The 57,098-nt window shown below is 75.3% G+C and carries 53 protein-coding genes (1 of these 53 running past the window's edge); 14 read left to right on the top strand and 39 right to left on the bottom strand.

Annotated features, from left to right (window positions below; translation table 11 throughout):
- Positions 1-243: 243 nt before the first annotated feature.
- The 17 genes from M8316_RS16415 to mraZ form a co-directional block, all read right to left on the bottom strand.
- Complete coding sequence (locus M8316_RS16415; RefSeq protein WP_250056343.1) at positions 244-1,050, bottom strand: DivIVA domain-containing protein; 807 nt, start codon at positions 1,048-1,050, stop codon at positions 244-246.
- A 257-nt stretch (positions 1,051-1,307) separates the two neighbouring features.
- The gene (locus tag M8316_RS16420; RefSeq protein ID WP_250056345.1) at positions 1,308-1,610 is read right to left on the bottom strand and encodes a YggT family protein; all 303 of its coding nucleotides are present in this window, start codon (positions 1,608-1,610) and stop codon (positions 1,308-1,310) included.
- A 166-nt stretch (positions 1,611-1,776) separates the two neighbouring features.
- Positions 1,777-2,277, bottom strand: coding sequence for a cell division protein SepF (locus tag M8316_RS16425; RefSeq protein WP_250056347.1), 501 nt, complete (start codon positions 2,275-2,277; stop codon positions 1,777-1,779).
- Positions 2,278-2,336: 59 nt separating this feature from the next.
- The gene (locus tag M8316_RS16430; RefSeq protein WP_250056349.1) at positions 2,337-3,056 is read right to left on the bottom strand and encodes a YggS family pyridoxal phosphate-dependent enzyme; all 720 of its coding nucleotides are present in this window, start codon (positions 3,054-3,056) and stop codon (positions 2,337-2,339) included.
- Entirely contained in the window at positions 3,053-3,811 is a 759-nt protein-coding gene (pgeF, locus tag M8316_RS16435; RefSeq protein ID WP_250056351.1) for a peptidoglycan editing factor PgeF, read from the bottom strand. Before pgeF ends, M8316_RS16430 begins: the two co-directional genes overlap by 4 nt.
- A gap of 4 nt (positions 3,812-3,815) precedes the next feature.
- Complete coding sequence (gene ftsZ, locus M8316_RS16440; RefSeq protein WP_250056531.1) at positions 3,816-5,027, bottom strand: cell division protein FtsZ; 1,212 nt, start codon at positions 5,025-5,027, stop codon at positions 3,816-3,818.
- Positions 5,028-5,327: 300 nt separating this feature from the next.
- The gene (locus tag M8316_RS16445; protein WP_250056353.1) at positions 5,328-6,077 is read right to left on the bottom strand and encodes a cell division protein FtsQ/DivIB; all 750 of its coding nucleotides are present in this window, start codon (positions 6,075-6,077) and stop codon (positions 5,328-5,330) included.
- A 1-nt stretch (position 6,078) separates the two neighbouring features.
- Positions 6,079-7,521, bottom strand: coding sequence for a UDP-N-acetylmuramate--L-alanine ligase (gene murC, locus M8316_RS16450; RefSeq protein WP_250056355.1), 1,443 nt, complete (start codon positions 7,519-7,521; stop codon positions 6,079-6,081).
- On the bottom strand, positions 7,518-8,603 hold the full coding sequence (gene murG, locus M8316_RS16455; RefSeq protein ID WP_250056357.1) for an undecaprenyldiphospho-muramoylpentapeptide beta-N-acetylglucosaminyltransferase: 1,086 nt from the start codon (positions 8,601-8,603) through the stop codon (positions 7,518-7,520). The genes murC and murG overlap by 4 nt, the downstream gene beginning before the upstream one ends.
- 27 nt (positions 8,604-8,630) lie before the next feature.
- On the bottom strand, positions 8,631-9,917 hold the full coding sequence (gene ftsW, locus M8316_RS16460) for a putative lipid II flippase FtsW (protein WP_250056359.1): 1,287 nt from the start codon (positions 9,915-9,917) through the stop codon (positions 8,631-8,633).
- 199 nt (positions 9,918-10,116) lie between these two features.
- Positions 10,117-11,148: a Mur ligase family protein gene (locus M8316_RS16465; protein WP_250056361.1), complete on the bottom strand. Its 1,032-nt coding sequence runs from the start codon at positions 11,146-11,148 to the stop codon at positions 10,117-10,119.
- Complete coding sequence (gene mraY / locus M8316_RS16470) at positions 11,145-12,233, bottom strand: phospho-N-acetylmuramoyl-pentapeptide-transferase (RefSeq protein ID WP_250056363.1); 1,089 nt, start codon at positions 12,231-12,233, stop codon at positions 11,145-11,147. Before mraY ends, M8316_RS16465 begins: the two co-directional genes overlap by 4 nt.
- Before the next feature lie 128 nt (positions 12,234-12,361).
- A complete protein-coding gene (locus M8316_RS16475) occupies positions 12,362-13,978 on the bottom strand; it encodes a UDP-N-acetylmuramoyl-L-alanyl-D-glutamate--2,6-diaminopimelate ligase (protein ID WP_250056365.1) in 1,617 nt (538 codons plus the stop codon).
- A 22-nt stretch (positions 13,979-14,000) separates the two neighbouring features.
- The gene (locus M8316_RS16480; protein WP_250056367.1) at positions 14,001-15,803 is read right to left on the bottom strand and encodes a peptidoglycan D,D-transpeptidase FtsI family protein; all 1,803 of its coding nucleotides are present in this window, start codon (positions 15,801-15,803) and stop codon (positions 14,001-14,003) included.
- Between the two features lie 129 nt (positions 15,804-15,932).
- A complete protein-coding gene (gene ftsL, locus M8316_RS16485; protein ID WP_250056370.1) occupies positions 15,933-16,580 on the bottom strand; it encodes a cell division protein FtsL in 648 nt (215 codons plus the stop codon).
- Positions 16,577-17,593 (bottom strand): 16S rRNA (cytosine(1402)-N(4))-methyltransferase RsmH, encoded by a 1,017-nt coding sequence (gene rsmH / locus M8316_RS16490; protein ID WP_250056372.1) that lies wholly within the window; start codon positions 17,591-17,593, stop codon positions 16,577-16,579. Before rsmH ends, ftsL begins: the two co-directional genes overlap by 4 nt.
- 309 nt (positions 17,594-17,902) lie before the next feature.
- Positions 17,903-18,322 (bottom strand): division/cell wall cluster transcriptional repressor MraZ, encoded by a 420-nt coding sequence (gene mraZ, locus M8316_RS16495; protein ID WP_250056374.1) that lies wholly within the window; start codon positions 18,320-18,322, stop codon positions 17,903-17,905.
- Positions 18,323-18,880: 558 nt separating this feature from the next.
- Between mraZ and M8316_RS16500 the strand changes: the two genes are divergently transcribed.
- Genes M8316_RS16500 through M8316_RS16510 form a run of 3 tightly spaced genes read left to right on the top strand, consistent with a single transcriptional unit; the run spans position 18,881 to position 23,566 of the window.
- Entirely contained in the window at positions 18,881-19,819 is a 939-nt protein-coding gene (locus M8316_RS16500; RefSeq protein WP_250056532.1) for an AAA family ATPase, read from the top strand.
- Position 19,820: 1 nt separating this feature from the next.
- On the top strand, positions 19,821-21,131 hold the full coding sequence (locus tag M8316_RS16505) for a DUF58 domain-containing protein (RefSeq protein WP_250056376.1): 1,311 nt from the start codon (positions 19,821-19,823) through the stop codon (positions 21,129-21,131).
- Positions 21,128-23,566 carry a transglutaminase TgpA family protein gene (locus M8316_RS16510; protein WP_250056378.1) on the top strand — a complete coding sequence of 813 codons (2,439 nt, stop codon included), beginning with the start codon at positions 21,128-21,130 and terminating at the stop codon, positions 23,564-23,566. Before M8316_RS16505 ends, M8316_RS16510 begins: the two co-directional genes overlap by 4 nt.
- A gap of 156 nt (positions 23,567-23,722) precedes the next feature.
- Here the strand turns inward: M8316_RS16510 and M8316_RS16515 are convergent, their stop codons facing one another.
- The 8 genes from M8316_RS16515 to M8316_RS16550 all read right to left on the bottom strand — a co-directional run bounded on the left by M8316_RS16515 (position 23,723) and on the right by M8316_RS16550 (position 33,947).
- The gene (locus M8316_RS16515) at positions 23,723-24,193 is read right to left on the bottom strand and encodes an SCO2097 family morphological protein (protein ID WP_308196044.1); all 471 of its coding nucleotides are present in this window, start codon (positions 24,191-24,193) and stop codon (positions 23,723-23,725) included.
- Between the two features lie 230 nt (positions 24,194-24,423).
- Positions 24,424-25,641 carry a DNA polymerase IV gene (gene dinB, locus M8316_RS16520; protein WP_250056381.1) on the bottom strand — a complete coding sequence of 406 codons (1,218 nt, stop codon included), beginning with the start codon at positions 25,639-25,641 and terminating at the stop codon, positions 24,424-24,426.
- A gap of 81 nt (positions 25,642-25,722) precedes the next feature.
- Positions 25,723-26,478 (bottom strand): methyltransferase, encoded by a 756-nt coding sequence (locus M8316_RS16525; RefSeq protein WP_250056383.1) that lies wholly within the window; start codon positions 26,476-26,478, stop codon positions 25,723-25,725.
- Between the two features lie 43 nt (positions 26,479-26,521).
- The gene (locus M8316_RS16530) at positions 26,522-30,736 is read right to left on the bottom strand and encodes a DNA polymerase III subunit alpha (protein WP_250056385.1); all 4,215 of its coding nucleotides are present in this window, start codon (positions 30,734-30,736) and stop codon (positions 26,522-26,524) included.
- Between the two features lie 270 nt (positions 30,737-31,006).
- Positions 31,007-32,251: an endonuclease gene (locus tag M8316_RS16535; protein ID WP_250056387.1), complete on the bottom strand. Its 1,245-nt coding sequence runs from the start codon at positions 32,249-32,251 to the stop codon at positions 31,007-31,009.
- Positions 32,252-32,380: 129 nt separating this feature from the next.
- Positions 32,381-32,920 (bottom strand): SAV_6107 family HEPN domain-containing protein, encoded by a 540-nt coding sequence (locus M8316_RS16540; RefSeq protein WP_250056389.1) that lies wholly within the window; start codon positions 32,918-32,920, stop codon positions 32,381-32,383.
- Between the two features lie 10 nt (positions 32,921-32,930).
- Positions 32,931-33,296 (bottom strand): DUF6504 family protein, encoded by a 366-nt coding sequence (locus M8316_RS16545; RefSeq protein WP_250056391.1) that lies wholly within the window; start codon positions 33,294-33,296, stop codon positions 32,931-32,933.
- 156 nt (positions 33,297-33,452) lie between these two features.
- Positions 33,453-33,947, bottom strand: a complete 495-nt coding sequence (locus M8316_RS16550; RefSeq protein WP_250056393.1) for a hypothetical protein — start codon at positions 33,945-33,947, stop codon at positions 33,453-33,455.
- 81 nt (positions 33,948-34,028) lie between these two features.
- On the opposite strand from M8316_RS16550, the gene M8316_RS16555 reads away from it, so the two are divergent.
- The 3 genes from M8316_RS16555 to M8316_RS16565 are packed head-to-tail and all read left to right on the top strand — an operon-like array spanning position 34,029 to position 36,436.
- Positions 34,029-34,577 (top strand): YbaK/EbsC family protein, encoded by a 549-nt coding sequence (locus M8316_RS16555; RefSeq protein WP_250056395.1) that lies wholly within the window; start codon positions 34,029-34,031, stop codon positions 34,575-34,577.
- Positions 34,574-35,044 (top strand): MOSC domain-containing protein, encoded by a 471-nt coding sequence (locus M8316_RS16560; protein ID WP_250056398.1) that lies wholly within the window; start codon positions 34,574-34,576, stop codon positions 35,042-35,044. Before M8316_RS16555 ends, M8316_RS16560 begins: the two co-directional genes overlap by 4 nt.
- A 54-nt stretch (positions 35,045-35,098) precedes the next feature.
- On the top strand, positions 35,099-36,436 hold the full coding sequence (locus tag M8316_RS16565) for a phytoene desaturase family protein (RefSeq protein WP_250056400.1): 1,338 nt from the start codon (positions 35,099-35,101) through the stop codon (positions 36,434-36,436).
- Between the two features lie 84 nt (positions 36,437-36,520).
- On the opposite strand, the gene metF is transcribed toward M8316_RS16565, so the two are convergent.
- Positions 36,521-37,414, bottom strand: coding sequence for a methylenetetrahydrofolate reductase [NAD(P)H] (gene metF / locus M8316_RS16570; protein ID WP_250056403.1), 894 nt, complete (start codon positions 37,412-37,414; stop codon positions 36,521-36,523).
- Between the two features lie 87 nt (positions 37,415-37,501).
- Here metF and M8316_RS16575 point away from each other — a divergent pair, with 87 nt between their 5' ends.
- A complete protein-coding gene (locus M8316_RS16575; protein WP_250056405.1) occupies positions 37,502-38,659 on the top strand; it encodes a polyprenyl synthetase family protein in 1,158 nt (385 codons plus the stop codon).
- A gap of 22 nt (positions 38,660-38,681) precedes the next feature.
- Here M8316_RS16575 and M8316_RS16580 read toward each other — a convergent pair whose 3' ends face one another.
- Both M8316_RS16580 and M8316_RS16585 read right to left on the bottom strand, forming a co-directional pair.
- A complete protein-coding gene (locus M8316_RS16580; protein WP_250056408.1) occupies positions 38,682-39,161 on the bottom strand; it encodes a ribonuclease domain-containing protein in 480 nt (159 codons plus the stop codon).
- A gap of 22 nt (positions 39,162-39,183) precedes the next feature.
- A complete protein-coding gene (locus tag M8316_RS16585) occupies positions 39,184-39,561 on the bottom strand; it encodes an Rv2175c family DNA-binding protein (RefSeq protein ID WP_250056409.1) in 378 nt (125 codons plus the stop codon).
- A gap of 172 nt (positions 39,562-39,733) precedes the next feature.
- Between M8316_RS16585 and M8316_RS16590 the strand changes: the two genes are divergently transcribed.
- Entirely contained in the window at positions 39,734-41,797 is a 2,064-nt protein-coding gene (locus M8316_RS16590) for a Stk1 family PASTA domain-containing Ser/Thr kinase (protein WP_250056410.1), read from the top strand.
- A gap of 82 nt (positions 41,798-41,879) precedes the next feature.
- Here the strand turns inward: M8316_RS16590 and M8316_RS16595 are convergent, their stop codons facing one another.
- Complete coding sequence (locus M8316_RS16595) at positions 41,880-43,187, bottom strand: MFS transporter (protein WP_250056411.1); 1,308 nt, start codon at positions 43,185-43,187, stop codon at positions 41,880-41,882.
- A 185-nt stretch (positions 43,188-43,372) separates the two neighbouring features.
- On the opposite strand from M8316_RS16595, the gene M8316_RS16600 reads away from it, so the two are divergent.
- A complete protein-coding gene (locus tag M8316_RS16600) occupies positions 43,373-43,576 on the top strand; it encodes a hypothetical protein (RefSeq protein WP_250056412.1) in 204 nt (67 codons plus the stop codon).
- A gap of 73 nt (positions 43,577-43,649) precedes the next feature.
- Positions 43,650-44,810: an FIST signal transduction protein gene (locus M8316_RS16605; RefSeq protein ID WP_250056413.1), complete on the top strand. Its 1,161-nt coding sequence runs from the start codon at positions 43,650-43,652 to the stop codon at positions 44,808-44,810.
- 151 nt (positions 44,811-44,961) lie between these two features.
- Here the strand turns inward: M8316_RS16605 and M8316_RS16610 are convergent, their stop codons facing one another.
- The 3 genes from M8316_RS16610 to M8316_RS16620 form a co-directional block, all read right to left on the bottom strand.
- On the bottom strand, positions 44,962-45,876 hold the full coding sequence (locus tag M8316_RS16610) for a deoxyribonuclease IV (protein WP_250056414.1): 915 nt from the start codon (positions 45,874-45,876) through the stop codon (positions 44,962-44,964).
- Positions 45,877-45,925: 49 nt separating this feature from the next.
- A complete protein-coding gene (locus M8316_RS16615; protein ID WP_250056415.1) occupies positions 45,926-46,918 on the bottom strand; it encodes a threonine aldolase family protein in 993 nt (330 codons plus the stop codon).
- A 240-nt stretch (positions 46,919-47,158) separates the two neighbouring features.
- Complete coding sequence (locus M8316_RS16620) at positions 47,159-48,553, bottom strand: class II 3-deoxy-7-phosphoheptulonate synthase (protein WP_372490610.1); 1,395 nt, start codon at positions 48,551-48,553, stop codon at positions 47,159-47,161.
- Positions 48,554-48,650: 97 nt separating this feature from the next.
- Here M8316_RS16620 and M8316_RS16625 point away from each other — a divergent pair, with 97 nt between their 5' ends.
- Together M8316_RS16625 and M8316_RS16630 are read left to right on the top strand one after the other, a co-directional pair.
- Positions 48,651-49,472 (top strand): DUF1028 domain-containing protein, encoded by an 822-nt coding sequence (locus M8316_RS16625; RefSeq protein ID WP_250056417.1) that lies wholly within the window; start codon positions 48,651-48,653, stop codon positions 49,470-49,472.
- Between the two features lie 2 nt (positions 49,473-49,474).
- Entirely contained in the window at positions 49,475-50,131 is a 657-nt protein-coding gene (locus tag M8316_RS16630) for a hypothetical protein (protein WP_250056419.1), read from the top strand.
- 29 nt (positions 50,132-50,160) lie between these two features.
- On the opposite strand, the gene M8316_RS16635 is transcribed toward M8316_RS16630, so the two are convergent.
- Genes M8316_RS16635 through M8316_RS16645 form a run of 3 tightly spaced genes read right to left on the bottom strand, consistent with a single transcriptional unit; the run spans position 50,161 to position 52,413 of the window.
- Positions 50,161-51,078, bottom strand: coding sequence for a hypothetical protein (locus tag M8316_RS16635; RefSeq protein WP_250056421.1), 918 nt, complete (start codon positions 51,076-51,078; stop codon positions 50,161-50,163).
- A complete protein-coding gene (locus tag M8316_RS16640) occupies positions 51,075-51,605 on the bottom strand; it encodes a flavin reductase family protein (protein WP_250056423.1) in 531 nt (176 codons plus the stop codon). Before M8316_RS16640 ends, M8316_RS16635 begins: the two co-directional genes overlap by 4 nt.
- 25 nt (positions 51,606-51,630) lie before the next feature.
- Positions 51,631-52,413, bottom strand: a complete 783-nt coding sequence (locus M8316_RS16645) for a lysophospholipid acyltransferase family protein (RefSeq protein ID WP_372490232.1) — start codon at positions 52,411-52,413, stop codon at positions 51,631-51,633.
- A gap of 151 nt (positions 52,414-52,564) precedes the next feature.
- On the opposite strand from M8316_RS16645, the gene M8316_RS16650 reads away from it, so the two are divergent.
- Complete coding sequence (locus M8316_RS16650; protein ID WP_250056424.1) at positions 52,565-53,392, top strand: alpha/beta hydrolase; 828 nt, start codon at positions 52,565-52,567, stop codon at positions 53,390-53,392.
- Positions 53,393-53,396: 4 nt separating this feature from the next.
- The gene (locus tag M8316_RS16655) at positions 53,397-54,344 is read left to right on the top strand and encodes a hypothetical protein (protein WP_250056425.1); all 948 of its coding nucleotides are present in this window, start codon (positions 53,397-53,399) and stop codon (positions 54,342-54,344) included.
- Here M8316_RS16655 and M8316_RS16660 read toward each other — a convergent pair.
- The 4 genes from M8316_RS16660 to M8316_RS16675 all read right to left on the bottom strand — a co-directional run.
- Positions 54,277-55,386 (bottom strand): ROK family protein, encoded by a 1,110-nt coding sequence (locus M8316_RS16660; RefSeq protein ID WP_250056426.1) that lies wholly within the window; start codon positions 55,384-55,386, stop codon positions 54,277-54,279. The two genes, M8316_RS16655 and M8316_RS16660, sit on opposite strands and share 68 nt — an antisense overlap.
- Before the next feature lie 5 nt (positions 55,387-55,391).
- Positions 55,392-56,333 (bottom strand): ROK family glucokinase, encoded by a 942-nt coding sequence (locus M8316_RS16665; protein ID WP_250056427.1) that lies wholly within the window; start codon positions 56,331-56,333, stop codon positions 55,392-55,394.
- Positions 56,330-56,857, bottom strand: a complete 528-nt coding sequence (locus M8316_RS16670; RefSeq protein WP_250056428.1) for a hypothetical protein — start codon at positions 56,855-56,857, stop codon at positions 56,330-56,332. The genes M8316_RS16665 and M8316_RS16670 overlap by 4 nt, the downstream gene beginning before the upstream one ends.
- A gap of 105 nt (positions 56,858-56,962) precedes the next feature.
- Positions 56,963-57,098: the 3' end of an SRPBCC family protein gene (locus M8316_RS16675; RefSeq protein WP_250056429.1), read on the bottom strand. It continues 302 nt past the right edge of the window; the window shows 136 of its 438 coding nt (coding positions 303-438); the start codon falls outside the window, past its right edge; it ends in the stop codon at positions 56,963-56,965.

The raw sequence follows: 57,098 nt of genomic DNA on the forward strand, positions 1-57,098 counted from the left end.
CCACCTCGGCCGCGGCCATGGCCGCGCGCATCGCCTCGGTGGGTCGGGTCAGGGTGTCGGAGCGCAGGTCGATCACTCCCGCATCCTCACACCGGGCCGGACGCGGCGAGGCCCCCCCCCCCCCCGGGGGGGGGCGGGGGGGGGGGGGGGTCGGGGGGGGGGGGGGGGGGGGGCGTGCCCCCCCCCGGGGCCGGGGGGGGGCCCGCCCCCCGCCCCCCCCCTCGACGGTGTCGCTGGAGGGGCTCAGCCCTCGTCCTCGCCCAGGATGGAGCGCAGGCGCTTCGGCTGGTGCGACTCCTCCGCGTACGGGGTGTCGCCCTGGCCCTTGAGGGCCTCGAGCTGCTGGGTGAAGTAGCTCTTGAGGCGGGAGCGGTACTCGCGCTCGAAGGAGCGCAGGTTCTCCACCTCGCCGGAGAGCCGGTCCCGCTCGCGCTCGAGCTCGCCGAACATCTGCTGGCGGCGCTCGGCGGTCTCGGAGTCCAGCATGGAGGCGCGGGTGCGGGCGTCCTGCTCGAGGCGGTCCGCGGTGCTGCGGGCCTCGGTCTCGAGGCGCTCGGCCCGGGTGCGGGCGCTGCCGACGATCTCGTCGGCCTCGTTCTTCGCGTGCTCGACCATCTGCTCGGCGTTGGTCGTGGCGATCTCCAGCAGGCGGGCCGCGGCGTTGGACGCCTGGGGCACCGTCTCGACCCGGATGGTCTCCATGCCACCCACCGGCACGGCCGCGGGTGCGGGCGCGGGGGCCGGCGCGGCGGCGACCGGCGCGGGGGCCGGCTCCGGCTCGGGCTCCGGCTCGGGCTCCGGGGTCGGCTCCGGCTCGGCCACCGGCTCGGGGGCCGGCGGGGTGTAGGCCTGCGTGGCGGGGCCCGCGGCCTGCGCCTCGCTCAGCTGCGTACGCAGGTCGTTGTTCTCGCGGGTGAGGCGAGCGAGCTCGGCCTCCACCTCGTCGAGGAACTGGTCGACCTCGCCCATGTCGTAGCCCTCGCGGAGCCGGACAGGAGTAAAGCGCTTGTTGCTCACGTCCTCGGGCGTCAGCGGCATGACCTCACCCATTCAATGCTCGTGGTGCCGTGCCCCTGAGCAGCGTCGGAGGCACCTGTCGAGGAGACAATAGCGCCCTCGGTGGGGCACGTGTGACAGCCGGGGCACCCAACACGTCCAGATCCCCTCCGGATCGTGTCCGGAAGGCCTCCGACACGGCTCCCCCAGCCGACTGGGAGGCACCTGTGAGACACCCGCCACCCGGGCAGGACCCGGGCGTGGCTCAGGTGCCAGGCCGACTCGCATGCCGGCTCAGGTGCGGGCGCGACTCAGAGGAAGGGGCGGATCAGCAGCGCCTGGTTGAGGGCGCGCAGGACGTACACGGCCACCAGGACGAGGATGAAGCTCATGTCGAGGGCGATGGAGCCCAGGCGCAGCGGCGGGATGAACCGGCGCAGGAACATGATCGGCGGGTCGGTGACCGAGTAGACGACCTCGAGGATCACCAGGACGACACCGGTGGGGCTCCAGGAACGGGCGAAGACCTGCACCCAGTCCACGATGAACCGGACGAGCATCAGGAACAGGAAGATGCCCAGCAGCCAGTCGATGATGGTGCCGATGATCAACACGGCCTCGTCCTCCTCGTTCTCGACGGGCCGTGCACGCGGCCCGGCACCCGTCAGGGCGTCGGTACTGCCGCCAGTCTAGGTGGACGGCCCCAGCCGGGGCCGCCCGGGTGCTGCCCCGGACACCGCCGGGGACACTGCCCCGGGCGACGGCCCGGGGCGGCCGGGCTCAGCTCTGGTTGAAGAAGCCGTTCTCCGCCATGCGCTCCTTCTCCTCGGCCGTCACGGTGACGTTGGCCGGGGAGAGCAGGAACACCTTGTTGGTGACGCGCTCGATGGTGCCGCGGGTGGCGAAGACCAGGCCGGCGGCGAAGTCGACGAGCCGCTTGGCGTCGGCGTCGTCCATCTCGGTGAGGTTCATGATCACCGGGGTGCCCTCACGGAAGTTCTCGCCGACCGTGCGGGCCTCGTTGTAGGTGCTGGGGTGCAGCGTGATGATGCGGGACAGCTCGGACACCACTCCGGTCGGGCCGGTCGCCGGACGGCGACGCTCGGCGAGGTCGGCCACGGGCGCGGGACGCGGACCGCGGGCGGGCTGGGACTCGTGCTGGGCGTACGCCTGGGGCGCACGCGTCTCCTGCGTGTCGTCGGCCTCGTACTCGTCGTCGTACCGGCCGGTGTCCTCGACGAGACCGAGGTACTCACCGATCCTGCGCATCGCGCCGCTCATGACTTCGTCCTCCGATGATGTGTGCCTCGCTCTCGCGACGCACGGGTCCTTGGTTGAAACTAGTGGGTGGAAGGCCGCGATCCGAGGATTGCGGAGCCGACGCGCACGTGTGTCGCGCCGGCGGCGACGGCCTGCTCGAGGTCGCCGCTCATCCCTGCCGAGCACGTGGTCGCGCCCGGGTGGTCGGCCAGGAAGCCGGCGCGGATGCCGGCCAGCCGGTCGAAGGCGGTCGCCGGGTCCTCCCCCAGCGGCGCCACGGCCATGAGGCCTGCGAGCACCAGGTGCTCGCAGGCGGTCACGGCGTCGGCGAGGGCGGGCAGGTCCTCCGGCTCCACGCCGGCGCGGTCCGCGCCCACCTCCGCCCCGTCGGTGCGGCCCGAGTCGAGGCCGACCTGGAGGAGCACCTCGAGGGCGACCCCTCGCTCAGCGGCGGCACGGTCCAGCCTGGCGAGCAGCTTGGCCCGGTCGACCGACTCCACGACGTCGGCGTAAGCCGCCACCTGGCCGGCCTTGTTGGACTGGAGCCCGCCGATGTAGTGCCAGCTCAGCCCCAGGTCCTCGCAGTCCGCCTTCTTGTCCCGGGCCTCGGGGTGGCGATTCTCCCCCACGTCCGTGACGCCCAGGCCCGCCAGGAGCCGGACGTCGGAGGCCGGGAAGAACTTGGTGACCACGACCAGCGAGACGCTGCCGGGCTCGCGCCCCGCGGTCCGCTCGGCGTCGGCGACCCGTGCCCGCACCCGCTCCAGGTTGGCGGCCAGCTCGGCCTCGCGGGCGCTCACGCGGCCCCCTGCCCGGCGGGCACCAGGCGGACGAGGCCCGCCAGCCGCCCCGCGCCGGCACCGTCGCGCCGGTGGCTGTAGAGGTCCGCGCTGGTGCGGGTGCACGTGGCGGCCTCGCGCAGCACGGTGACGCCGCAGCGCTCGAGCTGGGCGGCGACCCCGGCGCCGAGGTCGAGCGACGGGGTGCCCCACGAGGTGGTGGCCCGGGTCGCCGGCTCGGTCGCCACGACGTCGTCCTGCATGTCCTGCGGGACCTCGTAGCAGGCGCCGCACACGTGCGGGCCGATCCAGGCCGTGACGTCGGCGGCACCGAGGGCGCGCATCCGCTCCACGGTGGCCACGACGACCTGCTGCTCCACGCCCGCCCGCCCGGCGTGGGCGGCACCGACCACGCCGGCGGCGGGGTCGGCCAGCACCACGGGGACGCAGTCGGCGGCACGCACCATCAGGACGAGGTCGGGGCTGGTGGCCACGATCCCGTCGGCCTCGGGCCGGGCCCGGTCCGGGTCCGGCACGGCCACGTCCACCTCGCACCCGTGCACCTGCACGAGGTCCGCCAGCTGCGCGCCGGGCGCGAGCGCGGCGAGCAGGCGGCGGTGGTTCTCCGCGACGGCCGACGGGTCGTCGGCCGAGGCGATCGCCAGGTTGAGCTCGTCGAACGGCGGCGCGCTGACGCCGCCCCACCGGTCGGTGAAGGCGACGTCGACGCCGGGTCCGCCGGCCGGCGGGCTCAGGCGGGTGCGGAAGTGGAACACGGGCTCACTTGAGGAAGTCGGGGACGTCGAGGTCGTCGTCGTCGAACTGGACCGGCTGGGGCGCGGGCCGCGGCGTGGTCGGGCGGCTGGCCTGGGTCGGCTCGGCGGCCGGCCGGGCCTCGACCTGCGGACGCGCGGCCGGACGCTCCACGCCCTGCGCCTCGCGGCGGGCGGCCTGGGCGGCGGCGACGGCGGCGCGGGTCTCCTCCTGCGTCTGCGGCTTGGTCTCCTTGCGCAGCACCGTGCCCTCGTCCCGACGCTTCGGCATGCCGCCGTCGAAGCCGGCGGCGATGACGGTCACGCGGACCTCGTCGCCCAGGGCGTCGTCGATGGTGGCGCCGAAGATGATGTTGGCGTCGGGGTGCACCGCGTCGGCCACCAGCGCGGCGGCCTCGTTGATCTCGAACAGGCCGAGGTCGGAGCCACCGGCGATCGAGAGCAGCACGCCGTGCGCACCCTCGATGGACGCCTCGAGCAGCGGGCTCGACACGGCCATCTCCGAGGCGGCCACCGCGCGGTCGTCGCCGCGGGCCGAGCCGATGCCCATGAGGGCGGAGCCGGCGTTGGCCATCACGGACTTCACGTCGGCGAAGTCGAGGTTGATCAGGCCCGGGGTGGTGATCAGGTCGGTGATGCCGGAGACACCCTGGAGGAGCACCTGGTCGGCCTGCTTGAACGCGTCGAGCACCGAGACGTTGCGGTCGCTGATCGAGAGCAGCCGGTCGTTCGGGATGACGATGAGGGTGTCGACCTCCTCGCGGAGGCGCTCGATGCCCTCCTCCGCGGAGCCGGCGCGGCGGCGGCCCTCGAAGGCGAACGGACGGGTGACGACGCCGATGGTCAGCGCGCCGAGCGAGCGGGCGATGCGGGCCACGACGGGCGCGCCGCCGGTGCCGGTGCCGCCGCCCTCGCCGGCGGTCACGAAGACCATGTCGGCGCCCTTGAGCACCTCCTCGATCTCGTCCGCGTGGTCGTCGGCGGCGTTGGCCCCGACCTCGGGGTTGGCGCCGGCGCCGAGGCCGCGGGTGAGCTCGCGCCCGATGTCGAGCTTCACGTCGGCGTCGCTCATGAGCAGCGCCTGCGCGTCGGTGTTGATGGCGATGAACTCGACGCCCTTGAGGCCGACCTCGATCATCCGGTTGACGGCGTTGACGCCGCCGCCGCCGATGCCCACGACCTTGATGATCGCCAGGTAGTTCTGTGCTGCTGCCACGATGGCTGCCTCTCGCTGGTCGTGGTCCGGCGGTGCCTGCCGGACTCGGGTGCTGTGCTGTGCGGACTTGCTGTGCTGCTGGGTGCTGCTGGGTGGTGCTGGGTGGTGCTGGGTGGTGCTGGGTGCTGCCGGGTGCGCGTGCTGCGCGACGTGTGCCGAGTCGGTCGCCGGGACTCTCAACCCTGACCCTCAGCCTGAGGGTTATAGTTATGTCAACCTCGTCGTGAGCACGACAGTAGGCACCGCGGCACCCCGGATCGTGGAGCCACGCCCGGCGAGTCGGGCGTCATTTCCGACGCGGGCTCAGTCGCTGGTGGTCGGGGTGCCGGGCACCGAGACGTCGTAGACCGACGCGTCCTGCTCCAGCAGCACCGCCAGCACCTCGGCCTTGGTGGCCGAGTCCGACGACGAGCCCCACACGACCGTGCGGCCCCGGGTCATCGCGAGCACGACCTCGTCGGCCGAGCGGACCTCCACGTAGCGGACCTGCTCGGCCAGGTCGTCGGGCAGCGAGACGACCACGCCGGCGGCCTCGCGCAGCGCGGTGGCGGTCACGGTGCCCGAGGTGCGCACCGCGGGCAGCGGGTCGGTGACGCCGGCCGGGGCCGGGAAGACCACCCCGTCGCCGTCCAGGGCCCGCACGGCCGAGCCGATGGTCACCGCGGCGACCGGCTCGCGCTCGGTGACGCTGACCAGCAGCGTGTGCGGCCAGCGCCGCACCACGTCGGCGGAGGCGACGGCGGCCAGGGCCTCGACCCGGCGCTCGACCGCGTCGGTGTCGACCGAGACCAGCGCTCCCCCGGTGCCGACCCCGGCGGCCTGCTCCACGTGCGAGGCGCTGAGCAGGTCGGTGCCCTCGACCTCGACGTCGTCGACGGCCAGCCAGGAGGAGAACCACAGGGCGTACACGCCCAGGACCACGAGCCCGAGCGCGAGGACGGCCAGCGCCACGAGGCGCCACACGCCGAGCCGACGGGCGAGCCGACGGCGGCGGAACAGCCGCTGCTCGCGATCGGCCGCAGCCGGCCGCGACGGTGGGCGGGCCTGCGCCACCTCAGCCCTCCCCGGCCCCGGCACGGCCGGGGTCCAGGATCTCGAGCACCTGGGGGCCGACACCGGTGATGGTGCCCGCCCCGAGGGTCAGGACGACGTCGCCCGGCCGAGCACGCCGGACCAGCTCGGCCGCCACGTCCCCCAGGTCCGGGACGAGGGCGACCCGGTGCGGGGCCAGCGGCACCGCGTCGGCCACCAGCGCGCCGGTGACCTCGGGGTCCGGGTCCTCGCGAGCCACGTACACGTCGGTGACGACGACCTGGTCGGCGGCGCCGAGCGCGCGGCCCATGGCGGTGCCGAAGATCCGGGTGCGGCTGACCAGGTGCGGCTGGTAGGCCACGACCACGTTGCCCTCGCCCGCCAGCGAGCGGGCTGCCTCGAGGTCGCCCGCGATCTCGGTGGGCTGGTGGGCGTAGGAGTCGTAGACGGCGATGCCGGCGGCCTCGCCCTTGCGCTCCATCCGTCGGCCGGTGCCGGTGAAGGACTCCAGCCCCGCGGCCAGTGCCGCGAACGGCAGGCCGAGCCGGAGCCCGGCGCCCAGGGCGCCCAGGGCGTCGAGGACGTAGTGCCGGCCGGGGATGCGCAGGGTGACCCGCCCCAGCTCCTCGCCGTCGAGCACGGCGGTGAAGGAGGAGGTCGAGCCCACGAGCGCCACGTCGACGGCGCGCAGGTCGGCGTCCTCGCCGGTGCCGAAGCCGGTGACGGCGAGGCCCCGCTCGCGGGCCACGTCCGCGAGGGCGGCCGCTCCGGGGTCGTCGGTGCAGGTCAGCAGCAGGCCCTCGGGGTGGAGGCGGCCGACGAACTCGGCGAAGGCGGCGCGGTAGGCCTCCTCCGTGCCCCAGGTGTCGAGGTGGTCGGCCTCGACGTTGGTGACGACGGCGGCCCAGGGCGAGTAGACGAGGAACGCCCCGTCGGACTCGTCGGCCTCGGCCACGAACAGGTCCGAGGCGCCGGCGTCGGCGTTGCGACCGGTGGCCGTGAGCACCCCGCCCACCGCGTAGGTGGGGTCGGCGTCGGCGGCCAGCAGGGCGGAGGTGAGCAGCGAGGTGGTCGTGGTCTTGCCGTGCGTGCCGGCCACGGCCAGGACGCGCCGGTCGGCCATCACGGCGGCGAGGCCGGCCGAGCGCGGCAGCAGCCGCAGCCCGCGGGCCCGCGCCTCGGCCACCTCGGGGTTGTCCTCGCGGGCGGCGGTGGTGACGACCACCGAGTCGCCGGGGCCGAGGTCGCCGAGGTGGGCGGCGTCGTAGCCGAGGTGGCAGGTGACGCCCAGCTCGCGCAGCGCCGGCAGGAAGGCGGTGTCGTTGTCGTCGGAGCCGGTGACGGACACGCCCTGCTGGGCCATGATGCGGGCGATCGCGGAGAGCCCGGCGCCACCGATGCCGACGAAGTGGACGCGGCCCAGCTCGGCGGCCGGGAGGATCTGCTCGGGGACGGGGAGCCTCATGCCGCGCTCCCCCCGGCCGCACCGGCGGCCAGCACCAGGCGGGCCAGCTGCTCGTCGGCGTCACGCGGGATGAGGCCGGCGGCGGCCCGGCTCATGGCCTCGAGCCGTGCGGGGTCGGTGAGCAGCGGCACGACGTGCTCGCGCACCCAGCTGCTGGTCAGGTCGGCGTCGTCGACGAGCAGCGCGCCGCCGGCGTCCACCACGGCGGTGGCGTTGAGCCGCTGCTCGCCGTTGCCGATCGGCAGGGGGACGAACACCGCGGGCAGGCCCACGGCGGCGGCCTCGGTGACGGTGTTGGCCCCGGAGCGGCAGACGGTGAGGTCGGCCGCGGCGAGCGCGAGGTCCATGCGGTCGCAGTAGTCGAGCACCACGTAGGGGGTGTCGGTGGGCGCCGGGTCGGCGCCACCGTGCTTGCCCTGCACGTGCAGCACCTGCACGCCGGCCGCCGACAGCGCCTGCGCGGCGCCGGAGACGGACCGGTTGAGGCTGGCCGCGCCCTGGGACCCGCCGGTGACCAGCAGGGTCGGCCGGTCGGGGTCGAGGCCGAAGAAGGTGCGTGCCTCGGCGCGGACCGCGGCGCGGTCCAGCGTCGAGATCATCCGCCGGATCGGCAGCCCCGTGTAGGTGCCCTGCAGCGGGGTGTCGGGGAAGCTCGTGGCCACGGTGCCGGCGAACCGTGCGCCGATCTTGTTGGCGATGCCCGGGATCGTGTTGCCCTCGTGCACCACCAGCGGCAGGCCGCGGCGACGGGCCACGAGGTAGGCCGGCACGCACACGTAGCCGCCGTAGCCGACCACCACGTCGGGGCGCACCCGGTCGAAGACCTGCGCGGTGGCGCGCACGGCGCCGAGCAGCCGCGACGGCACGCGCGCGAGGTCGGCGTCGACCCGCCGCGGCAGCGGCACCGGAGGCACCAGCTCCAGGGGGTACCCGGCGGCGGGGACGACGGTGGTCTCCAGCCCCCGGGGCGTGCCGAGGCAGGTGATCTCGACGGACGGCTCGAGCCGCCGCAAGGCGTCCGCGGTGGCGAGCAGGGGCGAGGTGTGGCCGGCGGTGCCGCCGCCGGCGAGGAGGATGCGCATCGGGTCAGAACCTAGACGACGGGCGGGTCAGGAGCGGGGGCCAGGGTGGGGGCCAGGGTGGGCGCCGGTCTCGGGCACGGGCGTGCCCTTGCGGGCCGCCTTCCGCGCCGCCAGCGCCGCGGCGGCCGCGGGCTCCCGGCGGGCGAAGCCGACGACGAGCCCGAGCGCCGCCAGGGAGGGCACCAGCGAGGAGCCGCCGTAGGAGATCAGCGGCAGCGGGATGCCGATGACGGGCAGCAGCGCCAGCACCATGCCGATGTTGATGACGGTCTGGCCCAGCAGCCACACGACGATGCCGAACGTGGCGTAGCGGATGAACGGGTCCACGGCGGTGGCGGCCACGCGCAGGGCGGCCCAGGCGATGACGACGAAGAGGCCGACGACCAGGAGGGTGCCGATCAGCCCCAGCTCCTCGCCGAGCACCGCGAAGATGAAGTCGGTGTGCGCCTCGGGCAGGTCGCCCCACTTCTGGATGGAGTGGCCGATCCCCTCCCCCAGGACGTTGCCGGAGGCCAGCGCGTACAGGCCGTGCGCCGGCTGCCAGCCGGTGTCGTGGAAGTCCTGGAAGGGGTCCACGAAGTTCAGCAGCCGCGCCATCCGCTCGGTGTCGACGGTGGCCAGGTAGAGCGCCCCGGCGGCGACCACGGACAGGGCGATGCCGAAGTAGCGGAACGGGGCACCGACCACCCACAGCAGGCCCAGCAGGATCGCGAAGAACACCAGCGCCGTGCCGAGGTCGCGGCCCAGGATGACGAGCAGGGTCGCCAGGGCGGCGCCGGGCACGACCGGCACGAACAGGTGGTGGAGGCTGTCGAGCCGCCGCTCCTTGTGGGCGTAGACGGTGGCGGCCCACAGGATGAGCGCCAGCTTCGTCAGCTCGGCGGGCTGGATGCGGATGGGGCCGACCGGCAGCCAGTTGCGATTGCCGTTGACGGTGACGCCCAGGAAGATCGTCGCGACCAGCAGCAGGCAGCCGAGCGCGAACGCGAGGGGGGCCACGCGCTTGTAGAAGCCGATCGGGAGCCGGCTGGCCACCCAGGCCAGGGGCAGGGCGATGGCCAGCCACATGATCTGGCGCTTGACCACGGCGTAGGAGTCGCCGCCGTTGTACTTGTAGGAGTACACGCTCGAGGCGCTGGCGACCATGATCACGCCGATCACCAGCAGCAGGGCGGCGGCGCCGAGCAGCAGGTAGTACGGCGTGAGCGGCCTGGCGAGGGCGTCGGCGACGGTCTCGCGGACCGAGCGCAGCAGGCCGGTCCGCTCGCCCCGGGGTGCCGGCACGAGCCGGGTGTCGTCGGCGGTGCTGCTCACCGGCGCCTCCTCACGGCTGGGGTCGGGGCCGGGCCCCGACGGAGTGTGCACGGACGTACCCATGCGTCACACCAGTCTCAGGCGTCACCTCGCCGAACCCGCGGAGGCGGTGCCGGTGTGTCGGTGCCGGTGTGTCGGTGCCGGCGTGTCGGTGCCGGTGTGTCGGCGCTGGCCTTCCTCGGCGCCCGCACGGCAGGGCTCAGGACGAGGCGGAGAGCCCGTCGCGCACCGCGGCCTGCGTGGCCCCGGCGGCCCGGGCGAGGGCGGCGGCCGCCAGGGCCTGCCGCACGTGTGCCGGCTCGGCGTCCGGCAGGTCGCCCACCGCGCAGAGCTCGGCGGCGCTGGTGGAGCGCTCCTCGATGAAGGCGCGGTCGACCAGCAGGTCCTCGACCAGGCCCAGCATCGAGACCCCCGGCATGCCGAGGGTGATCCCGACGGCCCGGGCGCCCTCGACGACCTCGGCCTCGCGCACGAGGTCCTCGGTCGAGGCGTCCTCGACGTCGTAGACGCACGCCACCCGGGTGTGGGTGTAGGCGCGGCCCAGGTCGGCCGCCAGCGCGGCGGGGACGTCCTCGGCCAGGCCGGCGTAGAACTCCTCGTGCTCGGCCGCCGTGTCGAGCACGACCGCCGCGAGCGGGCTCATCGACGTCGTGCCGCGCAGCTGCAGCGCGGTGAGCGCCACCGGGAGCACGTCCCACGGCTCGGGGTCCATCACGGCCTCGACCAGCGGCAGCCCGCCGTCGCCCGCGGCGACCGTGCGGACGCCGCCGGCCAGCAGGATCGTCTCGGTCAGCCGGGCCGTGCGCGCCCGCCCGGTCCCCGCGACCACCAGCCAGGGGGTGTCGTGCTCGGGGTGCCGCAGCCGCCACGCGAGCTCGACCTCGCCCCACACCGGCACGGCGCGCGCGTGCGCCTGCACGACCAGCGGCGCGTCGGGACGCCAGTCGGGCGAGACCACGAGCAGGTCTGCCTCGTCCGGCAGCACCGCCGTCGTCCCGGCGCCGAGGGCGATGCTCGCTCCGAGGACGCCGAGGAGCTCGGCCCGCTCGGCCACCTCCGCGGAGGCCTCGCCGAACTCCTCGGCCGTGCGCTCGTCGACGGCGGTGACGGTGGCACCCAGGTGCAGGAGGTTGTCGGCGGCCGCGAAGCCGGCCGGGCCGAACCCGGCGACGACCACGCGGACGCCGGCCCAGGAGTCCAGCCGGCCCAGCGTCAGCGGGTCGGGGCTCACGTGCCCGCCACCCACTCGGCGTAGAAGATGCCGGTGCCGGCCGCGACGCAGATGCCGGTGATGATCCAGAAGCGGATGACCACGGTGATCTCGTCCCACACCATCTCGAAGTGGTGGTGGATCGGGGCGATGCGGAACAGGCGCTTGCCGGTGCCCGTGACGCGCCGGGTGACCTTGAACCAGCTGACCTGGAGCATCACCGAGACCGTCTCGAGCACGAAGACGCCGCCCAGGATGATGAGCAACAGCTCGGTGCGGGTCAGGACCGCCAGGCCCGCCACCGCGGCGCCGAGCGCCAGCGAGCCGGTGTCGCCCATGAAGATCTGCGCCGGTGCGGCGTTCCACCACAGGAAGCCGAAGCAGGCGCCGGTGATGGCGGAGGCCAGGACCGCCAGGTCCAGCGGGTCCCGCACCTCGTAGCACTGGCCGTAGTCGATGCTCGACTGGCCGCACCACTGGTTGTTCTGCCAGATGTTCACGATCGTGTAGGCGCCGAAGACCATCACCGACGCACCGGTGGCCAGGCCGTCCGCGCCGTCGGTGAGGTTCACGGCGTTGGAGCCGCCGATGACCATCACGAGGATGAAGACGGCGACGACGGCGGCCGGGAGCGTCAGCCAGGACAGGTCGCGGATGAAGGAGATGGCCGCCGAGGCCGGGCGGACGCCGCGGTCGTCCTCGAGCCACGGGCTCAGCGCGAGCCCGGCGAAGACGAGGCCGACGATGGTCTGCCCGACGATCTTGGCCTTGCTGCGCAGGCCGAGGTTGCGCTGCTTGTAGATCTTGATGAAGTCGTCGAGGAAGCCGACGAGGCCGGTGCCGACGAAGAGGAACAGCAGCAGCATCGCCGAGGCCGTGGGCATCGAGCCGGTGATCAGCTTGGCCAGCAGGTAGGCGAGGACCGCGGCGGCGATGATCGCCACGCCGCCCATCGTGGGCGTGCCGCGCTTGGTGTGGTGGCTGGTGGGGCCGTCCTCACGGATCTCCTGCCCGTAGCCGAGCCGGGTGAAGTAGCGGATCGCGTACCGCGTGCCCAGCAGGGACAGCAGCAGCGAGAGCCCACCGGCCAGCAGGATGGCGCGCATCGAGGCCTCTCTCTTTCGTCCTTCGTGGTTCTCCCGGCCCCGAGGGGCCGCTGGCATTCTGGCCCACCCGGGCCGAGGGACCTACTCCTGCGACCCGCGTGACGACGCTCACGGGTGCCGGCCGCGGCTCAGCCTGCGGCGATCTCCTCCAGCAGCTCGGCGGCGACGACGCGGTCGTCGAACGGGTGCACCACGTCGCCGATCATCTGGCCCGTCTCGTGGCCCTTGCCGGCCACGAGCACGATGTCGCCCGGGCGTGCCATCCGCAGCGCGGTGGCGATCGCCTCGCGGCGGTCGCCGACCTCGAGCACCTCGGCCCGGGTCTGCGCCGGCACCTGCTCGGCACCGGCGAGGACGGCCGCGCGGATGGTCGCGGGGTCCTCGGAGCGGGGGTTGTCGTCGGTGACGACCAGGACGTCGGCGAGCCGGGCGGCGATCTCGCCCATCACCGGCCGCTTGCCGGTGTCCCGGTCTCCCCCGGCCCCCAGCACGACGAGCACGCGGCCGGTGGCCAGCGGGCGCAGCGCCGCGACGGCGGCCTCGACGGCGTCGGGCTTGTGGGCGTAGTCGACGACCACCTCGAAGCCGGGCGCACCGGGCACGCTCTCGAGGCGCCCGGGGACGCCGGCCAGCCCGCCGATGCCCGCGGCGACGGCCGCGGCGTCGAGGCCAGCCTCGGCGGCGACGGCCACGGCGGCCAGGAGGTTGGAGACGTTGTACGCGCCGGCCAGCGGCACGCCTGCGGCGAACGGCTCGCCCGTGGGCGGGTGCACGACCACGTCGGAGCGGCTCGGCGCGGTCCGCACGTCGGAGACCCGCCAGTCGCCGCGGGGCCCGTCCACGAATTCGGCCGGGGCGGCCGGGTCGACTGGGTCGGCCGAGGCAGTGCTGAAGGTGACCACCGGCAGCGTGGTCTCGGCGGCGAGCCGGCGTCCGTGCTCGTCGTCGGCGTTGACCACGGCGCGGCGGGCCCGCTCGGGGGTGAACAGCGAGGCCTTGGCCTGGAAGTAGTCCTCGACGCTCGGGTGGAAGTCGAGGTGGTCGCGGCCGAGGTTGAGGAAACCGGCGACGTCGAAGACGACGCCGTCGACGCGGCCGAGGACCAGGGCGTGGCTGGAGACCTCCATCGCGCACACCTGCACGCCCTGCTCGACCATGACGGCGAAGAGGCCGTGCAGGTCGGGCGCCTCGGGCGTGGTGAGCGCGGTGGCGACGTCGATCCCGGCGATCCGGGTGCCGACGGTGCCGACCACGGCGGTGACCAGGCCGGCGGCGGCCATGCCGCCCTCGAGCAGCCGGGTGGTGGTGGTCTTGCCCTGGGTCCCGGTCACGCCGATCATCCGCAGCCGTCGGGCGGGCTCGCCGTAGACGTACGCGCTGGCGCGCCCCAGCAGGGCCCGCGGGGAGGCGACCACGAGCGTGGGCACCTCCTGGCCCGCCGAGGCCAGGCGCTCGGCGCCGTCGGCGTCGGTGAGCACGGCGACGGCGCCGGCCGCCAGCGCCTGCGCGGCGAAGTCGGCGCCGTGGGCGCGGGCGCCCGGCAGGGCGGCGTAGAGGTCCCCCGGGCGCACGCGCGAGGTCGCGAGGGTGATGCCGGTGAGCACCGGGCCCTCGTCTTGCCCTGTGCCCGCACCACGGAGGTGGGCGGTCGGGTCGAGGTCGGTCAGGTGCTGGGCGAGGCTCGCCAGCGGGGTGCGCGGCGGGTCGAGCGGGCGGGGGTCCAGGGTGCGGGTCTCGTCAGTCACGGCCGGCCCACCCTACGAGACGTCACGAGTCGTCCCCGGTGCCCCACTCGACCGGGAGGTCGGAGGCCTTCGTGCCCGTCGGCGCGACGGCGTAGCGACGCAGGGCGTAGCCCATGATCTTGCTGAAGGCCGGGCCTGCCACCGAGCCGCCTCCGCCGCCGTTGGTCGGGCCCTGCACGACCACGTACACGGTGAAGCGCGGGTCGTCCGCGGGGGCGAACCCGGCGAAGGAGACGGTGAAGGAGCCGTCGTAGCAGCCGCAGTCGGAGTTGGCCCGCTGGGCGGTGCCCGTCTTGCCCGCCACGCGGTAGCCCGCGACCTGGGCGCCCGGCGCGACGCCGGCGTCCGGGTCGACGACCCGCTCCATCATCCGGGCGGTCTGGGAGGCGGCCGAGGCGGAGATGACCCGGTGGGTGGTCGTGGTGCCGGTGCCGACGGTGTCGCCGGCGTCCGTGGTGGCGCTGCCCGAGACGAGGCTGGGGCTCACGTACACGCCGCCGTTGGCCACGGTGTTGACGGCGGCCGCCATCTGCAGGGCGTTGACCGACACGCCCTGGCCGAAGGCGATGCGGTCCTGGGTGACCGACGTCCACTGCGCGAGGGACGGCAGGATGCCGGCGGACTCGCCGCTCACGCCCACGCCGGTGACGGCGCCGAGACCGAACTGCTTGAGGTAGCGGCGCAGCTGGCCGTTGCCGAACTTGTCGGCGGTCAGCACGGTGCCGATGTTGGAGGACTTGGCCAGCACGCCGGCGAGCGTGAGCTGGAGGTCGCCGTGCTCCCACCAGTCGTGGATGGTCGTGCCCAGGCGCGAGAGGCTGCCGGGCACGGTCAGCTTGGTGCGCGGGGTCACGAGCCCGGCGTCGACCGCGGCGGAGAGGGTCAGCACCTTCTCCACGGAGCCCGGCTCGTAGACGTCGGAGAGCGACCGGGTGCCCAGGTCGTCGGAGTCCGCGTCGGTCGGGTCGCTCGCGTCGTAGGTCGGGTAGTCGGCCAGCGAGAGCACCTCACCGGTGCGGGTGTCCATCACCACCGCCACGCCGGACTCGCCGCCCGAGCCCTCCACGGTCTGGCGCAGCACGCGCTGGGTGTACCACTGCAGCTCGCGGTCGAGGGTGGTGGTGAGGTCCTGGCCGTCCACGGCGTCGGTGGTGGTGGACTCCCCCAGCGGCGTGCGGGTGCCGCCGGCCGAGGAGTAGGTGGTGGTGCCGTCGGTGCCCGAGAGCAGCCCGTTGAACGCCAGCTCGAAGCCGGCCAGGGGCGTGGTGACGCCCTCGCTGTCCGGGGTGCCGAGGAAGCCCACCAGGTTGGCCGCCACGTCGCCGGCCGGGTACTCCCGGATCGGGTCGCGCTGGGTGGAGAGCCCCGAGAAGCCCTTGTCGGCGGCCGCGGCCACCACGGCGGTCGCCTGGGCGGCCGGCACCTCGCGGGCCACGTACTGGAAGCGGGTGTCGGTGCGCCGCAGGCGCGAGAGCACCGTGAAGTAGTCGACGTCGAGGCGGCGCGCGAGGAAGCGGGCCAGGGCCGGGGCCCGGTCCGCCTCGTTGCCCTCGTCGTCGGTGTTCACCAGCAGCGGGTCGGCGATGATCATCTTGCCGTCGGCCGACTCGGCGAGCAGCTCGCCGTTGCGGTCGAGGATGTCGCCGCGCTGGGCCGGCAGCGTCACGGTCTGCAGGCCCTCGTCCGCCGCCATCGCCGCGAGGTCACCGGGGTCGATCGCCTGGAGCTGGACCAGGCGCGCGGCGAACACCGACAGCACCATGGCGATGACCACGAACCCCCAGCGCAGCCGGACGACCGGGCTGGCGCGACGCAGACGGGGCACGGGACTCCTCGAACGGGGTGCAGTCATCGGTGGTGCTGATGAACGGTGGTGGTGCGGGTGGTGCTGGTGGTCCTTTGATACCGCGTGGACGGGCGCGCCCCGGGGACGCTCGCCGTGCGAGGGCCCGGGTCAGTCCGTGGCGGTCGCGGCGCTGTCGTCGGTGGGCAGGCTGGACTCGCCCGCCGACGCGCGGGTGCGCTGCTTCTTCTCGGCCTTCTCGTTCTTCTTCTCAGCCTTCTGCTTCTTCTCCGACTTCTTCTCCGACTTCTCGTCGGCCTTCTCGTCGGTCGACCCGCTGCTGGTCGTGGCCGGCGCGGCCTGCCACGAGGAGGGCACCCGGGTGGCCTTCTCCCGCAGGTTCAGCGAGGCGCCGACCGACGCGCCGGCGACGTCACCGCTGACGGTGCCGTCGGAGAGGGAGAGGAAGAGCGGGGCGGCCGGGATCTGCATCCCGAGGCGCTGCGCCTTGCGGGCGATCGTCTCGGGGTCGCGCAGCGTCTCCAGGTCGGTGGAGAGCGCCTCCTCGCGGGCGGAGAGCGTGGCGGCCTTGTCCTCCAGCGCGTCGGCGGCGAACGCGGAGGACTGCAGCGAGGTGTTGAACATGAGCAGCCCGATCACCCCGCCGAGCAGGAGGCCGGCGACGAGCACGGCGAACGGGGCCCGCGGGGCCCGCGTGCGGACCGCCGGGACGACGCGGAGGCGGGTGCTCTCGACCGCCCGCTCGTAGGCCTGCTCGGCGAACCGGGGAACGCGGAGGGCGGAGGTCTGCTGGCTCATCGGGCTGCTCCACGGCTGGGTCGGAGGGAGGTCTGCTGGGGTCGGACCCGCTCCGCCGCGCGGAGACGGACCGAGGCGGCGCGGGGGTTGGACCGGGTCTCGGCCTCCCCCGCCTTCTCGGCGCCTCGCGTGACGAGGCGGAAGGGGGGCTCGCTGCCCTCGGGCACGAACGGCAGGTCCGGCGGGACGTCGCTGCGGGTCACCTCGGTGAGGGCCTGCTTGGTCAGGCGGTCCTCCAGCGAGTGGTAGGACTCCACGACCACGCGGCCGCCGACACCGACGACGCCGAGCGCGGCCGGCAGGGCCCGCCGCAGCACCGCCAGCTCGTCGTTGACCTCCATGCGCAGCGCCTGGAACGTCCGCTTGGCCGGGTGGCCGCCGGTGCGCCGCGCCGGGGCGGGGATCTCGGCGTAGAGGAGCTCGACGAGCCGGCCGGACCGGGTGAAGGGCTCGACCTCGCGCTCGCGGACGATCGCGCCGGCGATCTTGCGGGCGAACTTCTCCTCGCCGAAGTCGCGGAGCACCCGGGTCAGCTCGGCGGCCGAGTAGGTGTTGAGCACGTCGGCGGCGGTGCGGCCCTCGGTGCCGTTCATCCGCATGTCCAGCGGGGCGTCCTCGGCGTAGGCGAAGCCACGCTCGCGGCGGTCCAGCTGCATGGAGGAGACACCGAGGTCGAACAGGACGCCGGCGGCGACGCCGTCCGGGACCTCGTCGGCGACCACGTCGGCGATCTCGTCGTAGACGGCGTGCACGCCGGTGAACCGGTCGCCGAAGCGCGCCAGGCGCTCGCCGGCCAGGGTCAGCGCGTCGGGGTCGCGGTCGATCCCGACGACCCGGACCTCGGGCAGGCGCTCGAGGATGCCCTCGCTGTGGCCTCCCAGGCCGAGGGTGCAGTCGACGACGACCGGGCGGCTGCCGGCAGGTGCGTCCGCGACGGCGGGGCCGGTGAGCAGCTCCACGCAGCGCTCGAGGAGCACGGGCACGTGCTCGGGAGCGCGCTCAGCGGCGGCCACGGAGGCTGCTCCTGGGCGTGTGCTGCATCGTCTCGACCCGATCTGTGCTCCGCGGGCCGGTGGGACGGCTCGCGGCTGGTGCTGGTGGGGGAAGGTGGAGGGGGTAGCCGTCGGGCCTGGTCCGTGCCCGCTCCCAAGCTCGTGCTCCGCGACCGGGGAAGGTGTCTCGGAGCGGTGCCGTCCGGTGCCGGGGAAGGTGCCCCGGGCGGCAGGTGGAGCGGGCCTGGACCAGGCCCGGCGGTGTCCCTCTTCGGTTGTCTCTGGTGCTGCTGGGTGCTGCTGGTTCGTGCTGCGCCGGCCGGCGGTGGCTCAGGCCTCCGCGGGTTGCTCGTCGAGGTCCGTGAACTTCTGCTGAGCCCCGGTCTGGTACTGCTCCCACCGCTGCGGGCTCCAGATCTCGACGCGGTCACCCACGCCCACCACCACGACGTCCTTCTCCAGCCCTGCGCTCGCGCGGAGGAAGAGCGGGATGCCGATGCGGCCCTGCTTGTCCGGGACCGTCTGCTCCGCCCCGCCGAACAGCACGCGCCGGTAGTCCCGACTGTCCTTGTTCGTCATGGGCTGGCTCTGGACCCGGTTGGCCTCGGTCATGAACGTCTGCTCGGGCCACACGGTCAAGCAGGACTCCTGGCCCTGCGTGATCACGAGGCCGTCGCTCAGGCCGTCCCTGAACTTGGCCGGGAGGACGAGGCGCCCCTTCTCGTCGAGCTTGGGGGTGTGGGTGCCCATGAAGAACACGTCGCACCTCCATCGGAACGCCTAGTTCCTCCACTTCGCCCCACTGTATCCCACTTTCCTCCACTGTCAACCACCTTTCCCCCCACCTCGCTCCCCCATGCCCCACCCGACCCCTGCTGCACCTACATCTGTGCAGGTCATCGCCGTGGGGAGGCGGTGGAGGGCGGTGGGTCGCCCCACTCCCCGCACGGCCGTTCCGGGCTCGGGGGACGGCGTGGACGGGCCGGGAGGGGCGTGTCCGGGGGTGGATCGGGGCGCATCGGGGCGGAACGTGGGTGGGAGTGGGGGACGTGGGGGCGCGTGTGGGGGGAGGTGGGAGGAAGGTGGCCCCGAGGTGTCGTCGTGGCGTTGACGCCCCACGGGTTGCACCGAGGACCTACCGTGGAGCCCACCTCGGACGCGGCTCGCGCGGCCCGGGGGACGAGGCCATTCCCCGTTCGGAAGGACCCCCTGCCCGTGGACTCCCCGGTCACGACCACCAGCCAGCCCGACGCCCGCCCCGCCGGCGGCGCCCGCCGGGCGGCCGACGTCCACCTCGACCTCGCCGACGTGGCCACGGTCGCCGGTGCGGTGCGGCAGAACGTGGAGCGGGTGATCGAGGGCAAGACCGAGATCGTCGACACGGCGCTCGTGGTGCTGCTGGCCGAGGGGCACCTGCTGGTCGAGGACGTCCCGGGCGTGGGCAAGACGATGCTGAGCAAGGCGCTGGCCCGCAGCATCGACTGCTCGGTGCGGCGCATCCAGTTCACCCCGGACCTGCTGCCCTCCGACGTCACCGGGGTCTCCGTCTACGACCAGGTGAACCGCCGCTTCGAGTTCCGCCCCGGTGGCGTGTTCGCCAACGTGGTGGTCGGCGACGAGATCAACCGCGCCTCCCCCAAGACCCAGTCCGCCCTCCTGGAGTGCATGGAGGAGCGGCAGGTGACGGTCGACAACACGACCTACTCCCTCGAGCGTCCCTTCATCGTGGTGGCCACGCAGAACCCGCTGGAGATGGAGGGCACCTACGCGCTGCCCGAGGCCCAGCGCGACCGCTTCATGGCGCGGGTGTCGATGGGCTACCCGGTGGAGAACGCGGAGCTGGCGATGGTCCGCAGCCACACCGGCGGCGACCCGCTCGGTGACCTGGAGCCGGTCACGGACGCCGCGCAGGTGCGCGCCATGTGCGACGCGGTCTCGGGCGTCTACGTCTCCGACCCGGTGCAGCGCTACGCGGTCGGCATCACCTCCGCGACGCGACGCCACGCCGACCTGGCGCTCGGCGCCTCCCCGCGCGCCACGCTGCACCTGGTGCGCGCCGGCCAGGCGCTGGCGGCGCTGAGCGGCCGGGACTACGTGCTCCCCGACGACCTGACCGAGCTCGCTCCCCGCGTGCTGACCCACCGCCTCGTCACCACCGTGGAGGCCACCATGGGTGGTCGGGACGCCGGCGCGGTGCTGGGTCGGGTGCTGGCCGCCGTGCCCGTGCCCGACGGTCACGGCGCCTGACGTGCTCGAGGCACTGCGCGGCCTCACGCTGCGCGGCCGCGCCCTGCTGGCCGCCGGGCTGACCTGCGGCGTGGCGTCGCTCCTGCTGGGGCTCCCCGTGCTGGTGCGCTTCGGGGCGGTGGCCGCGGCCCTGCCCGTGATCACCGTCGTGCTCGTCGGCCGCACCCGCTACCGGCTCGGGCTGACCCGGCGGGTCTCCCCGGAGATCGTGCCCGCGGGCACGCCCGCGACCGTCTCGCTCACGGTCACCAACGACGCCCGGCTCTCCACCAGCGTGCTGCTGCTGGAGGACCAGGTCTCCTACGTCCTGGGCCCGCGGCCCCGGTTCACCGTGACGGGTGCCGGCCGGGCCTGGCGGCGCGAGGTCTCCTACCAGGTGCGCTCGGACGTGCGCGGCCGCCACGTCGTGGGGCCCATGACGGTGCGCGTGTGCGACCCGCTGGGCCTCGTCCGGCTGGGCCGCACGTTCACCAGCACCGCGCCGCTGGTCGTCACGCCCCGGGTGCGACCGCTCGCCCCGCACCCGGTCGGTGGGGCGTCCGCCGGCAGCGGCAACCAGCGCCCCCGCTCGTTCACCAGCGGCAGCGCCGAGGACGTCACGGTGCGCGACTACCGCCGCGGGGACGACCTGCGGCGCGTGCACTGGCCCAGCTCGGCCCGCACCGGCGAGCTGATGGTCCGCCGGGAGGAGCAGCCCTGGCAGCAGCGCGCCACCGTGCTGGTGGACAACCGCGCCGGCGTGCACGCCGGCCGGGGCGCCGCCTCCTCGCTGGAGGTCGCGGTGACCACCGCCGCCTCGGTGGCCGTCCACCTCGCCCAGCGCGGGTTCGCCGTGCGGCTGGTGACGGCCCGGGGCGAGGAGGACGGGATCGCCTGGCACGACCACGTCGCCGGCACCGACACCCGCGCGCTGCTCGAGGCGCTCGCGGTGCTGCCCACCGAGTCCGGCTCGAGGATGGCCACCGGCTGGCTGACCCAGCCCGGCCACGACGGACTGGTCGTGGCGGTCCTCGGCGCCCTGCCCGGGGAGGACACCGGCCTGCTGCGGCGCGTGCGGGCCGCGGCCGGCGCGGGCCTCGCCGTCGTCCTGGACGTCGGCACGTTCGGACCCGTCCCGCCCGAGGCCGCCACCGGCCCCGAGGCGGCGTCCCTGCTCACCGCCCAGGGCTGGACCGCCACCACGCAGCAGGCCGGGGAGCCCGTCGAGCAGGTCTGGGACCGGCTCGCCGCCCCCGGCGCCCGCAGTGCGCGGGCCACGTCCGCACCCACCGCGAGCAGCACCGCGGGCACCACCACGGGAGGCCCCGCGTGAAGCAGCGCCCCGGCATCGTGACCGCGCTCGTCCCGGCCCTGCTGGCCGCGGGAGCCACCTGGCTGGCGACCTGGTCGTGGCGCGGGTTCACCACCGACCCCTGGCAGCACCTGTGGCCACTGGCCGTGCTGGCGGTGCTGGTCGCCCTCGTCGGCGGGCTGGGGCGCGCCTCCGGGCTCGCCAGTCCCGTGGTGCTGCTCGGCCAGGTCGTGCTCGGAGCGGTGGCGGTCTCCCACCTGCTGACGGGTGCGTGGCTGCCCGTCGGCGCCGGGTGGGACGCCCTGGACGAGACGGTGCGGCAGGCGGTCTCCGCCGCGCAGGCCTACGGCCCGCCCGTGCCCGCGGAGGCCGGGCTCGACCCCCTCCTCGTGCTCAGCGGCTGGTGGTGCCTCCTCCTGGTCGACGCGGTGGCCGGCGGGCTCGGGCGCCCGGCGGTGGCGGCGCTGCCGCTCCTGGTCGTCTTCGCCGTGCCCGTGAGCATCCTGGGCTCCCAGCCGGAGTGGTGGGTCTTCGCCGGGGTGGCGGTGGCCTGGACGGGCCTGCTCTTCCTGGACGCCTCGAGCGACGTGGCGCGGTGGGGCGGCGTGCTGGACGACGGCGACGGACGGGTCGCGGCTGCCTCCGTGGACGAGCCCGCCGCGGAGCCGGGCACGACCACCGTGCACGGTCCCCGGGCCTCGGACGCGCTGGGCGTGCGCTCGGCCGGCGTCCGCGCCACCGCGCTGGGCGTGGGCACCGGTGCCGTCGTGCTCGCGCTGGCGGTGCCGGCGTCCCTGCCCGCCCTCGACGTGCACCTGCTCGACTACGGACCCGGCGCCGGCGGGGACGACGGGATCAGCATCGAGAACCCCATGACCGACCTGCGGCGCGACCTGCGGCGCCGGGACGACGTGCCCCTGCTCGACGTCCGCACCGACGACCCCGACCCCTCCTACCTGCGCGTGGCGGTGCTGAACCGGTTCGGCGCCAACGAGTGGACCAGCGGCGACCGGTCGATCCCCACCGACCAGGTCGCGGACGGGCAGCCGCTCGACGTCGCCGGGGTCGGCGCCACCGTGGACCGCACCACCTACCGCTACCAGCTCGAGGCCCGCGACGCGTTCTCCTCGCGCTGGCTGCCGACCTACGCGCCCGCGACGTCGGTGAGCGCGACGGGCGACTGGCGCTTCGACACCGCCACCGGCGACTTCATCGCCGCCGACGAGGACCTCACCACCGCCGGGCTGACGTGGTCGACCACCGGCGTCGAGCTGGACCTGGAGCAGCAGCGGCTGGAGTCGGCCGTGGCCGTGCCCGGCGCCGTCGACCCCATCTTCACCGAGCTGCCCGACAACGTGCCGGGCATGGTCGGCGACCTGGCCCGGGAGGTCACGCAGGGCCAGACCCGCCCCTTCGGGCAGGCCGTGGCGCTGCAGGACTGGTTCCGGCAGAACTTCGACTACTCCCTGGAGAACGTGCCTCCCGGCAACGGCGTGGACGAGCTGGTCGCGTTCCTCTCCCCCGGCGAGGGCGGCCGGGTCGGCTACTGCGAGCAGTTCGCCTCCGCGATGGCCGTGATGGCCCGCGAGCTCGGCATCCCCTCCCGGGTGGCCGTCGGGTTCCTCTCCCCCGAGCAGCAGCGCGACGGCACGTGGGAGTACTCCGCCTACGACATGCACGCCTGGCCCGAGCTCTACCTCCCCTACGCCGGGTGGGTCCGCTTCGAGCCGACCCCGCCGACCCGGGCCTCCGGGGTGCCCTCCTACGCGGAGCCGACGGCGCCGGACGCCCAGCCCACCGCGTCCGCCGGGGCCTCCGACACCCCCAGCCAGCAGGCGTCGGCCCGGCCGGACCGACCCACCTCCGAGCCCACGGTGGCGCCGCGCCCCGAGGCGGCCACCCCGACCGCCGACGAGGAGCCGGGCGTCGGGCTCGCCCGCGTGCTCGGCGGCCTGCTCGGCCTGGTCGCGCTGGTCGGGCTCGCCTCCGCGCCGGCATGGCTGCGCGCGCGGCGCCGGCACCGCCGGCTGCGCGGCGGCCCGGAGGACTGGTGGGACGAGCTCGCGGACGGCACCCGTGACCTGGGCCTGCCCTGGCCCGACGGGGCGTCGCCGCGCAGCGTCGGTGCCCTGCTCGGCTCGCGCCTCGCCGACCCCGACGACGACCGGGAGCGGCCGGCGCTCGGGCCGGAGCAGAACCCGGAGGCCGCGGCCGCGCTGGGCCGGCTCGTCTCCCGGATGGAGCGCTCGCGGTACGCCCGCGGCGGCTCCGGCTCCGGGTCCGGCTCCGGCTCCGACTCCTCGGGCGCCGCGGACGTGGCGGTGGTCGTGGACGGCCTGGCCGCCGGGGTCCGGCGCCGGGCCCGCTGGGCCGCACGCTGGACGCCGCGCAGCCTGCTGCGACGCTCCGGCAGCACCCCGGCGGCCGACCGGGGCCCGCTGGACCGGGTCGGCTGAGGCCGCACCACCCGGGCCCTCCCGGCTCGTCCACGCGACGGGGTGGGGAACGGGCGAGGCGGGGAACGGGCGGGACCAGAACGACGCAGCCCCCGTCGGTCCGTGGACCGACGGGGGCTGCGGTGGCTCAGGAGCGCCGAGCGCTCGAGGGGCGGGTCAGAACCCGCCGTTCTGCTGGTCGCGGCGGCGGCGCCAGCGCTGCTCCATCCGGTTCATGAAGCCACCGGACGAGGCGGGCTTGGAGCGTCCGCGGGAGGGACGACCGGCGCGACCGCCGTCGACCACGCCGAGGCCACGCTTGCCGCGGGCGGGCTCACCGGCGGGGCCGGCGTCCTGCTGCCTGACGGCGGGCGCGGTGTTCTGGTTGCGGAGGGCGTTGAGGCCGACGAGGGCCGACGCCAGCATCACCACGAACCCGGCAACGCCGAGCGGGATGATGTTCGTGATGGCTCCGGCGAGCAGCACGCCGATACCGAGGACGAACACGAGGCCGGCCACGAGGGCCCGCTGCTGCGCACGACGGCGCAGGGAGGTGCCCCGCAGGGTGTGGACGAGCTTCGGATCCTCCGCGGAGAGGCCGCGCTCGATCTGCTCGAGCATCCGGAGTTCCTCTTCCGAGAGTGGCACCGTTTCCTCCCAGGTGGTGAAAGACCACCGGCCTCGTGCAGACCGGTGGCGGGGTCAAGTGTAGGCATCCGCCAGGCGACCACGGTAGGCACGAGGTGAAAATTCCCACGTCCGAGTCTGCTGGAGGGCCACCTGGGGACCATCCTGCGCCGCCACGGCCCGGTACGGCAGGTCCGAACGTCCCCTCCGGCGTCCCGCTCGCCCCACGCGTCCCGACCGCCCCGCCGGACTCAGCCCAGCAGGCTGGCCGGTCGCACCGCCGCGTCCCCGAAGCGACGGGTGGCGCGGTCCATGGCCCGGTCGGCCTCCGACCAGCCGTGCTCCCGCTCGCCGAGCAGGTGCTGGTGGTGCACCTGCTCGCGGGGCAGCAGGTTCTCCACCCGCACCCCGACCAGGCGCAGCCGGGCCCGCTGCAGGCCCAGGGCGTCGTAGATCCCGACCGCGGCCCGGTAGACCTCCTGGGTGACGTCGGTGGCCTCGGACAGGGTGCGGGAGCGGGTGATGGTGGTGAAGTCGGCGAACCGGACGGTGATCGCGACCGTGCGCCCCGCCACGCCGGCCACCCGCATCCGCGTGGTGACCCGGCTGGTCAGCCGCAGCAGCTCGCGCAGCACCACCTCGCGGTCGTCGACGTCGCGGGAGAACGTCTCCTGCGCGCCCATCGAGCGCTCCGGGTCGCCGCCGCCGTTGCCGAACACCCCCGAGCGGCCGGGGCTGACCTCGCGCCGGTCGGTGCCCCACGCGAGCTCGTGCAGGTGGGTGCCGAGCGCGTCCCCCAGCGCCCGGCGCAGCGTGCCGACCGGCGTGTGCGCCACGTCCCCCACCGTGACCAGGCCCAGCCGGTGCAGGGAGGCACGGGTCTTCTCCCCCACCCCGTACAGCTCGCCGACGTCGAGGGGGTGCAGGAAGGTGGTGACCCGCTCGGGGGGCACCACCACGACGCCGTCCGGCTTCGCCCGCTTGCTGGCCAGCTTGGCCACCGAGACCGTGGCGGCCACGCCGACCGAGCAGGTGATCCGCTGCTCGTCGTGGATCACCGCCCGCACCTGCTCGGCGATCACCGCCGGCGGCCCCAGCCGCCGCACGGCCCCGCGGACGTCGAGGAAGGCCTCGTCCATCGAGAGCGCCTCGACCAGCGGCGTGACCCGGCGGAAGACCTCCATCACCGCCGAGGAGACCACCGAGAACTCGTCGTGGTCGGGGGCGATGACGACCGCGTCGGGGCACAGCCGCCGCGCCCGGGTCGAGGGCATGCCGGAGCGCACCCCGTACACCCGCGCCGGGTAGTTCGCCGAGAGCACCACCCCGCGGTGCCCACCGCCGACGATGACCGGCACGTCCGCGAGGTCGGGCCGGTCGCGCGTGGCCACCGACGCGTAGAACGCGTCCATGTCGACGTGCAGGATCGGCGTGGCGACCGGCTCCTGCTCCTGCGCCCGGGCGGTCATCGGGCGGCCCCGGACGGCTCGGTCTCGCGACAGGACTTCGTCCTTCCTCGACCAGCGGCGGTGGGCCGTCGGTCGAGGAGGTCAGCCCCGGGCGACCAGGTGCAGCTGCGTGGCGAGCGGGAGGTACTCGGGGCGGTCGGCGACGGCGCGCTCGAGCTCGACGAGGGCGGCGGTGGAGCCGGTCTCCAGCTCCAGCAGGTGGCCGGGGACGAGGTCGGCGAAGACCCGCACGCCGTGCACCGAGACGACCTCGAGGCCGGCGGCGCCGACCAGGTCGACGACCTCGTCGCCGGTGTAGCGGTGGCCGGTGCGGCCGGGGTCGCCGGAGACCGGCGCGAGGAGGTCCTGCGCCTGGGCGAAGTGACCGGCCATGGCCCGGGCCAGGACGGCGGCGTGGCGCTGGGCCACGAGCAGGCTGAGGGTGCCGCCGGGCCGCAGCACCGCGCGCAGCGCGGCGAGGGCGGCGGCGGGGTCGGTGACGAACTCCAGGACGCCGTGGCACAGCACGACGTCGGCGCCACGCCCCTGCGCACCGGAGCCGACCAGGTCGGCCAGGTCGCCGAGGTCGCCCTGGTGGGCGTCGACCTCGACGCCGGCCTCGCGGGCGCGGCGGGCGAGCGAGGCGAGGGCGTCGGGGCTGGGGTCCACCACGGTGACGCGGTGGCCGAGGCCGGCCACGCGGACGGCCGAGCCGCCGGTGCCGCCGCCGATGTCGAGGACGTCCAGCGCCGCCCCGTCCGGCCGCTCGAGCACGGGGGCCAGGTCGTCCCACACGACCGCGGTGCGCACGGCCGCGCGCCGCTCGCTGGTGCTGGGTGCGTTCGGGGTGCCCGCCATGACGCCCACCCTAGAGCCTGGCCCGGGGCCCGATCGACCGGGCTCATCCGGGGCTCCCCGGGCTGCGGTGCCAGAGCTTGCGGGCGACCTGCTGCGGGATCTGCTTGGCGTCCTCACCGGCGGGCTTGACGTCCGCGTACGGCGAGAGCCTGAACCCGCTGGAGTGCACGAGGACGCGGCGGCGACCCATGCCGCCGGCCGCACCCGGCGTCCGCCTCTCGACGTCGCCCTCACCACCCTGCGCCGCGGCCACCCCGGCCCCGCGCATGTCGCGGTCGGAGACAGGCCCCGAGACAGGGGGCGCGGCCATGACCGGGCGCGAGGACCGCGAGGCGGCAGCCCCCTCACCGGCCCGCTCGTCGCCAGGGGCGAGCGCGCCGAACCCGCCGGGCACGACCGCCATCTGCTCGCGCACGGCCTCGATGCCGTGCAGGCGCCACGTGTCGTGCAGGGCGGGCAGCTCCCAGCAGCCGGTGGCGCGCAGCGAGACGCCGCGGTGGCCGGTGCGGCGCAGCTCCCCGCGCACGACGAGCAGCCAGGAGCTGAACACGGTGGCGGCGTAGGGGCCCTGGGCGTCCTCGAAGAAGGTGGCGTCCAGCGGGCCGGTGCCGTCGTCGAGGGTCAGGAAGACGACGCGGCGCCCCGAGCGGATCGGTGGGGTCTGGGTCGCGACCTTCACCCCGGCCACGAGCAGCTCGGCCTTCGAGCGCTGCCCGAGCAGGTCGGTGGCGCGGGTGGTGCCGAGCTCGTCGAGGAACCGCTCGTAGGTGCTGACGACGTGCCGGGAGGCGTCCAGGCCGAGGATCTCCAGCTCGGCGCGCATCCGCTCCTCGGCGGTCATCTCGGGCAGGCCGGAGACGACGCCCTCCACCGAGGCGTCGCCCAGGTCGAGCGCCATCTGCACCGAGGAGACCGGCTCCGGCGGCGGTGCGCTGCGGGCCTGGGCGCTGGAGCGTCCCCACACGCCCTCGCGCTGGGGCACCTCGGCGCGGCCGAGCGAGCCCCGCTCCTCCCCCAGGTCACGGGGGCGGACGGCGGCCCGGGCGTCCGAGGCGCCGGGCAGCTCGACCCCGCGCGCGGCCTCCCGGGTGCCGGGCTCGGTGCTGTTGCGCGCGGCGGCGGCCTCGACGGCCGAGGCGGCGCGGGTGCGGGCGTTCGGGGTCTGGCGGTGGCTCTGCCACGCCTTGCGCCCCGCGAGGCCACGGCCGCGGGAGGCGCGCTCGGCCGACCGGGCCTGCCGGTCCAGCTCGGAGACGCCGAGCAGCAGGTCGCGCCGGGTGGTGGTGCCGCGCCGGCCCACCCCGTCGTCCGCCGCGAGGTCGAGGCCGTAGACGGAGTCGAACCCGCCGGCCAGCACCAGCCGCTCTACCACCGGCCGCGAGACGCGGGCGCGGTGCCAGAAGTCGGTGAGCGAGGCGTAGGGGCGGGCCGCGACGATGCGTCCGACCTCGGCCTCGCTGATGCCCTTCACCTCCGAGAGCGCGAGCCGGATGCCCCACGGCCGCCCGTCGGGGTGGCCCGGGTCGCGGGTCGGGTCGGGCGCCCACTCCTCGCGCGGCACCAGCCGCTCGACGGCGTAGTCGGTCTCGGAGGCGTTGACGTCCAGCGGCAGCACGGTGACGCCCTGGCGGCGGGCGTCCTCGAGGATCAGCCGCTTGGGGTACATCCCCGGGTCGTGGGTCAGGACGCCGGCCAGGAAGTGCGCCGGGTAGTGCGCCTTGAGCCACGCCGACTGGTAGGTGGGCAGGGCGAAGGCGGCCGCGTGGGCCTTGCAGAAGCCGAAGGAGGCGAACGCGGCCAGCACCTCCCACAGCTCCTCCACCACCGCCAGCGGGACGTCGCGGCCCTGGGCGCGGGGGAAGAACCAGGTCCGCACCTCAGCCATCCCCTCGGCGTCCCCGAGCGCGCGACGCTTCTCGTCGGCCTCGGCGAAGGAGATGCCGGTGAACGCGGCGATGATCTCGATGACCTGCTCGTGGAAGACCACGACCCCGCGGGTGCCCTCGAGGATCGGGCGCAGCAGCGGGTGGGCGTAGCGCGGCTGCTTCCAGCCGTGCTTGACGTCGAGGTAGGGGGTGATCATGTCGCTCTTGACCGGCCCGGGGCGGAACAGCGAGATGTCGGTGATGACGTCCTCGAACGTCTCGATGCCGGACTTGCCGACCAGCTCGCGCTGGCCCGGCGACTCGATCTGGAAGACCCCGAGGGTGCGCGAGGAGGAGATCATCGCGTAGGTCGCGGGGTCGTCGAAGGGCACCTGGGCCTCGTCGTCCACGTCGACGACGACCTCCTCGGTGCGCTCGATCGCGGTCACGGCGTGCGCCATCGCCGACTGCATGCGGATGCCCAGCACGTCGAGCTTGAGCAGGCCGAGGTCCTCCACGTCGTCCTTGTCGAACTGGCTCATCGGGAACCCGGCGTAGCTGGCCTCCACGGGCGTGCGGTCGAGCAGCGTGGCGTCGGAGAGCAGCACCCCGCACGGGTGGACGGCCACGTGCCGGGGCAGGCCGTCGAGCCGCTCGACCAGCGCGAACAGCAGCTCCAGCCGGGTCTCCCCCAGCCCGCTGGCCCGCAGCTCGGGCAGCTCGGCCAGGGCCGCGCGGGCGTCGCGGGCGCGGATGTGCGGGAAGGCCTTGGCGATCGCGTCGACCTCCAGCGGCGGCATGCCCAGCGCGGCGCCGACGTCGCGCACCGCGTGCCGGACCCGGTAGGTGTCCATCATCGACACGCACACGCAGCGCTCGCCGCCGAAGCGGTCGAGGATCGCCTCGTACATCCGGGTGCGCTGCGCGGACTCCACGTCGACGTCGATGTCGGGCAGCGCCTGGCGCAGCGGGGACAGGAAGCGCTCCATCAGCAGCTGGTGGCGCACCGGGTCGACCCCGGAGATGCCCAGCAGGTAGGTGACGATGCTGCCGGCGCCCGAGCCGCGCGCCGCCACCCGTACCCCGTGGTCGCGGATGAGGTCGGTGACGTCGGCGACGGTGAGGAAGTAGGAGGCGTAGCCGAGGTCGCGGATGATCGCCAGCTCGTCGTCCAGCCGCTTCCACACCACCGCCAGGCCCTGGCTGCCGTAGCGGGTGCCGATGGCGGCCTCGCAGCGGGCGCGCAGCAGCCCGTCCGCCCCCGTCTCGCGCGGGTCGATCGCCAGCCCGTCGACGTTCGCGAGCTCGAACTCCGGGAAGTGCACCTCGCCCAGCCCGAGGTCGGCGCGGACGTCGAGGGCGCACCGCTCGGCCAGCGTGCGGGTGCGTGCCAGCAGCTGCCAGGCGCCGGACTCCCCCACCCCGGCCGCGTGCGCGACCTCGGCCGCGACCCGACTCATCTGCGGCCCGGACTTCAGGTGCCCCTCGGCGTTGCCGCGGTCGACGTGGCGGCGGTCGAGCGCGACCAGGCGCCGTGCGGCGTCGAGGACGTCGGCCACCGCCGCGTCGCCGCGGTCGGCGTGCCGGACCTGGTTGGACAGGATGCTCAGCAGCCCCTGCTCGGCGGCCAGGTTGAGCATCCGGGCAGCGTGCGGGGTGCTGCCCGGCCCCCAGCCGCGGGTGCCGTGCGCACCGTCGGCCGTGCCCGGCCCGCCGGCACCCAGCAGGTGCGAGACGACCTCGACGACCAGGCAGCCGCGCGGCACCAGCGCCCGCCAGCGAGCCACCTCGGCGCGCGCCAGGTCGGGGCGGCCCGCGGTGACCGCGCGACCCACCGACGACGACGGGCCCAGCAGGACGACGACGTCCCCCGCCCCGAGCAGGGCGGCGACCTCGGGGTCCTCGGGGTCGAGCACCGGGGCGCCGCGCTCGCCGGCCAGGTGCGTGGCCGAGGTGATGCGGCAGACCGCCGCCCACCCGGCCCGGCCGCCGCCGGGCCCCGAGGACTGCGCGAGCAGCGTGACCCGGGGCAGCCGGGCGTCGCGGAAGGCACCGCCGCGCACCGGCGTCCTGCTCCCCCGTGCTCCTGCGCCGCCCGGGACGTCATACGAGCCGGAGGAGCGTCCCTGCGCTCCGTATGACATCCCGCGGCGGACCTGGGTCGGGTCGGCGGGACGGTAGGCGAGGTCGACGCCGAGGACGGGGCTGATCCCCGCGACGTGGCAGGCCTTGGCGAACTTCACCGCGCCGTAGGTGCCGTCGCGGTCGGTGAGCGCCAGGACGTCCATGCCGTGGGCGGCGGCGCGGTCCACCAGCACCGGCGGCAGCGACGCCCCGTGCTGGAGCGAGTAGCCGGAGGCCACGTGCAGGTGGACGAACGGGTCGGTGGGCACGTCGGGACTTCCCCTCATCGACGTCGGCTCGACCCCGGACAACGACAGGTGACGACTCTTTCGGAAGTCGCCTTCGAAAGAGCCGTGCTCCTGATCGAACAGATGTTCGATCAGGAGCACTGAAGGTAACCCCATCCACCGACACCGCGCCAACTACCCAGGTGGGTGCCCCCACCCCACTCCCACCCCTCCCTCACCGCCGAGTCGGCAGTAACTTGCTGCCGACTCGGCACGGGGTGGGGAGGGTGTGACGGGAGGGGCGGAGGAGGCTCAGTCCCAGATGGCGTCGGCCCACTCGGGGTGGTCGACGAACGGGTTCCGGTTGCCCTGCCACGTGGTGAAGATCGCGTCGTTGCGGGCCATCTCGAAGGCGTCCGGCGGGTCCTCGGCGTTCCAGGCCAGCAGCACGGAGAGCCGGCCGATGTGCGGGGCGGAGCCGTTGCCGACCAGGTCGTTGACCTCGAGGTCGGCGAAGCCGTCGTCGCCCTCGTAGCGCACCGACATGTAGAAGATCATCCGGGCCACGTCGCCCTTGACGGCGTCGCGCGGCTCCCAGGAGTCGGAGTCGGCGTAGTTGCCGGGCGCCTCGCTGTTCTCGGTGCCGCCCTCGTTGAAGTCGAGGTTGCCGCGGGCGGAGTTCACCGTGACGTCGGTGGGCCGCAGGTGGTGGACGTCGGTGCCCGGCCCGGTCGTGGTGCCGAAGTCGCCGTGGCTCTTGGCCCACACGTGCTCGCGGTTCCAGTCGTCGACGCCGCCACCGTTGGTGTTCTTGGGCACCGAGTCGCCGGTGTAGAGCTCGATGACGTTGTTGCTGTTGGCCGGGTCCTCGTCGGTGTCCTTGAGCGCGTCCCAGACCTGGGAGTAGCTCAGCCGCGTGACGTCGGTGGAGATGATCTCGTGCAGCTCGGTCTCGAGGGCGGAGCCGCTCAGCCCCAGCGCGGAGGCGTAGTAGGTGTCGTCGTAGTCACCGGTGCCGCCGGTCGGCTCGCTGGTGGGGCTGCTGGTGGGCGTGGGGCTGGACGTCGGCGTGCCGGCCGCGAGCGCGAACGCGCTGGGGCTCTTCAGGCCCGGTGCCGAGAAGTAGGCGGTGAGGCTGCCGGTGACGTCGATCCTCGTCCCCATCAGGTCGGGGTTCGAGGCCAGGCCCCAGTCGCTGCGCCAGGCGCTGGTGACCTGGACGTAGAGCATCGCGTCGGTGTCGGTCTCGCCGGGGCTGTCGGCGAGGGCCAGCGCGTAGTCGTTGGGGAATCCGCTGGTGACCACGGTGTCGGTGGAGGTCGGCTGGCCGACCACGTACCCGCGGACGGTGGCGGAGGCCCCGCTCTGGCTCGACCGGGCCTGCGCGACGGTGAGCGTCGTCTCGGCCGCCCGGGCCGTCGAGCCGGGCAGGGCGCCGGTGGAGCCGGCGAGCACGGGTGCGAGCACCAGGGCCGCACCGAGCGTGAGGGCCGTGAGGAGGGTGGCGAGCAGCGGGGCTGCGGGGAGGGGCGCCCGACGGCGCGACCGGAGGTCCATGAGCGCACTCCACCGCCTCGGAGCACGGCGCACCAGAGCGGCACAGGCTCCTGTTCTCGCACTGCACGGACCTGCAGGTCCGTGCAGTGCGAGACGTCAGGTCGTGGGCCCGGCCGGCGGGCCGACAGGTCAGCCCGCCATCCCCCCGACGGAGCCGCCCGCTGTGCCGCCGGCCTGGGCGAGCCGCACCACGACGGGCCGGTGCGGCACCAGCCCGAGGCTCTGCTCGACGACCGCGAGGAACCTGTCGGCGTCGCGGACCAGGTCGTCGGCCTCCCGCTCGGTGACCGCGCGGCGCGAACCGGCCTCGGCCGCGGCCCGCTTGGCGGCACCTGCGGCGAAGAACTGCGCCCACTCGCCCAGCTCGGGGGCGACCTCGGCCAGCAGCACCCAGGCGCTCTTCTGCGGGCGTCGGCGGGCGCCGGCGTCCGGCCTGGCGCGGGCGGCGAGCAGGGCCGCCGCGGCCCGCAGCGCCCCGACGTGGGCGCTCGCGTAGCGCAGCGCAACGTCGGTGGCGGTCACCGCCTCGGCGATCGAGTCGGCCGAGCGCAGCAGGTAGGAGTGCGTCGTGGCCGGCAGCAGGTGCGGCGGAGGCGCCTCCACCCAGGGGCTCTCGCCCGAGCGTGCGCGCGCCCGCGTCGTGCGGGCGGGTCGTCGTGTGGTGCTCATGCGTGCCTCCTCAGTCCGCGCAGCCGACGAGCTGCCAGCGGCCGTCGGCGGTGTCGAAGGACAGCTCGACCACGCCGCCGCCGGTCACCGCGCCGCGGCCGACCTCGACGCGCCAGCACTCCCGCTCGACCAGCAGCCGCTCCAGCACGGAGCCCTCCGGAGTCTGCGCCGCCGCGGAGGGCGTCGGCTCGTCGGTGCCGCGCAGCGCGTCCGCCTCGCCGCTGCCCCACCAGGCGGTCGTCTCGATCCACCGGGCCAGCACGGCGCGCACCCGCCACAGTCGGCCGCGCCACAGCAGCTGGGCCGGGCCGTCCTCACCGGGCCACCCGGGCACCTCGCCGCGTCGGACCTCCACGTCCTCCTCGTACCGCCTCATGCGCACACCTCGTTCCCCGACCCTGCCATCGTTCGAACGGCCGTTCGAACTAGGAAGGACGATAGAGGGGACCTCCGACAGCGACAACCGCCTCCCCCCGAGGACGGGGAGAGGCGGTCGTGGGCGGACGGTGCGGCCGCTCGGAGCGGGCGTGCGTCAGGAGTGCACGTAGCGGCGCGTGTCGTGCAGGAAGCGCGAGGACGGCGGGGTCCAGGCCGCCACGAGGATGCCGGCGATCACCACGAGCCCGGCCACGCCCAGCGCGACGAAGGTGGCCGGCGGGGCCACGCGGATCGCGGCGCCGGTGCCGACGGCGACCAGCAGCAGCACGGCGGTGAGCGCGTACCGCGCCCACGGGTTGCCCTCGAAGAAGAGCAGCGTGAGCACGCCGAGCAGCAGCACCAGCACGATGAACAGCACCAGGGTCACCGGGAAGAACTGCGGCACCGCGATGGGCTGCTCGTCGATCAGGTAGTCCAGGCCGGCGGTCTGCACGATCTCGCGGGCCTCGCGGTGCCCCTCGGCCCAGCTGAGCACCAGGTTCCGGTTCAGCACCCGCACGAGGACGACGGCGAGCAGACCCAGCAGGGTCAGCAGGCCGAAGAGCATCAGGGTCAGTCGCACGGTCGCCGGCCGACGGGGTGCCTCCACGGATGGTCCTTCCTCTCGCCGGCGGCGCCCACCCGGGCAGCCAGGACGTCCGGCACTGCCCCTGACTCTAGGGTCAGGTCCATGAGCACGCAGAACTCCGACGGCTCCCCCACCCGGCAGCCCACCGAGGAGCACCCGGGCATCGCCCGCTTCCGCGCGGCCCACGCCGAGCGCGGGGGCGCCGGGGAGGTCGTCGTCCTGCCCGAGGGCGTGCACACCGCCGCGCTGGCCGCCGAGGCGCTGGGCTGCGAGGTCGGGGCGATCGCCAACAGCCTCCTGTTCGAGGTGCCGGAAGAGAGGGACGGCGACGAGGGGGACGCCGGCGGCCGACCCGTCCTCGTGCTGACCTCCGGCGCCCACCGGGTCGACGTGGCGGCCACGGCGGCGCGCCTCGGGGTGCCGCGGCTGAAGCGGGCGAGCCCCGCGTTCGTCCGCGAGCACACCGGCCAGGTGATCGGCGGGGTCTCCCCGCTCGGGCACCCCGCCCCGGTCCCCACCTACCTGGACCCGTGGCTCGAGCGGCACCCGGTCGTCTGGGCCGCGGCCGGTCACCCCGCCGCGGTGTTCTCCACCACCTTCGCCGAGCTCGTGGCGCTGACCGGCGCCCCGGTCGTGGACGTCGAGGCGTGAGCGACCTCCCGGTCGTCACCGCGCTGCACCTGGCCCCGCGGCACCACGCGCCGACCGAGCAGGTCGACGAGATCGTGGTCGAGGCCGGCCGCGGTGTCGTCGGCGACCGCTACCACGGCAGCCGGCACCGGCACGTGAGCGTGCAGTCGGCACCGAGCCTCACCGAGGCCGCCGTCGTCCTCGGCGCACTGGTGGAGCCCGGCGCCACCCGGCGCACCGTCACCGTCTCGGACGGACGGGTGCCCACCGAGCCCGGGGCGCTGCTGCGCCTGGGCGACCCCGCGCGCCCCGACGAGCAGGTCGTGCTCGAGGTCGTGCGGGTCGCGGCACCCTGCGCGCTCATGGAGACCAGCGTCGGCCCGGGCGCCAAGGCGGCGCTGCGCCGACGGGCGGGCTCGGTGCTGCGGGCGCTGACCTCGGGCACCGTGCGCGTCGGCGACCCGGTCGAGGGGCTGCTCGGCGACTGACCCGGCCGCTGCCCCTACCCTTCCCCCCGTGAGCCGGACGGTGGGGAACGCGCAGTGAGCAGGGTCGTCGTGGTCGGCGCCGGGCTCGCAGGGCTCGCCGCGGCGCTGCGGTGCGCGAAGCAGGGCCACGAGGTGGTGCTGCTCGAGCGCGGCACCACCCTCGGCGGGGCCCTCGGCACGGTCGCGGCCGACGGCTTCACCTGGGACGCGGGGCCCGACCGGACCCTCCTGCCCGCCGTCGTCCGCGACCTCTTCCGCAAGACGGGGCGGCCGCTGGAGCGCGAGCTGGACCTGGTGCCGCTGGAGGTCCACCGCGAGCACCGCTTCCCCGACGGCACCGCCGTGCGGCTCGAGGCCGGCAGGGCAGCGGCGATCCGCGCCGTGGAGACGCTGGGTGCCGGCCTGGGCCGCGCCTGGGCCGAGCACGTCGGCTCGTACGCGGGCACGTGGGAGGCCCTGCGGCCGACGTTCGAGCACCCGGTGCCCGACGCGGGCCCGGGCGAGGAGGCGGCGCGCCTGCTGCGCTCGCGGGCCTCGCTGGCCCGGTCGCTGCGCCGGGCGCTGCCCGACGCCCGCCTGCGGGCCGTGGCCGCGTACCCGTTCGTCGCCGACGGCCACGACCCGCGCGAGGTGCCGGCCTGGGCCGGCCTCGTCACCTACCTGGAGCAGACCTTCGGCACCTGGACCCTGCCCGGCGGCCTGGCCCTGCTGGGCGAGCACCTGGCCGCGCGGCTGCCGCTGCGCGGCGTCGACGTGCGCACCGGGGTGCGCGTCACCGACCTGCGGGTCGAGCCGGGGCGCCGGACCGTGCGCGGGGTGGTCACCGACGCCGGTGACGTCGACGCCGACGTCGTCCTGCTCGCCACCGACCCCCGCACCCTGCCGGCCGTCGCGGCCCTGATGCCGGGGCTGCGCCGCACCCTGCCCGCCCTGCCCCCGCGCGTGGTGCACCTCGGCCTGGAGGGCAGCGAGACCCTCGACGCCGAGACCGTGCTGCACCCGGTGCACGAGGGACGACGCGGACGCCCCGGCGACCCGCTGCTCGTCGTGCGGCCGGGCGGGACCGCGCCGACCGGCCGCACCGCCTGGACGGTGCACGCGCGGGGCACCCTCCTCGAGGACGTGCCCACGGCCCTGGCCCGGCACGGCCTCGACGTCCGCGACCGGGTGGTGACCACGCTCGACCGCAGCCCCACCGACCTGGTCAGCGCCTGGCACGGCACCCCGCTCGGGGTCCGCTGGGCCGGCCCGCGCACCCTCGCGCAGCGGGCCGACGTCCGCACGGGGGTCGACGGGCTGCACGTGGTCGGCGCCCACGCCGCCGCGCTGCCCGGTCTCCCGTTCGCCGGGCTCACCGCGGCCGTGGCCGCCGAGCTGGTCGGCAAGGCCTGAGACCGACGGCCTCGGAGGTCTCGGCGTGCGCTCGCAGGCTCGCTGCTCGACCACCGGTGGGCCACCGGCGACCACCGGGGAGGCTCAGGCCCGGGTGACGTCCAGCTTCTCGAAGATCTCGCGCGTCGCGCGGGACCGGTTCAGCGTGTAGAAGTGCAGGCCGGGCGCCCCGGCGTCGAGCAGGTCCTGGCACAGCTCGGCCGCGATCGCGATGCCCTCGGCGCGCATCGAGACGGGGTCGCCCTCGTGGGCGGCGATCCGGGCCACCACGTCCTCGGGGACCTCGGTGCCGATCAGCTCGCCCTGGCGGCGGACCGCCGCGAGGTTGAGGATCGGCATGATGCCCGGCAGCACCGGCAGGTCGACGCCTCGCTCGCGCACCCGCTCGACGAGGTCGACGTAGTCGGCGGCGCGGAAGAACATCTGGGTGACGGCGAACTCGGCACCGGCGCGCGCCTTGAGCGCGAGGACGTCGGCGTCGTGGTCCAGCGACGGCGAGGAGGGGTGGGTCTCGGGGAACGCGGCGACACCGATGCGGAACTCGCCCTTGGCCGCGGCCATCTCCACCAGCTCCGAGGCGTGGGTGAGGCCCCCGGGCGTCGGCGTCCACGCGGCCCGCGGCCCGTCCTCCGGGTCGCCGCGCAGCGCCATCACGTGGTGCACGCCGGCGGCGGCGTAGTCGTCGAGGATCTGCCCGAGCTCCTCGCGGGTGTGCCCCACGCAGGTCAGGTGGGCCATCGGCAGCAGCGTGGTCTCCTCGGCGATGCGCCGGGTGATGCGCAGCGTCCGGTCGCGCGAGGAGCCGCCGGCGCCGTAGGTCACCGAGACGAAGGTCGGCTGGTAGGCCTCCAGCTCGCGGACGGTCTGCCACAGCTGCGCCTCCCCCGCCTCGTCCTTGGGCGGGAAGAACTCGAACGAGAACGAGCGCCGGCCCTCACGGATGAGGTCGGTGAGTGCGCGTCCACGGCCGATCGTCATGCCCACGATTCTAGGGAGCGGCCCGGGGTTTCCCCGCTTCCCCGTCCACCTCCGGCGTCCGCCCGTGCACCGTCTACGGTTACCTGCGTGACCCCCGACGCCTCCCCCGACGTCCCGACCCCCGAGCAGGCCGACGAGCAGGCCGACGCCAGGCCGTGGGACGCCGCCGCGTTCCGCGCACGGGTGCAGGCCGCGCTCGAGCAGTTCCTCGACACCCAGGCCGAGCGCCTCGCGCCGCTGGGGCCCGACGCCGACCGGCTGGTCGCCGAGGCCCGCGCCGTCGTCTCGGGCGGCAAGCGGTTCCGTGCCGCCTTCTGCTGGTGGGGCCACCAGGCCGTCGCGGGCGCGTTCGCGGAGGGAGACGCGGCGGGCCAGGCGGACGCCGCGCACGAGGACGCCCTGGTGCGCGCCTCGGCCGCGCTGGAGCTGCTGCACGCCAGCGCCCTCGTGCACGACGACCTCATGGACGCCTCCGACACCCGCCGCGGCCGCCCCGCGACCCACCGCGGCTTCGAGGCCGAGCACCGCGCCGACGCGTGGCGCGGCGACCCCGAGCAGTACGGCGCCGCGGCGGCCATCCTGCTGGGCGACCTGCTGCTGAGCTGGTCCGACGAGCTGCTGCGCACCTGCGGCCTGCCCACCGAGCGGGTCGCCGCCGCCCTGGCGGTGCTCGACGCCTGCCGCACCGAGGTGATCGCCGGGCAGTTCCTCGACGTCTCCGTGCAGGCCCGCGGCCGCGCCGACGTCGACGCCGCGATGACCGTCCTGCGCTACAAGTCCGCCAAGTACTCCATCGAGCGCCCGCTGCACGTGGGGGCGGCCCTGGCCGGGGCGGACGAGGCACAGGTGCATGCCCTCACCGGCTTCGGCCTGCCCCTGGGTGAGGCGTTCCAGCTGCGCGACGACCTGCTGGGCGTCTACGGCGACCCCGCCACCACCGGCAAGCCCGCCGGGGACGACCTGGTCGAGGGCAAGCGCACCGTGCTGGTCGCGCTGGCGCTCGACGCGGCCTCCGAGGAGGACGCCGCGCTGCTCGACCGCTCGCTGGGGCGGCCCCTGACCGACGAGCAGGTCGACCGGCTGCGCACGATCATCACCGGGGCCGGCGCCGCCGCCCAGGTGGAGGAGGTCATCACCGCGCTGGCCGACCGCGCGGTGGGCGTCCTGCACGACAGCGGCTTCGACCCGCGCGCCACCGCGGTGCTGACCGAGCTGGCCTCGGCGGCCACCCAGCGCGCCCTCTGAGCACGGGACGGCCGCGCGGGGCTCAGGGGCCGACGCGCAGGAAGGTCCAGCCCCCGTCGGCGGACCAGTACCACTCGCCGGCCTCGCCGCGCACCAGCTGCTCCGTGCCCGGCTCGACGTCGGCCTCGGTCACCGGGTAGAGCACGTAGTAGCCCTCGGCCTTGGCGGGGAGGAGCCCGGCGCCGTTGGAGAACGGCTCGCCGTCGACACCCGTGCTCGCCAGCGTCCCGTCGGTGTGCCGGGCCATCACGTCGAGGGCGGCGTCCGGCAGGTCCGTGGCGGCCACGTAGCGCAGCCCGGACTCCGGGTCGGTCTCGGCCAGCGCGCCGGTGGAGACCACCGCTCCCTGCTCGGCCCCGCCCGTGCCGGTGGGGGTGCCCGGCTCGCGCCCGGAGATCAGCCAGACACCGATGACGACCACCAGCACCAGCACGATCGCGAGCGCGCCCGAGGGCCCGCCCCGCTGGGGGCGGACGTTCTCGGGCTGGAGCCGGTAGACCATGTCTCGTGCGCGGTGCGGCGCCTCAGAAGGCCATGGCCTGCGCGCGCCGCTTGACCTCCGAGCCGCGGTTCTCGCGCAGCGCGTCGATCGGGCGACCGGGCAGGTCGGCGTCCAGGAAGATCCAGGCGATGCACTCGCGGTCGTCGTAGCCGTTGTCGTGCATCATCGTCAGCAGGCCGGGCAGGCCCTTGACGGGCTCCCCGGTCTCGGTGTCGATCAGCAGCGCGGGCACGCGCTGCCCGGCCTTGGGCCACGGCACGGCGCCGGCCAGCTGGTGTTCCTTGATCATGGTGCGGACCTTCGCGGGGGTCACGCCGAGGAGCTGGGCGGCCTCGGACCACTCCAGCCAGTCCTCGACGAGCACCGCGAGGTCGTGCTCGGCCAGGGGCGTCTCGCTCATGGGTCCATGCTCCCACGACCGGCACGTGCGTCCACCTCCCCGGAGCCCTCGCCAGGACGCGCGGCGGGACGCGCGCCCGGGGCGGGGGCGTCGTACGGCGTGCTTGCAGCGGCACGGAGCGCGCGGACCGTACGATTGCGGCTCACCCGAGCGAGGCGGAGAGGAGCCCGACGTGCCCGACCCGGGAGACCCCCTCCTCGGCCGCGTGCTCGACGGCCGCTACCGCGTCGACGTCGCCGTCGCGCGGGGTGGCATGGCCACCGTCTACGAGGCGCACGACCTGCGCCTGGACCGCACCGTGGCCGTCAAGGTCATGCACGTGGGTCTCGGCGACGACGGCGCCTTCGCCGCCCGCTTCGTCCGCGAGGCCCGGGCGGCCGCCCGGCTGTCCCACCCGAACGTCGTCGCCGTCCACGACCAGGGGGACGACGGCGGCACGCTGTTCCTCGCCATGGAGCTGGTGCGCGGGCACACCCTGCGCGAGGTGATCGGCAAGGAGGCGCCGATGGGCCCGGCCCGCGCCCTCGCGCTGCTGGAGCCGGTCGTCTCCGCGCTGGCCGCCGCGCACCGCGCGGGCGTCGTGCACCGCGACGTGAAGCCGGAGAACGTGCTCATCGCCGACGACGGCCGGATCAAGGTCGCCGACTTCGGCCTGGCGAAGGCCGTCGGCACCGACACCCAGCACACCGCGACCGGCGGCATCCTCATCGGCACCGTGTCCTACCTCGCGCCCGAGCTGGTCGCCGAGGGCGTCAGCGACGCCCGGGCGGACGTCTACGCCGCCGGCGTCCTGGCCTACGAGCTGCTGACCGGCCGCAAGCCGCACGAGGGCGAGACCCCCATCCAGGTGGCCTACAAGCACGTGAACTCCGACGTGCCCGCGCCCTCGGCGCTGGTGCCGGGCCTGCCGGACTTCGTCGACGCGTTCGTCGCCCGCGCCACGGCGCGCGACCGCTCGCAGCGGCCCGCCGACGCCGGCGTGCTGCTGCACCACCTGCACCGGGTGGCGCACGCGGTGGCCGAGGGCAGCCGCAGCGACCCCGAGCTCACCCAGGACCTGGCGCCGCTGCGCCTGGGCACCGTGCCCATCGCGCTGGCCGGCGCCGCCGCACCGGCACCCACCGAGCACCGCCTCGACGACTCCTCCCCCCAGGTGCTGGAGCCCGAGGAGCTCGACGACTTCGCGCGGGGCTACCCCGTGGACACCGGCGCGACCCACCGTGCCGAGCCGACGGAGGAGACCACCGTCGTCCCGTCCGTCCCGGCAGCGGCCGCCGCACCGGTGCCCGCCGTCCGCCCGGCCCCCGAGCCGCCCGCGGAGCAGCACGCCCCGGCCCGCGAGCCCCGGCGTCGTCGCCGTGGCCTGGTCCTGCTCGTGCTGGGCCTGGTGCTGGCCGTCGGCGTCGCCGCGGGGGCCTGGTGGTTCGGCTGGGCCCGCTACACGACCGTGCCGGCGGTGCTGGGCCAGACCCGGGCGAGCGCCGTGGCCGAGCTCGAGGACGCGGGGTTCGACGTCACCGTGGGCGACCCGGTGTTCAGCAACACGGTCGAGCAGGGTCGGGTGGTCTCGGCCGACCCCGGGGCCGGCCGGCGGCTGCTGCCGGGGGCGAGCATCGAGATCGTCGTCTCGCGCGGCGTCGAGGAGTACCCGGTGCCCGACGTGGTCGGCTCCGCCCTCCAGGCGGCCCGGGGAGCGGTGGCGGGCACCAGCCTCGCCGTCGGCGACGTCGTCCGCCGCTACTCCGAGACCGTCGCCGAGGGCGACGTCATCTCCACCGACCCGCGGGCCGGGGTCGTCCTGCGCCCCGGCGCGAGGGTCGACCTGGTGGTCAGCAAGGGCCGCCGCCCCATCCCCGTCGGCAGCTGGGTGGGCAAGGACGCCGAGGTCGCCACCGCGCGCCTGGAGAAGCGCGGCCTCGTGGTGGACGCCTCCACGGAGGTCCACGACGACACGGTGCCCGAGGGCGCGGTGGTCTCGCAGTCCCCCACCGACGGCACCCTCTACCGCGGCGAGACCGTCTCGCTCACCGTCTCGCTGGGCCCCCAGATGGTCGAGGTGCCCGGGGTGCGCGCCCAGGGCGTCGACGCCGCGACCGAGACCCTCGAGGCGGCCGGCTTCGTCGTCGAGGTCGAGCAGGTCTCCGACTACCTCGGCCTCGGCTTCGTCTACCGCACCGACCCGTCCGCGGGCACGATGCTGCCGGAGGGCAGCACGGTGACGATCTTCATCATCTGAGCGCCACGCCCGGGGCGCCGGGCGCGCTCCGGGATCACAGCCGGGCTCAGACCCGGGCTCAGACCCTGGCTCAGACCCTGGCTCAGACCCTGGCCGGCTCCGGGGCGACCCGGGCGAGGTGACGCTCGGCCGCGCGCGCGGCCGGGTGCAGCCCGACCGCGGCCACCACGACGAGCGCCAGCAGCACGCCCCAGCCCCACGTGCCCTGGCCCATGGTCAGCCACGTGAACGCGGCCGGCGCCCAGACGTTGCCGGCGGTGTAGCCCAGCTGGGCGACGCCCTGGTACTCGCCGCGACGCTCGGGGTCGGAGAGCTCGGCCTGCAGGCCCCACTGCCCGGCCGACTGCCACAGCTCGGAGCCGGTGATGGTCACGTGACCCAGCACGAGCAGGAGCACCGTGGCCCACCCGAGCGTCTCGTGCGTGGTGAGCAGCACCAGGAACGACAGCAGCAGGCAGGCGGCACCACGACGCTCGGAGCGCAGCGAGCTGGCGACGTCCGCCACCCCGCGCGAGGCGGCCACCTGCAGCGTCACGGCCATCACCGTGTTGAGGCCGAACAGCACGGCCACCAGCTCGCGCGGCGCGTCGGTCTCCTGGACGACCCAGACGGGCACGACGACGTTGAGCAGCACCTGGTGCGAGCCGAGGACGCCGTCGAGCACGCTGGTCAGCAGGAAGCCCCGGTTGGCCAGGGCGCGGCGCGGGTCCCGCGTGCGTCGCCACCAGGCACGGGCCTCGCCCTGCGTGGACGGCCGGGCGGCCGCCTCCCGGCCGGGCTCCCGCACGACGGGCAGGCGGGCGACCAGCACGGTGTTGACGAGCAGGACGGCGGCGGTGAGCAGCGGCAGCGCCTGGACGAGCGTGAGCCCGGGAGCGGCCAGCGCGAGGCCCGCCGCGAGCGCGCCGAGGCTGTAGCCGACGTTGCGCGCGGCGCGCATGTAGGCCAGCGACCGGACCCGGGTCTCGCGCGGGAAGACGGCGAACCGGTAGGCGTTGCGGCCCGACCGGGCCCAGCTCTCGGCCACCTCCAGGGCCACCGCGACGACCAGGAACGAGGCCAGCCCACCGGCCAGCGGCCAGGCGGCGAACACGAGCGCCTGGGCGAGGCTGCCGAGGATCCAGGTGCGGCGGGTGCCCACCCGGTCGGCGAGGCGCCCGAGCGGCACCGCGACCAGGAACGTCACCAGCCCGGCGACGGTGAGGCCGAGGCCGACCTCGGTGCCGGTGAGCCCCACGACGCGGATGAGGTAGACCGCCGAGCCCGCGAGGAACGTGCCCTCGGCGAACGCGGAGAGCACCGACTGGTAGCTCATCGCCCGCACCAGCGGGTCGTCGCTGAGCACCCGGTCCCGCAGTCGTACGGCCCAGCCCCGAGCGTCCGTGCTCATCGACACCTCTTTATCTCGACATCAAGTATCTCGATGTGAAGATATACCCGAGCGTCGGGGACCAGGGAATCCTGGACGGGGTCGGTCGGGCAACCGCATTCTGTCTTCACGCGGTCTTCACTCAGGCGCCTGGCGGGTCCGGCCGAGTGAGAGGGGTGACACCCGCCTCACCGTCGAGGAGAACCATGGCCGCCTCGAACCTCGAAGGCCTCTACCGCGAGCTCCAGTCCCAGTTCACCGGGCACGAGCTGATGCTGAGCCCGGTCTGCACCCGCGTGCTGCTGCGCACCGGCGTCAACCTCAAGGCGATCCGCCCCGACCAGGCCGCCGACGCCGCGCTGCTCGGCAGCGTCCGCGCCGTGCTGGCCGAGATGGGCTACGCCGCCTGACCAGCGGGCCTCCCCGTCCACGGGGGCGCGCCCGTCGGCGCCGCTCCCCCTCCCTTCCCCTCGAGGAGACCTCGTGACCCAGACCGTCCCGACCGCGCCCCGACCCCGCGTCAGCGGTGCCCGCGCGACCTCCGTGCACACCTCCGGCCCCGCGAGCGAGGTCGTCGCCACGCTGAGCGACCGCCTGGCCGCGCAGGCGCCTGCCGCCGTGTGGTTCTTCGCCTCCTCCGACCTCGAGGCCGCCGACCTCGCCGCACCGCTGGCCGCGGCCCTGCCCGGTGCCGTGGTGACCGGCTGCTCCACCGCCGGGGAGTTCACCGAGTCCGCCGGTGGCACCGGCGGGGTGTCCGCGTTCGCGCTGCCCGCAGCCCACGTCCTGCGTGCCGAGCCCGCGCTGGTCGACCTCGCGGCCGGCGTGCGCGAGGGCGTCGAGGCCGCCGTCGCCCGGCTGGAGACCGCCGTCGGGCCGCTGCGCGACCTCGACCCGACCCGGTGGGTGGGGGTCCTGCTGGTGGACGGCATGCACGGTGCCGAGGAGGCCGTGAGCGCCGCCCTGGGCAACGCCGCTCCCCTGCTGCACGTGGTCGGCGGCTCCGCCGGCGACGACCTGAAGTTCGAGTCCACCTGGGTCAGCGTCGGCGAGCAGGTCTCGACCCGGGGTGCCTCGTTGGTCCTGCTCGAGCTGGCCGTGCCCTTCGCCGTCGTCCGCACCGCCTCGTTCCGCGAGCTCGGGCGCAGCGTCACCGTCACCCGCGCCGACGCCGCCACCCGCACCGTGTGGGAGCTCGACGGCCGCCCGGCCGTCGAGGCCTACGCGGACGCCGTGGGCTGCGAGGTCGACGAGGTCGGCTCGGAGCAGTTCATGCGGCACCCGCTGGGGCTGATGATGGACGGCAAGCCGTTCGTCCGCAGCCCGCAGCAGGTCGTCGACGGAGGCGGCATCGTCTTCTACTGCGAGGTCCTCGAGGGGATGTCCGTCGAGGTCCTCGACGCCACGGACATCGTCAGCGAGACCCGGCTCGCGCTGGAGGCCACCCGGGCCGAGCTGGGCGGGGAGGTCTCCGGTGCGCTGCTGTTCAACTGCATCCTGCGGCGCCTGGACCTCGACGCCCAGCACGCGCACGAGTCCTTCCGCGACGTCTTCGCCGACATCCCCGCCGCGGGGTTCCACACCTACGGCGAGACCTGGATGGGCCACATGAACCAGACCCTCACCGGCCTCGTCCTCGGCTGAGGGCCCTGGGGGCTCGGAGCCCCGGGGACGTCTGCCCCTGAGACTTCTGCCCTGCGTCCCCGGGACGGTGCGCAGGTGCAGAGGACGAGACACGGCCCGACCGCGCGGAGCAGCGCGGTCGGGCCGTGACCATCTCCCGACGGGGTGGACCTCAGCCCAGCGCCCGCTCGCGCAGCTTCTTGAGCAGCTCGATGTCGCGGGTCTCCTCGCGGCTCCCCGGCGTCTCCAGCACGAACGGGACGCCGGCCAGCGCCGGGTGCCCGAAGAGCTCGGCGAACGCGTCCTCGCCGATGTGGCCCTCGCCGATCTTCTGGTGCCGGTCCTTGAACGCCCCGCGCACGTCCATCGAGTCGTTGGCGTGCACGAGCCGCAGGCGGTCCGGCCCGCCGATCTCGACGATCCGCTCGACCGTGGCCGCGGCGCCGCCCGCCTCGTCCAGCGGGGCGCCGGCGGCGAACACGTGGCAGGTATCCAGGCAGACGCCGGCCTTGGGGTGCATGTCCAGGGCTCCCAGGTAGTGCTCGAGGTCGTCGACGCCGGCGCACAGCGAGCGGCCCTGCCCGGCGGTGGGCTCCAGCAGCAGCCACGGGGCGTCGTCGCCCAGCGTCTCCAGCACCGGCAGCAGCCCCTCACGGACCTGACGCATCGCCGCGGCGAACCGCTCCTCGCTCGCGGCCGGGTCGGGGTCGACGAACGAGCCGGTGTGCACCACCACGCCCTCCGCGCCGATCTCGACCGCGCGGCGCAGGTTGTGGGCCACGACCGCGACGGACTTCTCGTAGGTCGCCGGCGTCGGGGACCCCAGGTTCACCAGGTAGGGCGTGTGGATGAACGAGCGCACGCCCAGCTCGGCCGTGCGCTCCTTGAACGCCGCGTCCTCCGCGGGCTTCCCCGCCGAGAGCGCCCAGCCACGGGGGTTGCCGACGAAGACCTGGAGCGTCTCCGCGCCCAGCGCCAGCGCGTCGACCAGCGCGCCGCTCGCCAGGCCCTTGCCGACCGTCACGTGGGTGCCGATCGGGTTGCGGAGGGTCTGCTCGCTGCTGTCCAGCCGCTGCGTGGTGCTCATGGGCGCAGTCTCCCCCGCGACCCCCGGCACCACCGAGTCGGCGGGAGCCTCAGAGCGAGGCGAGGACGCCGGCGGCCTTCTCGGCCTGGCCCCGGGAGACGTCCAGGTGGGTGACCGCGCGGACCGTGCGCGGGCCGACGGCGGAGATCCGCACCCCGGCCTCGGCGGCCCGGGCGACGAACGCGGGGGCGTCGGGACGCTGGGCGACCACGATGTTCGTGGGGCAGGTGGCCGGGTCGACGCCCAGCGCCTCCGCCAGCAGCCGGGCGTGCGCGTGGTCCTCGGCGAGCCGCTCGACGTGGTGGTCCAGCGCGTGCAGGCCGGCGGCGGCGAGGATGCCCACCTGGCGCATGCCGCCGCCCAGGCGCTTGCGCCGCACCCGGGCGGTCGCGACCGCGTCGGCCGTGCCGACCATGAGCGAGCCGACGGGCGCGCCCAGCCCCTTGGAGAGGCAGACCGCCAGCACGTCGGCGACCTCGCCGTACGCGCTCAGCGGTGTGCTGGTCGCGACGTGGGCGTTCCAGAGCCGGGCACCGTCGACGTGCACGGCCACGCCCGCCTCGTCCGCGAAGGACCGCAGACGGCGCAGGTCCTCGATGTCGGTGACGGTGCCGCCGGCGAAGTTGTGGGTGTTCTCGACCGAGATCGCGGCCGTCGCCACGAAGTAGGGGCCCATGTCGGGGGCGAGCATGTCGGCGATCTGCTCGTGGTCCGGGGCGCCGGACGGGTGGCGCCAGGTGCGCATCGTGACCCCGGTGACCGCGCCGTGCGCGCCGAGCTCCGCACGGGCGATGTGGGCGCTGGCCTCGCACAGCACCTCCTGGCCCGGCTCCACCACGGACGCCACGGCCAGGACGTTGGCCAGCGAGCCGGTGGGGGTGAAGACGGCCGCCTCCTTGCCGAACAGCGCCGCCACGCGCTCCTCGAGCGCGTTGACGGTGGGGTCCTCGCCGTAGACGTCGTCGCCCACCTCGGCCGCGGCCATGGCCGCGCGCATCGCCTCGGTGGGTCGGGTCAGGGTGTCGGAGCGCAGGTCGATCACTCCCGCATCCTCACACCGGGCCGGACGCGGCGACGCCCCGCCCCCTCGTGCGAGGGGACGGGGCGTCGGTGCGGACCCGGCGGTCTCGAGGCTCGGGCGTGGACGCCCTCACACCTCGACCACCGGTGGGCCTCGCTCAGGCCTGCTTGTGTGTCTCGAGACGCCGAGAGCGTCCCTCGCAGGCTCGGTCCGCGCTCGGCTCCTCGACCCTCCTCGAGGGTCAGCAGCCCTTCGCTGCGCTCAGGCCTGCTTGAGCATCTCCGCGACGAGGTAGGCCAGCTCGATGGACTGCACCCGGTTCAGGCGCGGGTCCACGACCGACTCGTAGCGGTGCGCGAGCCCCTGCTCGTCCAGCTCCTCGCCGCCGCCGATGCACTCGGTGACGTCGTCACCGGTCATCTCGACGAGGATGCCGCCGGGCCAGGTGCCCAGGCCGCGGTGCACGTCGAAGAAGCCCTGGACCTCGTCGATGACGTCGTCGAAGCGCCGCGTCTTGTAGCCGGTCGAGGAGGTGAAGGTGTTGCCGTGCATCGGGTCGCAGACCCAGGCCACCTGGACGCCCTCGGCGGTGACCTTCTCGACCAGGCCGGGCAGCCCGTCGCGCACCTTGTCGGCGCCGAAGCGGGTGATGAAGGTGAGACGGCCGGGCTCGTTCTGCGGGTTCAGCTTCGCGGCCAGGGCGAGCGCGTCGTCGGCCGTGGCGGTCGGGCCGAGCTTGCAGCCGATCGGGTTGCGCAGGTGCCGGAAGTACTCCACGTGGGCACCGTCGAGGTCGCGGGTGCGCTCGCCGATCCACACGAAGTGCCCGGAGACGTTGTAGCTGCCCTGGGTGCGCGAGTCGACGCGCGTCATCGCGTGCTCGTACTCCATCAGCAGCGCCTCGTGGCTGGAGTAGAAGTCGACCCGGCGCAGCTCGTCGGGGTCGGCGCCGATGGCCTCCATGAACGCCAGCGCCTTGTCGATGTCGTGGGCCGTGGCCTCGTAGCGCTGACCGGCCGGCGAGGACTTCACGAAATCGGTGTTCCAGGTGTGCACCTGGCGCAGGTCGGCGTAGCCGCCGGTCACGAAAGCGCGGACCAGGTTCAGGGTCGCCGCGGAGGCGTTGTAGACGTCCAGCAGCCGCTGCGGGTCGGGGATGCGGGACTCGGGGGTGAAGTCGAAGCCGTTGACGGCGTCGCCGCGGTAGGCGGGCAGGGTGATGTCCTGGCCGTCGACCGTGCGGGTCTCCATGTCGGAGGAGCGCGGCTTGGCGTACTGGCCGGCCAGCCGGCCGAGCTTCACGACCGGCACGGAGCCGGCGTAGGTGAGCACGACGGCCATCTGGAGCAGCGTGCGCAGCTTGTTGCGCACGTTGTCGGCGGTCACGCCGTCGAAGGTCTCCGCGCAGTCCCCGCCCTGGAGCAGAAAGGCCTCGCCGCGGGTCACCGCGGCCATCTTGGCGGTGAGCTCGTCGCACTCACCGGCAAAGACCAGCGGCGGCATCGTGCGCAGGCGCGCGACGGCGCTGCTCAGCGCCTCCGCGTCCGGGTACGTGGGCTGCTGCTTGGCGCCCATGGCGTGCAGGGCGTCGAGGGTGGGGATCGTCACCCGGCCAGGGTACGCGCGGGTAGCCGGGCCCCGGTCATCGTGACGCATGCCGGACGAGGCGCGGACGAGGCACGCACAGGGCCCCGAGCACGACCCCTCGGGCGGGCGGGGCGCGGCCGGCCGCGCCCTGAGTAGGGTCCGGCCCATGACCTTCTCGATCGTCGCCCGGTCCGCCGACGGTGAGTCCTGGGGCGTCGCCGTCGCGTCCAAGTTCCTCGCGGTCGGCTCCGCCGTCCCCGCCGCCGTCGCCGGCGTCGGGGCCATCGCCACCCAGGCCGCCGCCAACGTGGCCTACAAGGGCCTCGCCCTCTCCCACCTGGCCGAGGGCGCCACCGCCGAGGTCGCGCTCGCCTCCCTGCTCGAGGACGACGAGGGCCGCGAGCACCGCCAGGTCGGCCTCGTCGACGTCGACGGCAACGCCGTGACCCACACCGGCTCCTCCTGCCTGGACTGGGCCGGAGGCCTCACCGGCGACGGCTACGCGATCCAAGGCAACGTGCTCACCGGCCCCGAGGTCGTGCAGGCCGTCGAGTCCGCCTTCCTGGCCGCCGACCCCACGCTCCCCCTGGCCCACCGGCTGCTCCGGGCGCTGACCGCCGGCGACGAGGCCGGGGGCGACCGCCGCGGCCGCCAGTCCGCCGCCCTCTTCGTCGTCCGGGACGAGGCGGGGTACTCGGGCTTCGACGACGTCGCGGTCGACCTCCGCGTCGACGACCACCCCGCCCCCGTGACCGAGCTGGCCCGTCTGCTGGACCTCAACGACCTGTACCTGACCGCCTCGACCGAGGAGGAGAAGGTGCCGATGACGCCCGACCTCGAGGCCGAGCTGCTGGCCCACGCGCAGGCCTCCGGCCAGGAGACGATCGCCGCCTGGGTGGGCTGCGAGAACTACGAGATGCGCGTCGCCGAGGACCTCTCCTGGGTCGACCGCCGCGTCCTCGCCATCGTGCGGGGCGAGGGCTCCTGAGCGTGCCCGCCCCGGCCGCGCTCGGCCTGGACCTCGCCGTCACCGGCGTCACCGCCGTCCTCCTGGACGCCGGCGGCGCGGTGCTGGCCACGCAGGCCGCCCCGCTGGCGACCCGGACCGCGCAGGGGCCGGCCGGCCCCGCCGAGGTGCTGGGCCTGGACGCCGTCTGGCGCGCCGTGGACGAGGCCGGCCGGGCTGTGCTGGCGGGTCGCACCGCCGCGTCCCCGCTGCCCACGGGCGTCGCGGTGGCCGCCGAGGTCTGGTGCTGCTGGGACGCCGAGACCCTGGGCTCGCCCCTGCCGGCGCTGACCGGCGGCGTCGGGCCGGCCTGGTGGGCGGCCGACGCGCCCCGCACCTGGGAGGAGGTGGCCGCGGAACGTTACGTGCTCGGCGACCTCGGCAGCTGGCTGCTGGCCCGGGCCACCCGCGGCGTCGAGCACCTCACCACGACCGCCCTGGCCCGTCGTCCGGCCGACGTGCCCGTCGAGGCGCTGCCCGAGGAGGCCCCGGCCGTCACGGTGCTCACCGACGCGCCGGCGCTCCTGGGCACCGCGCTGCGGGTCGGCGTGCTGCTGGACCGGAGCGCGCTCGACGGCGGAGCGGGCGAGGAGCCCGCGGTGGCCGCGGCCCGCGTGGTGCTCCCGGGCCCCAGGGGCTGAGCCGGCAGGGCGCTCCCCCGGCCGCTGCCTCAGCCCAGGCGGTCGAGCGCGGCGCGGGCCTCGTCCCGCTCGCGCACCGCGTCCTCGAGCAGCACGGTCTGCTCGTCCCGGGCGTCCTCGGCCTCCTCCAGCTCGGCGTCGGCCTCGTCGGCGGCCGCCTCCAGCTCGGCCGCGCGACGGCGCACCTCGTCGAGCTGGGCGGCCAGCTCCATGGCCCGGGCGTTGAGCCGGTCCACGTCCGCCTGGGCCTCGGCGTGCTCGGCCTCCACCGCGCTCACCACGGCCTCGGCCTCGGTGAGCGCGTCCTCGGCCTCGCGGCGGGCCTTGGCGTCCGCCTCGGGATCGGGCACGACGCGCAGCACGGGTGGCGACCCGCCCTCGTCGTCGGTGCCGCCGGTCACCGGCGCCGCCCGGTGCCCGAGCGCGGCGGGCAGGGCCACGGCGGCGGAGACGTCGACGGCCTCGACCCCGGTGCTGGCCAGGGGCGCCACCAACAGCCCGGAGCGCACCGCCTCGGCGCAGCCGGGGTCCACCATCGCGGCCGTCAGCGTGGCCTCGACCTGCGCGGCGACCGCCTCGGTGACCCGCAGCCCGTGCTCGCGGGAGCGTTGCCGGGCGGTCGTGGTGACGGCCGCGACCAGCTGACGACGCTGCTTGGTCAGCTCGCGCAGCGCGTCCCCCGAGAGCGCGGCCTGGGCCTCCCGCAGCGCCTCGCCGAGGGCGAGGACCTGGTCGACCTGCTCGCCCTCGACCCGCACCAGCAGGTCGACGACCCAGGCGGCCGTGGCGGGCTTGCGCAGCGCCTTGAGCCCGGCCGCGAGCGCCGTGCCGCGGTGCTCGCGCACCAGGGCGTCGCGGGCGGCGGTGAACTCTCCGAGGCCGAGCGCGTAGAGGCCGTCGGCGAGGGTCAGCAGCTCGTCGGGGGCCTGCGCGTCGGCGTCCGTCACGAGGGCTCCGGCCAGCGCAGGTAGCGACCGCGCCGGTGGGCCAGGGGCTGGTCGTCGGCGGCGTCGTGCCGCTCCTCGCCGACCTCGGCGTGCTCGAGGACGCAGGTGACCTCGGCCGACCAGCCGACCTCGCGCTCGGACTCCAGCCGCACCCCCGCCCACGCGGCCGCGTCCGCGGGGCGCGGGCCCCACGCGGTGTCGGTGAAGGTGGCGGCGCGGAAGGGGCCACCGGGGCTCGGGGCGAGGCCGGCGAAGACCTCGGCGAGCATCCGGTCGCGCCAGGAGAGCAGCGAGACGGCGGCGGTGCCGGTCTCCCGCAGCTCCTCGGTGAGGTCGGCGTCCGGGTCGAGCAGCGCCAGCAGCCGGGGCGGCTCGCCGTGGGCGAGCAGCAGCGAGGTGACGGTGAGGCCGGCGCGGGTGGCGCCGTCGCCGGCGCACCACAGCGACACGGACCCGCCCAGGCGCCCGCGGAAGCGGCGCACCGGGTCGTCGTCGGTGGCGAACGGGTGGGTGGAGTGGATCGTCACGCAGTGCTCGGCGGGTGTCCCCGGGTCAGGAGGCCTTGCGCTGCTCGTGCGCGGCCTCGATCGCGGCCTCGGCCTCGGCCCGCTTGGCCTCCTCCTTGGCGCGCGTGGCGTACATGTCCACGTACTCCTGTCCGGAGAGCCGCATGATCTCGTACATGATCTCGTCGGTCACCGAGCGCAGGATGTAGCGGTCGTTGGCCAGGCCCTCGTACCGGCTGAAGTCCAGGGGCTCGCCGAAGAGGACGACGGGCCGGGTGAACGCGCCGAACTTCTTGCCGGGGGGCGCCACGACGTCCGTGCCGACGACGGCGCACGGGATGACCGGGACGCCGGTCTCCAGGGCGAGCCGGGCCACGCCCGTCTTGCCGCGGTACAGCCGACCGTCGTGGCTGCGGGTGCCCTCGGGGTAGATGCCGAACAGGCCGCCCTCGGCGAGGACGCGCTTGGCCGAGAGCATGGCGCCGGCGGCCGCGTCGGCGCCGGACCGGTCGATCGGCACCTGGCCGGACCCGGAGAAGAAGGTCTTCTGGAGCCAGCCCTTGATGCCAGTGCCGGTGAAGTACTCGGCCTTCGCGACGAACGTGACACGCCGCGACAGGGTCAGCGGCATGAACAGCCAGTCCGCGTAGGAGAGGTGGTTGCTGGCGAGGATCGCGGGGCCCTCGAGCGGCACGTGGTCGGCGCCGGTGACGCGGGGGCGGAAGACGGCGCGCAGGAACGGTCCCAGAGCGATCCACTTCAGGAACCAGTAGAACATCCGCGCACCTCCGCCGAGCCGGGTCGAGGTGACGGACCCCGTGTCCGTCACCCGCACCCTAGAGCAGAACCGTCCGGGGTCCACCCCCCGCCTCCACCAGGGCCGACCACCAGGGCCGACCACCGGGCCGACCACCGGGCCGTGCCGCGGACCGTGCCCCACGCCCCTGGCGTCGGCCTCCGCCGTGCCCCAGGATGGGCGTGTGCCACCTCACACGACCCCCGCGGCCGGGCCCTCGTCGGGCGCTCCTGCGCTGCTGCCCGGTGCCGAGCCCTGGTCCCGTCCGCCCCGGCCCCGCGAGGGCGAGCCCCGCGTGGGCGTGCTCGTGCAGCACGGGTTCACCGGCCAGCCCGCCGCGATGAAGCCGTGGGCCGAGGAGCTGGGCGCACGGGGCTGGGCGGTGGAGGTGCCGCGGCTGCCCGGTCACGGCACCACGTGGCAGGACTGCAACACCACCGGGTGGGACGACTGGTGCGCCGAGGTGCTCGCCGCGCACGACCGGCTCCGAGCGACCTGCGACGTCGTCGTGGCCGCCGGGCTGTCGATGGGCGGGGCGTTGGTGCTGCGCCTGGCGGCCGACCGGCCCGACGCGGTCGACGGCGTGGTCCTCGTGAACCCGGCGGTGGCCACCCACCGCAAGGACGTGCTGGCCCTCCCCCTCCTCCAGCACCTGGTCGGCTCGTTCCCCGGGATCGCCGGCGACATCGCCAAGCCGGGCGTCAGCGAGCAGGGCTACGACCGCACGCCGCTGCGCGCGGCCGCCTCGATGATGCGGGGCTGGGCCGGGGTCCGGCGCGACCTCGGGCGGGTCACGGCACCCGTGCTGTACCTGCGCTCGGACGTCGACCACGTGGTGGACGAGGCCTCGGAGCCGATCATCACCGCCGGCGTCGCGGGGCCGGTGACGCGGGTGGCCCTGCCCGACTCCTTCCACGTCGCGACCCTCGACCACGACCTGCCGAGGATCGTCTCCTCCTCGATCGAGTTCGTGGAGGGCCTGCCCTCGGTGCGCACCCAGCGCCTAGGCTGAGCAGGTGGGTCAGTGGAGCGACGAGGACGACGAGGCGTGGCGCTCGATCGTGGAGAACTACGGCGAGCGGGTGACCATCGACGCCGAGCCCGACGTGAGCCCCGACCAGCTCCGTCGGATCGAGGACGCGCGCCGCGAGCGTGAGGCGCGGGCCCACCGCCCGAGCATCTCCGACCCCGACACCCACCTCTTCGACCAGTCCGAGGACGAGCCGTCGGCGGACGCCGACCCAGCGGGTACCGGCGACCGGGCCGAGCCCACCGAGGCCGTGCTGCCGCCCATCGCCGACCCGCCCGCACCGTCGCGGCCGGAGGCCGACACCGCCGACCGGGACGACGCTGCCCCCGCCGCCGGGAGCGACGCCGCGAACGAGGCCCCGCACGAGCGGCCGGGCGAGCGGCCGGGCGAGTCCGCCGCCGACGCGGCGCCCGCGCCCTGGGCCGCCCCGGCGCCTCCCCCCGAGGAGCTCGCGGCCGAGGCACGCGCCGGCGAGCACCCCGAGCTGGCCGACCTCGAGGGTCGCTGGGCCGCCGGCCAGGACGCGCACCCAGGAGTGGACGAGGGGGCCGGTCGCACCGGCAGCTGGTTCCGACGGCGTCGCGAGTCGCGTGCGGAGGAGGCGCGGCGACGCGAGCGCGCCGAGGCGGAGTCCGAGGGCTGGGGCAGCTGGGCGGACCCGCTGCCGAGCACGGCGGACGACGTCGAGCCGGCCGACCGGTTCGTGCCGCCCGCCCCGCCGCCGATCACGCGGCCGGAGCCGGACCTCGCACTGGCCTGGGCCGGGGTGCTCGGCGCACCGGCGCTGCTGCTGGTGGTGCTGCTGACCGGCCTCGGCCTGCCGACGCTGGTGGGCTACCTGGCGATCGGCTGGTTCGTCGGCGGGTTCATCTACCTCGTCGCGAGGATGCCCCGCGAGCCGCGCGATCCCTGGGACGACGGCTCGAGGCTCTGACCCGCGGCGCCGGCGCGGCCGGGCCACCCAGGCGCACGCCGCGGCGCGGTCGGGCGCCTCGTCCGAGGCCCTCGCGCACCATCGAGGCCGCGCCGACGACGCCCGCCTCGGGCCCGAAGCTGGCGCGCAGCACGGGCGGGACGACGCGGTCGGCAGCCCCCACGAGCGAGTCGGCCAGGGCCGTGCGGGCCGGGCCGAGGAGCAGGTCCTCGGCGGCCGAGACGCCGCCGCCGATGACGACGACCTCGGGGTCGTAGGCGGCGACCAGGTTGGCGACCCCGATGCCCAGCCACTCGCCGACGGCGGCGAACGCGGCGAGGCTGACCGGGTCCCCGAGCCGCGCGGCCTCGGTGATCATGGGGCCGGTGACCGCCTCGGCGTCACCGTCGGCCAGGCCGAGGAGCGCCGGTGCGGCACCCCCGTCGGCCAGGGCGGCACGGACGTGGCGGACCAGCGCGTTGCCGGAGCAGTACTGCTCCCAGCAGCCCCGGCCGCCGCACTCGCACTCGCGGCCGCCGGGCACGACCTGGGCGTGCCCGAACTCCCCCGCCATGCCGTTGCGGCCGCGGTGCAGCACGCCGTCGAGCACGACGGCGCCGCCGATGCCGGTGCCGAGGGTGATGACGAGCGCGTCGTGGGCGCCGACGGCGGCGCCGTAGTCGGTCTCGGCCCGGGCGGCGCAGTTGGCGTCGTTGTCCAGGAACACCGGCACCTGCCAGCGCTCGGCGAGCCGCGCGCGGACCTGGTGGCCGCGCCAGGGCAGGTGCGGGGCGAACATGACGCGCTCACCGGTGGAGTCGACGAAGCCGGCGGCGGCCAGGCCGACCCCGGCGACGCGGCGGCCGGCTGCCACCTCGGTGACCGCCTGGGTGAGCGCGGCCTCGACGAGCTCGACCTCGACCCGGCGTCCGGGCGTGGAGGCGTGGGCGACCGAGAGGACCTCGCCGTCGGGCGCGATCTCGGCGGCCATGACCTTGGTGCCACCGACGTCGACGCCGATGACGACGGGGCGCAGGCCTGCTCCGGTGTAGGCGAGGGGCAACAGACTCACCTCCGGGCCAGGTCCGCCGCGCCGATCAGCCCGGCACGGTTGCCCAGCTGGGCCTTGCGGATGGACAGCTCGGGGCGGTGGCCCCGGCCGGCGAGCTGGCTGCGGAAGGCGCGGCGTGCGGGCTCGAGGAGCAGGTCCTCGGCCTCGGAGACGCCGCCGCCGATGACGACGACGGCCGGGTCCAGCACCGCCGTGAGCGAGGCGATGCCCTCCCCCAGCCAGCGGCCGAGCTCGGCGAGCTGCTCGGTGGCGAAGGGGTCCCCGGCCTGGGCAGCACGGGTGATGAGCGGCCCGGAGATGCGGTCGACGTCCCCGTCGGCCAGGTCGAGGACCTCGCGGGCCAGCAGCGAGCCGCCGCGGGCGGCGTCGCGCGCCTCGCGCACCAGGGCGGAGCCGGACGCGTACTGCTCGTAGCAGCCGCGGTTGCCGCAGCCGCACAGGACGCCGCCGGGCACCATCCGCATGTGGCCGATCTCAGCGCCGACGCCGAAGGCGCCACGGTAGAGCTCGCCGTCGAGGACGAGCCCGCCGCCGATGCCCGTGCCGACGGTGACGAGGAGCAGGTCGTCGACGTCCTCGCCGGCGCCGAAGCGGAACTCGCCCCAGGCCGCGGCGTTGGCGTCGTTCTCGACGACGACCGGGAGGCCCAGGTCGGCCTCCAGCGCCGCCCGCATGGGCACGTCGCGCCAGGCGATGTTCGGCGCGAACATGACGTTGGAGCGTGCCTTGTCCACGTAGCCGGCCGCGCCCACGCCCACCGCGGAGACGTCGTGGTCGGCGCACAGCGCCCGCACCAGGCCCGCGACGGCCTGCTCGATGGCCTCGGGGTCCGACGCCGGGGAGTCGACGCGCAGCTCGGCGAGGATCGTCCCGTCGGGGTCCACGACCCCGCCCAGGATCTTCGTCCCGCCGATGTCGATGCCGCAGGTCAGGGTCACTGCTCCTCCTCCAGGGGCGCCCCGTCGTGGGGGTCGTGCCCGGGCGCGGGGTCCGCTGCCCGGTCGGCGCGGCCCTCGCCCGCACCCTCCGCATTGTGTCCTGCCGGGGTCGGGTCGCCGTCCCCGGGTGAGGTCCGGGGCGCCTCGGGGTGGCCCGGGTCCGCCTGCCCGCCCGACTGGCCGCCCGCCTGGCCGCCCGACTGGCCGCCCGCCTGCCCGGCCAGCAGCCCGACGGCCGCGGCCAGCAGCGAGGAGCCGGCCTGGGCCAGGTGCGCCCGGACCTCCGGCGTCACGTGCCGGGCCAGGTCCGCGCCGCGGCACACGGGGCACCAGCCCAGGCACTGGTGCTGCCCGGGTCCGGTGCTCCCACCGTCCCCGTTACCGTTCCCGGAGCCCTCGGCAGGACCGGGACGGGGACCAGGACCGTCCTGCGCGTCGCCGCCGGCCGCGGTGCCGTCGCCGCCCCGGGCGAGGTCGGTGAGCACGCCGAGCAGCAGCCGGGCCTCCTCGGCGAGGGAGCCCACGGGCTCCTCGGGCCGGTCCTGCCCCGCCGGTGCGTCCGCCCGGCCCACGTCGTCACGACCGTCCGGGTCCTGCCCGTCGGTCCAGGTGCTGGCGCCGATGGTGGCTCAGGCCCCCTGCTCGACGCGCTTCTTGAGCCCCTTGAGCGCGGAGTCGATGAGGATCTTCTCGCCCTTGCGCTTGAGCATGCCGATGAGCGGCAGGCTGACGTCGAGGGCGAGGCTGTAGGTCACCTCGGTCGAG

This window comes from Nocardioides bruguierae (assembly GCF_023554635.1).
Lineage (GTDB): Bacteria > Actinomycetota > Actinomycetes > Propionibacteriales > Nocardioidaceae > Nocardioides > Nocardioides bruguierae.

What these genes read in the sequence shown, in the direction of transcription:
- M8316_RS16625 (WP_250056417.1), top strand. Translation starts at nt 48,651, where the DNA reads ATGACCTTCTCGATCGTCGCCCGGTCCGCCGACGGTGAGTCCTGGGGC.
- M8316_RS16610 (WP_250056414.1), bottom strand. Translation starts at nt 45,876, where the DNA reads ATGAGCACCACGCAGCGGCTGGACAGCAGCGAGCAGACCCTCCGCAAC.
- M8316_RS16620 (WP_372490610.1), bottom strand. Translation starts at nt 48,553, where the DNA reads ATGCGTCACGATGACCGGGGCCCGGCTACCCGCGCGTACCCTGGCCGG.
- M8316_RS16535 (WP_250056387.1), bottom strand. Translation starts at nt 32,251, where the DNA reads ATGGACCTCCGGTCGCGCCGTCGGGCGCCCCTCCCCGCAGCCCCGCTG.
- M8316_RS16415 (WP_250056343.1), bottom strand. Translation starts at nt 1,050, where the DNA reads ATGGGTGAGGTCATGCCGCTGACGCCCGAGGACGTGAGCAACAAGCGC.
- dinB (WP_250056381.1), bottom strand. Translation starts at nt 25,641, where the DNA reads ATGACCGCCCGGGCGCAGGAGCAGGAGCCGGTCGCCACGCCGATCCTG.
- M8316_RS16525 (WP_250056383.1), bottom strand. Translation starts at nt 26,478, where the DNA reads ATGGCGGGCACCCCGAACGCACCCAGCACCAGCGAGCGGCGCGCGGCC.
- M8316_RS16540 (WP_250056389.1), bottom strand. Translation starts at nt 32,920, where the DNA reads ATGAGCACCACACGACGACCCGCCCGCACGACGCGGGCGCGCGCACGC.
- M8316_RS16585 (WP_250056409.1), bottom strand. Translation starts at nt 39,561, where the DNA reads ATGAGCGAGACGCCCCTGGCCGAGCACGACCTCGCGGTGCTCGTCGAG.
- M8316_RS16545 (WP_250056391.1), bottom strand. Translation starts at nt 33,296, where the DNA reads ATGAGGCGGTACGAGGAGGACGTGGAGGTCCGACGCGGCGAGGTGCCC.
- ftsL (WP_250056370.1), bottom strand. Translation starts at nt 16,580, where the DNA reads ATGAGCCAGCAGACCTCCGCCCTCCGCGTTCCCCGGTTCGCCGAGCAG.
- M8316_RS16600 (WP_250056412.1), top strand. Translation starts at nt 43,373, where the DNA reads ATGGCCGCCTCGAACCTCGAAGGCCTCTACCGCGAGCTCCAGTCCCAG.
- M8316_RS16425 (WP_250056347.1), bottom strand. Translation starts at nt 2,277, where the DNA reads ATGAGCGGCGCGATGCGCAGGATCGGTGAGTACCTCGGTCTCGTCGAG.
- M8316_RS16595 (WP_250056411.1), bottom strand. Translation starts at nt 43,187, where the DNA reads ATGAGCACGGACGCTCGGGGCTGGGCCGTACGACTGCGGGACCGGGTG.
- murC (WP_250056355.1), bottom strand. Translation starts at nt 7,521, where the DNA reads ATGAGGCTCCCCGTCCCCGAGCAGATCCTCCCGGCCGCCGAGCTGGGC.
- M8316_RS16580 (WP_250056408.1), bottom strand. Translation starts at nt 39,161, where the DNA reads ATGGTCTACCGGCTCCAGCCCGAGAACGTCCGCCCCCAGCGGGGCGGG.
- murG (WP_250056357.1), bottom strand. Translation starts at nt 8,603, where the DNA reads ATGCGCATCCTCCTCGCCGGCGGCGGCACCGCCGGCCACACCTCGCCC.
- M8316_RS16555 (WP_250056395.1), top strand. Translation starts at nt 34,029, where the DNA reads ATGAGCACGCAGAACTCCGACGGCTCCCCCACCCGGCAGCCCACCGAG.
- mraZ (WP_250056374.1), bottom strand. Translation starts at nt 18,322, where the DNA reads ATGGGCACCCACACCCCCAAGCTCGACGAGAAGGGGCGCCTCGTCCTC.
- mraY (WP_250056363.1), bottom strand. Translation starts at nt 12,233, where the DNA reads ATGCGCGCCATCCTGCTGGCCGGTGGGCTCTCGCTGCTGCTGTCCCTG.
- metF (WP_250056403.1), bottom strand. Translation starts at nt 37,414, where the DNA reads ATGACGATCGGCCGTGGACGCGCACTCACCGACCTCATCCGTGAGGGC.